This window comes from Citrobacter sp. FP75 (assembly GCF_018342065.1).
In the GTDB taxonomy this organism is placed as follows: domain Bacteria; phylum Pseudomonadota; class Gammaproteobacteria; order Enterobacterales; family Enterobacteriaceae; genus Citrobacter.
In genome coordinates this window covers 288,358-345,436 of the sequence record NZ_JAFDOE010000004.1, presented here as the reverse complement: position 1 = coordinate 345,436, position 57,079 = coordinate 288,358, and the positions used below count along the sequence as shown (strand labels likewise).

Sequence of the window (57,079 nt, the reverse complement as noted above, 5' to 3'; positions counted from 1 at the left end):
ACTGCGTGCCCGTGGCGAAAAGTACTAAGTACTAAGAGGAAATAAATCATGGCTAAAGGTATTCGTGAGAAAATCAAGCTGGTTTCTTCTGCTGGTACTGGTCACTTCTACACCACCACGAAGAACAAGCGTACTAAGCCGGAAAAACTGGAACTGAAAAAATTCGATCCAGTTGTCCGTCAGCACGTTTTATACAAAGAAGCGAAAATCAAATAATTTCCGCTTTGATGTAAAGAAAAACCCTGCCTCGGCGGGGTTTTTTGTTTTCTGGCCGTCCCCATATTATTGAGATCTGATACACCGCCGGAGATGCTATGCCTGAATTACCTGAAGTCGAAACCAGTCGCCGTGGTATTGAGCCGCATCTTGTTGGAGCGACGATCCTGCACGCCATTGTGCGTAATGGTCGTCTGCGCTGGCCGGTATCAGAAGAAATCTATCGTCTTAGTGATAAGCCTGTGCTTAGCGTACAGCGCCGCGCGAAATATCTGCTGTTAGAGCTGGCAGATGGCTGGATTATCATTCACCTGGGCATGTCGGGCAGTTTGCGTATCCTTCCTGAAGAACGTCCGGCGGAAAAGCATGACCATGTGGATTTGGTGATGAGCAATGGCAAAGTTCTGCGCTACACCGATCCGCGGCGTTTTGGCGCCTGGCTATGGACCAAAGAACTGGCAGGACACAACGTTCTCGCGCATCTTGGCCCGGAGCCGTTGAGCGACGATTTCAACGCCCGTTATCTCCAGCAGAAATGCGCGAAGAAGAAAACGGCGATTAAACCCTGGCTGATGGACAACAAACTGGTGGTGGGCGTGGGTAACATCTATGCCAGCGAGTCGCTGTTTGCGGCTGGCATCCACCCTGACCGTCTGGCATCGTCGTTGTCAGCATCTGAGTGTGAATTGTTAGTGCGCGTCATCAAGGCCGTTTTACTGCGCTCAATTGAGCAGGGCGGGACAACGCTGAAGGATTTTCTGCAAAGTGACGGCAAGCCGGGCTATTTTGCACAAGAGTTACAGGTCTATGGGCGAGAAGGCGAGCCTTGCCGCGCATGCGGCGCGCCAATCGTTGCGACTAAGCACGCCCAGCGCACGACGTTCTATTGTCGCCGCTGTCAGAAATAGGGCAGATAACGCGTTTACTTTAGTTTGTCCATTAACGCCTGATGAACGTTTGCCGGTAAGAAGTGGGTCACATCTCCCTGGTGGCGGGCGACTTCTTTAACCAGCGATGATGAGATAAATGACCACTCTTTGGACGGCATCAAAAAGACGCTTTCCAGCTGCGGCATCAGGTGGCGATTCATATGCGCCAGCTGCATTTCATACTCAAAATCCGCCACTGCACGTAGGCCACGAATCAGAACGTTTGCCTGCTTATCGCGGGCAAAATTTGCCATTAAATCGCTAAATCCCAGGACTTCCACATTGCCGAGATGTGCCGTTGACTGCTGCGCCAGCGCAACGCGTTCTTCAAGCGTGAACAGCGGTTTTTTGCTGGGACTTGCAGCAATAGCCAGGATAACGTGATCGAACATTTGCGTGGCGCGTGTCACGATATCAATGTGACCGTTAGTGATGGGATCGAAGGTTCCTGGATAAATCGCCCGTTTTTGCATGACAACCCTCAATGCGTTTTGTGTGGCAGGTAAGGTTCCAGCAGCTGCAGCAGACGCTGTAGCGCGCCCTGGTTTTGATACAGTACTTCGACCGCATGACGACCATAGAAATTACGATAATCTGAATCGGTCAGCAACGACGAGATCTCTTTCACCAACGTGGTGGCGTCGGTAACGGTGATCAGCCCACTTGCCTGCTCCAGCCGGGCGCAAATATCTTTAAAATTAAAAGTATGCGGCCCCATCAGCACAGGAATGGCATGCGCCGCAGCTTCTAATGGGTTATGACCCCCACGTTCAACCAGTGAACCCCCGACGAAAGCCAGGTCAGCAATTCCATATAGCAGCATCAGCTCACCCATCGTATCGCCGATAACCACCTGGGTACCTGCAGACGGGACTTCTCCCGAAGACCGTGTGGTATAGCTTAGCCCAGCCTGATGTACGAGGTTAATGGCATCCGGAAAACGTTCAGGATGTCTGGGAACCAGAATCAGTAACAGATTCGGGAACTGATTTAATAATGCCTGATGCGCGGCGATGATAATGCTTTCTTCGCCGTCGTGTGTACTGGTGGCAATCCATACCGGGCGATGTGGCGCCCACTGACGACGTAGCGTGATCGCTTTAGCGGCCAGCTGCGGGGTAACGGAAATATCAAATTTCAGACTGCCGGTGACGGTTACCTGATTGCTTTTTGCGCCAAGCGTAATAAAGCGTGCGCCATCTTCTTCATTTTGTGCAGCAATAAGCGTAATGCGACGTAGCAATCTGCCAACAAATTTACCCAGTTTCGCGTAGCCAGCGGCCGAGCGGGCTGAAAGACGGGCGTTGGCGATAACCAGGGGGATATGGCGTTTGTGTAGCGCAGCAATGAGATTTGGCCATAGCTCGGTTTCCATGATTAACACCAGCTTGGGGTCAACTTTATTCAGGAAACGGTTGAGCGCATCAGGTAAATCGTAAGGTAAATAGACGTGCTGAACGTCAGCGCCAAACGCAGACTGGACGCGCTCTGAGCCCGTTGGCGTCATGGTGGTAACTGTGATTGGTAAGTCAGGGTAACGATGCCGCAGGGCACGGACCAAAGGGATCGCCGCCAGCGTTTCGCCCACGGAAACAGAATGAAGCATGATGCCGCCTGGTTTCAGCGGACGGCGGTAAAAACCGTAGCGTTCACCCCAGCGTTTACGGTAGGCCGGAGCCTTACGCCCGCGCACCCAAAGCCGTATCCAGATCAAGGGCTGAATAAGGTAGAAAAGGGCGGTGTAAAGCAATTCGAGCATAATAGTAGCTGACTTAGGGATGTGCTGGGGATTCTATGTATTTAACTGTGGCTTTACCATCATTTTTATCCAGGTCGTATCAAAACGCTTGTGTTGGCAAGGCATTGCTTTAGTGAGTGGTCTTTTCAAAAAACTACTTACGTTTAATTTTAAGACTTAACCTCTCGTGCGATACGACTGTTTCGTTGAAAATGGATTGACATTATCTTATTGTTTTTTATGTTTAATTTAATTTTTTGTTCAAAAAATATTCAGTTCGGATTGAGTGATAATCAATGATATACTACTGCGCAATTTCTGGTAGCTGGCAGCCATCAACGCTTCGAAGCATGTGGAGTAATCTTTGAGTAGCGCGATCAAGGATTACAGCACCCTTATGTATCAGCCTGGTATGCCTGGCGACGCGATGCGGATATTAATGCATGATCATTGCTTTTTGTTTGTACAAGTATTTTCCTTATGGTGGATTGCAGCGTGATTTTCTGCGGGTTGCGCAGACGGTTGCTGCACGTGGGCATCATGTTCAGGTCTTCACCCAGCAATGGCAGGGTGAGCGCCCTGAAGACCTTGAAATTATACTCGTTCCCGTTACATCCAGAACCAACCATGGGAAAAATGAGCAATATCATCAATGGGTCCAACGGTATTTGAGCCAACATCCTGTTGATCGCGTAGTTGGCTTTAATAAAATGCCTGGACTGGATGTGTATTATGCCGCTGACGTCTGTTATGCCGAAAAAGTTGCCCGTGAAAAAGGTTTTTTTTACAAGCTGACGCGACGGTATCGGCATTATGCCTCTTTTGAAAAGGCGGTATTTCAGCAAGGTTCGCACACCACCTTACTGATGTTAACCAATAAACAAATTGGCGATTTTAAACATCATTATCATACAGAAGAGCCACGTTTTCGCATTTTACCACCGGGTATTTACCCTGACCGAAAGTACAGTCAGCAGCCTGAAAACAGCAGGCAGATTGTCAGGGAAAAAAATGATATTGGCCTGGATCAATTCTTTCTTCTGCAAGTGGGCTCAGATTTCAAACGTAAAGGTGTGCCGAGAACGTTGCAGGCGCTGGCATCTTTACCTGAACCCCTACGCCAGCGTACGCGGTTGATGGTGGTTGGTCAGGATAAAGCCGATCGTTATCGTGCTCAGGCTCGCCAACTCGGTATTGAGAAACACGTACAGTTCTTCTCTGGTCGAGACGATATTGCTGAGTTGATGTCTGCTGCCGATTTATTGCTACACCCTGCCGTCCAGGAAGCTGCTGGCATTGTATTGCTAGAGGCTGTGGTGGCAGGATTGCCGGTGTTAACCACTGAGGTATGCGGGTATGCTGACTATATTAATGCAGCCCAATGCGGCGTGGTTATTCCTGAACCGTTTGAGCAGAATAATTTGAACACAGCACTTTTGGATGCGTTGCAAAGCAATGAACAGAGAAGCCGCTGGGCCGGCAATGCGCAGCATTTTGCTGATACAGAAGATCTCTACAGCCTGGCTGACAGGGCTGCAGATATCATTTTAGGTTTTGAGAATGATTGAATTAAAAGAGCCATTTGCCACGCAGTGGCAGGGAAAAGACCCGTTCACAGAAGTCACTAAATTAGATGGTGAGGTCTTTCGCGCGTTGGAAACGCGACGTACTCTGCGTTTTGAAATGATGGGTAAAGGATATTTTCTTAAGTATCATCATGGAACCACGCTAAAAGAAGTCGTGAAAAACCTGATTTCTTTACGCATGCCCGTACTTGGTGCTGACCGGGAATGGTTAGCGATTCACCGTTTGAAAGCGCTGAATGTCGATACCATGACCGGCGTGGCATTTGGCCAGAAAGGGCTTAATCCATTAGAGCGCACATCATTTATCATCACGGAAGATCTTTCCCCGGCAATCAGCCTCGAAGATTTTTGCGCAAATTGGGATGTGGAACGTCCTGATTTTGTATTAAAACGGACCATTATTACCCGTCTGGCAGAAATGGTGGGTAAAATGCATCGCGGTGGAGTGAATCATCGGGATTGCTATATCTGTCATTTCCTACTCCAACAACCGATGCCAGCGGATATTGCGGATATCAAACTCTCGGTGATCGATCTGCATCGTGCGCAAATACGTCAACATGTACCGCGCCGTTGGCGAGATAAAGATTTGATTGGGCTCTATTTTTCATCACTTGAAATCGGGCTGACATCGAGAGATATCTATCGGTTCTTACGTGTTTATTTCGCAATGCCACTACGCGAAATCATCCGTCAGGAAGTTAAGTTGTTTGAACAAGCTGTCACGAAAGCGCAAAAAATAAAGCACAGAACAATAAGAAAAGCGCTATAGAATATATATGAATTTTGAGGCCATTTTATTATGAACATTGATTTCCAGAAAGTAATTATTCAAAAGCACGTGATTGGCAGCTCTACGCATGAAAATAAAAGAAAATTAAATATTGCGTATGGCGTCGATCGTAATTTTTTATTTGGTTCTGGTATCTCGATGACCTCGGTATTGGTGAATAATCCTGATATTGATGTTCATTTCTATATAGCAACAGACTATATAGATGATGACTATCTGGAAAGCGTAAAACGATTGACCCAAATGTACAGCACAACAGTGACTATTCTTGTGTTTGAGAATACGGCATTTCGCGAACTGCCGAGTACCAAAGCATGGACTTATGCAATGTACTACCGTTATTTTGCATTTGAGTATTTAAGCGCAGAATTAAGCTCCGTACTGTATCTTGATGCCGATGTTATTTGTAAAGGTTCTCTACGAGAGTTTACCGAGGTTAATTTCTGTGGAGAATATGCCGCTGTCATCAATGATATCGATGAAGTTCGTATCAAATCCGGTAACAGGCTCGGTATTCCTGAACTGAGTAATGGATACTTTAACTCTGGTGTGGTGTTTGCGAACCTCGAAGTTTGGCGCGAGCAACAGCTGCTGACCAAGGCTTTTTCAATATTAGAAGAGCGCCAAAAGGAACTCCTTTATTTCGATCAAGATGTTTTAAATATATTATTCGTGGGGAATGTCATTTTCCTGAGAAGAGATTTTAACTGTATATACGGTGTGGATCAGGAGCTGAAAAATAAGAATGATAAAATTTATCAGGATTATATTACCGATGATACAGTATTAATACACTATGTCGGCGTAACAAAACCATGGCATACATGGGCGAAGTACCCAGTTGCTAAATTTTTTATTGATGCGTATAAAAAGTCAGCATGGGCGGAAAAAGATTTACTGAATGCAAACACTGCGAAACTATATAAACGTAAATCACGACATGAAAAAGTGCAACGGAAGTATATTCGTTCAGTTTTGAGTCATGTTATGTATATAAAAAATAAGTTACACAGTTCTAAATTACACTGAGATTAAAAATAGCAGTTTTTTATAATGAAATTAAATAGGTGTAGCGAATGAAATTTGATTGTCATCAGTCTATAAAAAAGATACTTGATTTTAATCAAGCACCAACTGAACAAAAACCACAACTCAATATTGCCTGGGGGGTGGATAAGAACTTTATGTTTGGTGCTGCGATTTCGATGACATCTGTACTGTTGCATAATAAAGAATTAAATATACATTTTCACCTTTTTACTGATTATGTCGATGATGACTATCAACAAAAGGTCGCCAGATTAGCAGAGCAGTTCTCTACTAATATCTCAATTTATGTGATGGACTCCGATGGCCTAAAAGTATTGCCAAGTGGCCATGCCTGGTCACATGCAATGTATTTTAGATTTATTGCTTTTGAATATCTTGGTGAAAAAATAGACTCACTTTTATACATTGATGCAGATGTGATGTGTAAAGGGTCACTCTTTGAGTTGACTCAAATAAATCTTAGTGAGCATGTTGCTGCAGTAGTAACAGACGTTGATGATAGTCCTGCCAGAAATATTAAGGAAAATAGTGAGTATTTCAATTCTGGTGTTATTTATGCAAATCTGAAAAAATGGAAAGAAAAGAATTTTATCAACGCAGCTTTTGACATTTTATTGGATAAGAACAATAAGCTATCTTTCCCTGATCAGGATGTTCTAAATATTCTTTTCTTGAAGAAGGTTATATTTTTACCGAGAAAATTTAACGCTATTTATGGTATTAAACAAGAGCTAAAGAGCAAGGATATTTCGCAATATAAAGATTTTATCACGCACGACACTATTCTTATACATTATGTTGGCGTAACAAAGCCATGGAATTCCTGGGCTAACTATCCTTCTGCCCAGTACTTTGTTGAGGCGTGGAAAGCTTCTCCTTGGGCGGATGTTCCGTTGTTACCTGCCAGGACGCCGAAGCAGTATAAAAAGAAATCTCGGCATGAAAGATTGCAAGGAAAGTATTGTGCCTCAGTGATTAGCTATATTGGTTATTTACTGGAAAAGTTAAAAAGTAAGTAAAAAAACTCCCGTTAGGGAGTTTTTTATTAACGCAGTTTTGTTTTCAGGTATTTCACATACCATCTGATAGAAGCGCAATAATTCCCCTTTTTGGCTTCCTGGCGCGAGTACACCCGATAATCAGTAGGCCTCATACGTGGAGCATAAGAACGCATTTCTGTGTTTCGCCATGGCGTGAAATGATGGTAGAAAAGATAAAGTTGCTGCGAAAGCCCGATATGTTCTTTATACCAGGGCTTCCTTCCTCCGGTGAAATGGATAATGCGCGGCAGGATATCTTTTTGGTAGAAGAAGGTCTCTTTTTGCTGATCGTTAAACCAGTTAAACAAAAAATTCCATCGGTTATCGATAAATATAACGTTGCCATCCATTGCAATATTCAGGGCATCTTGATCAAAATAAGGTAAGGATTTACCTTGTTCAAATAATACTGTGTTTGCTTTATTTTCAATATCGTACTTGATCCAATTTTCAATATTTATATACAAGAAACCGGCATTGAAATAATGATTAGTACTGAGACCTAAACGTCTTGCATTTTTAGTATCATGAATATCGAGTGAATCATGGCTGACTGCACAAATGACGTCGGCGATATCAATGCGGTTAATATCATTGAGCTTATCAAAACACAGGGTGTCAGCATCTAAATAGATAAAATGCTCTACTTTATCTTTAAGTAAACGTGGTACGGCCAGACGCATATAGGTTGAACGGTTCAGGTGTTTGATTGCAAAGTCATTGTTATACTTTTCAATCTCTTCCTTATCGATATTGAAAACCTGAATTTTATCGCTGGTTGAACGCAGTTTATTGATTTCTTCGTCAGTGACGTCATAAACAAAAACGAAAAAAGACAGGGGCTGCACCGGGTTGTTCATTATGACGGACATAATGGATACAGCTACATATTCCAGATAATTGGCATCTGTACAGTAAGCAATATTAATAACGTTATTCTGGCTGTCCATTTATGCTTTCTCATTACCTTTGTCAGTGTCACTATCATGAAGCACCGTATCGATAGCGTCAATTACGGCTTGTTCTGGTATCCATGTCAGGTATTTTTTAGATCTGTCGAGTTCGTTCCTGGAAGGCATTGAATGGTAATCACCAGCCCAGATCAACACGGCTTTATCTGACCATGGCTTCCATTGTTGGTAATTGGTGGCACCAAACAGACAGACCTGTGGTGTTCCTAATGCCGCGGCCATATGCATAGGTGCAGAATCGACGCCAACATACAACACTGCGTGGTCAATTAACGCAGCTAGCTGCAGAAAGGTGGTTTTACCTGCCAGAGTCAGGTCAGGAGAAGCCTGACACAGTTCAGCGATGCGTTTCACCTGCCGTAGCTCACCTGATGCGGGTCCACAGGTAAGATAAACATGCAGACCCCGTTGATGCAGGTGGTCTATGACATGTGCGAATTTATCATCATCCCAGCATTTAAACGCTTGTCTCGCAGTCGGTTGAATAACAACATATTTTTGCGAAGGTAGTGCGGGCAATTGGGAAATTAAATGCTGATAGTCTTCATGACGATAACAAAGCGACATTTCTTTCTTTAGTTCTGTATCGTCAAAATCGATGCCTTTTAAAATGGATAGGTTTTGCTCAACAATATGTGTACCCGTAAACGGTGTAACCCGTGAGAAAAGGTTGTTCCACAGTTTTTTATCACGTTCAAATGCAATGGAAGGACGATGTAAGGAAGCTACAAGTGCACCAATTGGCCATTGCTCTGTTAAATTAACGATAAGGTCATAGTGATTTTTTTTCAGTTGTTGGCGTACTGACATGTAATTTTTTGCAGTTGCCAGCAGACCCTTCTTTTTCTCAATGAGATAAAAATTATTGATGCCTTTATTGGCTGCTAAGATTGCTTTAGTATCTTTATAAAGAAGCAGATCAATTTTAGCATTTGGATAGCGGGCCTGAATGCTGGCAATGACCGGGGTGATTAACAATACGTCGCCATAAAATTTTAGCTTGCAAATAAGAACTCTGTTGATTTTATCAAACATGTTAAAATCCCTTTCGAAGGAATAAATCCTTGCAGGCAGTTACTATTTTATAGCGTAACTCAGAAATATAACGGTCGATGTGCGGGTATTTCATTTTATAGATAACTTTTTTCTTGATCATTCTCGTATCGCTACATGCTAAGGCGTTTTGAATATCATTTAGCATACTGTCATTATAGCGATAATATCCTTTTTTCTTGCGTAAAAGTTTGCGTCCTTCCAAAAAACAATTGACAATCATTAACGTAGCAACAGTACGCTTTGCGCTATTTTCATTGATATAATGGCACATTTTTCGCATGGCAAAGAAAATACTATCGGCATCACTATCAATAATGTTCTCGGTAATGCTGTTGTTATTTACCCGATAGTAATAGAGTTTATTTTCAATCTTTAAGATCTTATGGCATTTGAAATATTGAAACGGACAAAAAATGACATCTTCATAGCGACGATGCTCTTCAAATCTCTCATCACCGATCACATCACGATGAAAAATCTTCGTCATTAAATGCCACTGACCGGCACGAAATGTTGGCAACAATGGGCTATAGTTATCATCTGCTATAGTGATTTCGTGCTGAGTGATGGTGCTGCTCATATCAGGGATACCCTGATACAGGTTGTTCATATCCCGGGTTAAGTTAAATTCGACAATATCATATTTTTCATCCCTGAGCTTCGGGAGGAGAATTGAGAAATAATTCGGGCAGACAATGTCGTCACTGTCGACAAAACCAATATACTTTCCTGTTGCATGGGCAAGTCCAACGTTGCGAGTGATTGCAACACCTTGATTTTTTTGACTTATATACTTAATGTTATTGCAGTTTTTATTACGATAAAACGTATTAATGCATTCTTCAGTTAAATCTGTTGAACCATCATTAACAATTATTATCTCTACATCGTCGGTGATACTCTGATGTATAGACGTCAACGTTGCTGTGATAAATTCAGCATTGTTGTATGCAGGTATAATAATGCTCAGCAAATAACCTGAAGCGTTAATCATGGCATTGTTCTCTCGTTGGATTCGATGTCAGCATCGCTGCTACACATAACGCCAGCACGCAGCTCAGGGCTTCACCTTTGGCATATAGCAATAAATCACTCAAGCCATAGATAGCAATAGCGCCTGAGATGACGAACAACAGAGGACTACGTTGCCAATAAGCTCTTAAAAACATAGCACTATAGAGCAAGAGTAGCACAATAACCCCCGGGAGGCCTTTCAGAGAAAATGTATCAACGATTTCGTTATGTAGATGGACGTTTATGAACTCAAGCACCACTTGCAGCGAGGTGTCTTGCACAGCAAGTTGCTGGATTTTAGCGCCCCGTAACTCAAGCGACTGCCCCCAGTAATGTTCTTTCCCCGTTTCAATGCCAGCTCGTTGCATCGCCAGTCGCGCGCCAATAGAGGTATTATTATTGTCCTGGCTATAAGAATGCAGATCGGCCATCGAATTCTGGTAACGATTTTCAATCACTGATTTTAAGGGAATCGCGGCAATCCCTACCAGTATCACGAAGGCCAGAAGCGCTCTTAATAACATGGTGCGATTATGACGATAGTGTATAAAAAATAATCCGATGCTCAGTATCGGATAAACCAGAATAGCTGCCCGAGTTTGCGTGGTGATGATGACCGCCAGCGATATCAAAAAATGTAACAGGTAGAGCGAAACAGTGTGCTTTAGACGCAGGTTAATGATGGACTGAGATGCCAGCAAGGCGATAAATGTCAGGGCGTAGGCCGTGCCGGTTTGACGCTCAAAACCGAGTGCAACACGGTAGGCCAAAGGGTCCGGCGCCCCGGCAAGCTGATAGCCTGCGAAAAGATACAGGCCAATCGCCGTGAGAATCACCCAGATGCTGGTGAGACGAATTTTGGTTGCGCAGGGGGCCCGAGAAGTTAACGCGGTCATAACCAGCGCGGCAAAAATCATGACTTTGCCACCGTTCTGATACGAACGGTAGGCGCCTGTAAAGGTAGTGCCGGGTTGTTTAAATATGTCTACCCAAATAATCTGAAGTAAACCGAAGAGCAGCAACATAAAAGGCAAAACCAGGTTTTGTTTGTCACTGCACACATGCTTTATATTTTTGCCAATCAGCGGCAGAGACAGGGCTGCACATGCAATAAATACCTTCAGCGCTTCATCTGGATTGACGAGTACCATTGCAAGGGTGGCAAGGAGTCCCGCATAAAATAACTGATATATAAAATCATATGGATTATTTTTTGTATTATCGATAAAGCGAGAAAACATGTTTTGGCGAAGCATGGTTCATCTCTTAAAGTTAAAGCAAATTATTATCAAGCAATAATGCGTTGATGGTGCTGGCATCCAGATCCTGCAACTTCCCGGAACGACTCTGCTGTGCGTATTGATTCTTCCCATACCCACCAATCAACCCAGGGTCCGTTGGACCATACAACGTAATATTGGGGCGATCCAGTGCGGCAGTTAAATGACTGAGCCCTGTGTCAACCGACACAACAAATTTTGCCCCCGCCAGCACACCGGCAACCTCTTCCAGGCTCATCCGTGGCAGAACATCGACGTAGGGAAAGCCCTCTGCCAACCTTTTGGCACGCGCTTCTTCATGGGCGGCCCCCCAGGGCAGTTTAATACGTATGCCCGCATTATTTAACAGGCCAATCAGCTCCCGCCAGTTGGCTTCTGGCCAGTGTTTATCATCACGCGTAGTGGCGTGCAGAAACACGGCATACTGTCCTGCATCGGCATTATGTTCATGTAGAAAATGCTGAGCGATAGCATAATCACCCTGCGACTGCGGTTTGGCATATCCCAGGCTTTTCGCGAATAGCTCCCGCGTGCGCTCAACGGCATGCTGCTGTTTAGCGATGTGATGCTTGCGATTATAAAACAGGCTTGCCAGCGGCTCGCGGGCCGTGCTCCAGTCCATACCATGCTTGATGCCACGTGCCAGACGCGTAACTAACGCCGCGCTTTTTACCAGACCCTGCGCATCAATTACCACGTCATACTGCTGTGAACGAACCGCATCACGAAAGGCTTTACGCTCGGCTTTAATCAGTGCTGAAAACCAGGCTTTACGCCAGCGGCGAATCGCCACCGGGAGCACCCGATTAACCGTCGGATGCCAGGAGGGGATCTGAGCAAACCCTTCTTCCACCACCCAGTCAAACTGAATATCCGGAATCGCCAGCTGCGCATCGGTGAGCGCGGGCAACGTATGCAGTACATCGCCCATTGACGACGTTTTAACGATCAGAACCCGCATCCGTCAGGCTTCCTCTTGTAACAACAGGTTGTTGAGTTCTTCCAGTACGCGCTGAGGTGTGATGTCAATCAGGCTCTGGTGATACCCCTGCGCCGCATCGCCCTTACGCACTTTGTGATAGCCCGTAATCAGGCGAATCACGCGCGCCTTGTGGGAAAGTGGCGGGGTAAAGTCCGGGCTACTTGGTCCATACAAGGCTACCAGAGGTCGATTCAACGCTGCGGCAACGTGCATCAATCCAGAATCATTGGTGACCACCGCTTTGCAGGCGGCAAGAAGAATAACGGCCTGATCCAGCTGCGTTTCGCCCGCCAGGTTGCAGCACCATGCCTGCTGTTCGGTGTTTAGCGTAGCCAGAATTTCATTACCGGCTTCATGATCTTTCGCTGAGCCAAACAGTACAATCTGATGACCTTCGTCGATCAGCTGTTTTGCCAGCTCCGCATAGTGATAATGCGGCCAGCGTTTCGCCGGACCAAATTCCGCTCCAGGACAAAAACCGATAATCGGACGTTCATCTGAGAGCGAGAACTGACTGCAGGTGAGTGACTTTTCCCCCTCACTAACCTGCAGTTGTGGCCATAACAGCGGCTGCGGTAAATCTTTCGCAGAAAGCATCACGCCTTTATCGTAGGCCAGTGCCACGTAGCGCTCGACCATCAGCGGCCAGGCTTCTTTATTCAGCACGCGAGCATCATTGAGTAGACCGTAGCGCATTTCGCCACGCCAGCCGGTACGATGGGGAATGCCCGCAAAGAACGGCACCAGCGCAGATTTAAAAGAGTTAGGCAGCACATAGGCGCGGTCATAACGCTTTTCCCGCAGGCTGTGGCCAAGCTTACGGCGTTCGCCAATCTCCAGCGCGCCGTGTCCCAGCGGCATCGGGATGGCTTCATTCACTTCCGGCATACGCGACAGCAGCGGACGACACCATGCTGGTGCCATCACGTCAATTATCGCCTGGGGATAGCGCGCCTTGAGCGTGCGATAGAGACTTTGCGACATCATCATGTCGCCCACCCAGGACGGGCCGATCACCAGTATTTTCATGTTTCTTCTTACGCGTCGCGGTTCAGCCAGGCCATATATTCCGTTACGCCTTCAGCAACGGTTTTAAACGGCTTGTCATAGCCCGCTGCGCGCAGGTTTGTCAGATCTGCCTGAGTAAACGCCTGATAGCGGCCTTTCAGCTTTTCCGGGAACGGAATGTACTCAATGCTGCCTTTTTTGTGATACGCCAGCGTCGCATCGGCAACGGCCTGGAAGGATTCCGCACGACCAGTACCGAGGTTGAAGATGCCGGAAACCCCATTTTCCAGGAACCACAGGTTTACCGCAGCGACATCGCCAACATAAACGAAATCGCGTTTGAAGTTTTCACTGCCTTCAAACAGTTTCGGTGTCTCACCATTGTTGAGCTGGGTGTTGAGATGGAAAGCAACGCTCGCCATGCTGCCTTTATGGCCTTCACGTGGTCCGTAGACGTTGAAATAGCGGAAGCCAACAATCTGTGAATTAGCTTCAGGCATGATCTGGCGGACGTATTCGTCGAACAGGAATTTCGAGTAGCCATAAACGTTCAGCGGTTTCTCATATTCACGGGATTCGATGAAGTCAGAAGTACGACCGCCGTAAGTGGCTGCAGAAGAAGCGTACAGGAACGGAATTTCTCGCTCCAGACAGTAGTGCAACAGCTCTTTGGAGTATTGATAGTTATTGTCCATCATATACTTGCCATCCCACTCGGTGGTGGAAGAGCATGCGCCTTCGTGGAAAATCGCCTCGATATCGCCGAATTCTTCACCGGCCATAATCTGGATCAGGAAGTCTTCCTTGTCCATGTAGTCAGCAATATTCAGATCCACCAGGTTGACAAACTTGGTGCCGTCTTTCAGGTTGTCTACCACCAGAATATCGGTGATGCCTTTATCATTCAGGGCCTTAACGATGTTGCTGCCGATAAAACCCGCGCCGCCGGTAACGATGATCATAAATGTAACCTTCGAATTATGGAGTCAGAGACAATCTCAGACACGAATACTTCTATCATATCACTACATGGCTCAGGCTTCAGCCATTCACCGATAAGCCGTGCGGGTACACGTGATTTATGCTTCATTTTGAAGAAGTGGTGATGCGTCATCTCGTATCAACGTATAGCTTTGGGTAATATGTGCTGAAATTTGCCCAGTCTGGAGAATTGCAATGCGTGGGAATTTTTACAAGCAGTTAACGAACGATCTGGAAACCGCACGTGCGGAAGGGTTGTTTAAAGAAGAGCGCATTATTACGTCTGCGCAGCAGGCGGATATCACTGTGGCAGACGGAAGCCACGTTATTAACTTTTGTGCGAACAACTATCTGGGACTGGCTAACCATCCAGAACTGATCGCGGCGGCAAAAGCGGGCATGGATTCTCACGGGTTTGGTATGGCTTCGGTGCGTTTTATTTGCGGCACCCAGGACAGCCATAAGCAACTGGAGCAAAAACTGGCGGCGTTCCTCGGTATGGAAGATGCCATCCTTTACTCTTCCTGCTTTGATGCCAACGGCGGCTTGTTCGAAACGCTGCTGGGTGCAGAAGACGCGATTATCTCCGACGCCCTGAACCACGCCTCTATCATCGACGGCGTTCGTCTGTGTAAAGCGAAGCGTTTCCGTTATGCCAACAACGATATGCAGGAACTGGAAGCGCGCCTGAAAGAAGCGCGTGAAGCGGGAGCTCGTCACGTGTTGATTGCCACCGACGGCGTGTTCTCGATGGACGGCGTGATCGCCAACCTGAAAGGCGTCTGTGACCTGGCGGATAAATATGATGCCCTGGTGATGGTTGATGATTCCCACGCGGTCGGCTTTGTTGGCGAAAACGGTCGTGGTTCCCATGAATACTGTGAAGTGATGGGCCGTGTAGACATCATTACTGGTACGCTGGGTAAAGCGTTGGGCGGCGCGTCCGGTGGTTATACCGCAGCGCGTAAAGAAGTGGTTGAGTGGCTGCGCCAGCGTTCTCGTCCGTACCTGTTCTCCAACTCACTGGCTCCGGCGATTGTCGCTGCGTCCATTAAGGTGCTGGAGATGGTGGAGTCCGGGGCTGAGCTGCGTGACCGCCTGTGGGCGAACGCACGCCAGTTCCGTGAACAAATGTCTGCCGCTGGCTTTACGCTGGCCGGTGCCGATCACGCGATTATCCCGGTGATGTTGGGTGATGCGGTGATCGCGCAGGACTTTGCCCGCGAGCTGCAAAAAGAAGGAATTTACGTTACCGGGTTCTTCTATCCGGTGGTTCCAAAAGGTCAGGCGCGTATTCGTACCCAGATGTCTGCGGCGCATACCCCTGAGCAGATCACGCGTGCCGTTGACGCGTTCACACGCATAGGTAAACAACTGGGCGTTATTGCCTGAGGATGTGAAATGAAAGCGTTATCCAAACTGAAAGCGGAAGAGGGCATTTGGATGACCGACGTTCCTGAACCGGAAGTCGGTCATAACGATTTGCTGATTAAAATCCGTAAAACAGCCATCTGCGGGACTGACGTTCACATTTATAACTGGGATGAGTGGTCGCAAAAAACCATCCCGGTACCGATGGTCGTTGGGCATGAATATGTCGGCGAAGTTGTTGGCATCGGCCAGGAAGTTAAAGGCTTTAAAATCGGCGATCGCGTTTCTGGTGAAGGTCATATCACCTGCGGGCATTGCCGCAACTGCCGCGGCGGCCGCACTCACCTGTGTCGCAATACGACCGGTGTTGGCGTAAACCGTCCGGGCTGCTTTGCACAATACCTGGTGATCCCGGCGTTTAATGCGTTCAAGATCCCGGACAATATTTCCGATGATTTAGCCTCAATCTTCGATCCGTTCGGTAATGCGGTGCATACGGCGCTGTCGTTCGATCTGGTGGGTGAAGACGTGCTGGTTTCCGGTGCGGGCCCTATCGGGATTATGGCGGCTGCGGTCGCGAAGCACGTTGGTGCACGCCATGTGGTGATTACTGACGTTAATGAGTATCGCCTTGAGCTGGCGCGCAAAATGGGCATCACCCGCGCGGTCAACGTATCGAAAGAGAATCTGACCGACGTGATGGCTGAACTGGGCATGACCGAAGGGTTTGATGTGGGTCTGGAGATGTCCGGTGCGCCGCCCGCGTTCCGTGCCATGCTGGACACCATGAACCACGGTGGTCGCATTGCTATGTTAGGTATTCCACCGTCAGACATGTCCGTCGACTGGACGAAAGTTATCTTTAAAGGGCTGTTTATTAAAGGTATCTACGGTCGTGAGATGTTTGAAACCTGGTACAAAATGGCTGCACTGATCCAGTCTGGCCTGGATTTGTCGCCGATCATCACCCATCGGTTCTCCATCGATGAGTTCCAGCAGGGCTTTGACGCTATGCGTTCAGGTCAGTCAGGGAAAGTGATCCTGAGCTGGGATTAACCGTTTCTGATTAATGGGTTCTGTGTGTTGTCCCCGGATGTTTATTATCGTTAAATATCCGGGGATTTTTTTGCTTACGCGATCCTACTTGTTTGGCGCATTTTAGGTCAAAGATATGAACAATTTTCTCTGATCTTCTATCGCTTAATATGCTAAAAATTGCCGTTAATTATACTGTCTGGCAGGATTCTATATGACCTATACCCCTGGCCTCCTGAGCGTCATTATGCCGCTTTACAACACGGGTGAGCCGTTCATTGCGTGTATGGATTCGCTGATTGCGCAAACCTGGAAAAATCTCGAGATCATCATTGTCAATGATGGTTCTACGGATAACTCAGCGGAGCTCGCTCAGGCTTATGCGGATCGTTATCCGCATGTCCATCTACTGCACCAGCGCAATGGGGGTGTTTCCGCAGCGCGCAATACCGGAATGGAAGTTGCCAGGGGTGAGTACATTGCCTACGTCGATGGCGATGATATTGCCTACCCGGAAATGTATGAAACGCTGATGAATATGGCGTTGAAAGACAATCTGGACGTTGCGCAGTGCAACGCCGATTGGTGTATTGCGGAAACGGGCCATACCTGGGCGTCCATTCCTGTCGATCGAATTCGTTCTACTGGCGTAATGACCGGACCAGACTGGTTACGCAAAGCGTTAGCCAGTCGCCGCTGGCGGCACGTTGTCTGGATGGGTGTATATCGTCATCAGACCATTCGCGACGCCGGACTGACCTTTCTGTCTGGCCTGCACCACCAGGATATTATCTGGACGACGGAGTTTATGTTTAACGCCAAACGCGCGCGTTACACGGAAGTCCCGCTGTACAAATACTTCCTGCACGGCGCGTCCGTTAGTCGTCTGCCGCGTACCGGAGAGAAGAACCTGGCCTACCAGCGCCACTACATCAAAATTACCCGTCTGCTGGATAAGATGAATCATGATTACGCCGGGCGCATTCCCATTTACCCGGAGTTCAAGCAGCAGGTGATTTACGAAGCGCTGCGCGTTTGTCACTGCATACGTAAAGAGCCAGACGAAAAGATTCGCCAGCGCATGATTGCCGAGGTTTTCGTATCGGGTATGTTCAAGCGTATGGTGAGCAATATTTGTAGCGTTAAGCTGGGTTACCAGGTGCTGTTGTGGGCCATCCGCTTTAACCAGTGGCGCGACAAATCACTGACGCCACGCCGCCTTGCTCATTTAACGCTGGATCTTAAAGACTGATTACTGCCAGCCCTGCCACTGTAGGCGCATATATTGCACCAGCGTGCTTTGGGTGATGCTCTCACCGAGCACGCTGAAGAATCGGTTGGCGTAGACCGGATCTAATGGTTCCTTCGGTTTGCACAGCTTCACACCGCGGAAAGGATTACGCGGCGCATCAGGTGTACCGTTTTTGGGCGGCGTCAGATTAGGCGTGGAGGTATCCACCTGCGGTTCATTCAGCAGACTGCCTGGACGAACCAGCGTAATGTCGGCGGGCAGGTTATAAACCATCTGCTGTAATACGCGTACCGTCGAAGGATGAGGATGCCCAATGGCGATAGCGGAACCGTTGCGGCGTGCAAGCTCGACTGCGCGGTTAAACTGACGGCGAATGTCCGCTTCATTTTGCGTGTCGTCGAGGAAGACTTTGCGTTTGATGACCTTCACGCCGGTTCCTGATGCAGCGCGCATGGCCTGACTGTTGCCGATGGTCATGCTGTCCAGGAAGTAAAGATCGTAACGCTCCAGCGCCTGCATCACTTTCTGCATGCCAAACAGATTCGAGGTCATCGCGCTGCCCATATGGTTATTCAGCCCGACGGCGTACGGCACTTTACTCACTGCGTCGCGAATAATGCGCTCAATCTCGTCGCTGCTCATTTCCGGGCGCAGGGTATCTTTCTCCAGCGGCTGTTTGCTCAGCGGCGCCATCGGCAGATGGATTAACACTTCATGCCCGCTGTTATGCGCTTTGGTCGCCATCTCCCGCGCATGTGGCGCATTGGGCAGAACGGCAACCGAGATCGCTGCAGGCATCGTCAGGACCTGATTTTCGTTGTGCGGACGATAACCGAAATCGTCGATCACGATGGCAAGCTTGCCGGCAAAAACAGAGGGAGCGAATGCCAGCAGGCTGGCGAGTGAGAATATGATGCGGCGAAACTGAGGCAAAACTTATCTTCCCAACCACGGCTGTGGATTGACCGCCTGACCCTGGCGACGAATTTCGAAATAGAGTGCGGGTCTGCCCTGACCGCCACTGCTACCTACCAGGGCGATCGGTTGTCCGGCACGCACCTGCGTACCCACGCTGACCAGCGCGCTTTGGTTATAGCCGTACAGGCTCATATCGCCTTTACCGTGCTCAACCACGACCACCAGACCATAACCCTGCAGCCAGTCAGCCAGAATCACGCGACCATCGGCAATGGCTTTCACTTCTGTGCCTTCAGAAGCGCCAATAACCATCCCTTTCCAACGTAGCTCACCTTGCAGCTGTTCGCCATAGCGATGCAGCGTTGGGCCACGGACGGGCCAGAATGCCTGACCGCGCGGTGAACCCAGCCCCCCGGTACGCGACATCAGGGATTTTTCGTTTTCGGTCGGCTTGTAGGTTGAACCCTTGCGTGACGCATCTTTTTGCTTATCGCGCACCGCCTGTGCTTCGCGGGCTTCACGTTCAGCGCGTGCTTTGGCGGCGGCTTCAGCCCGTGCAAGACTGCTGCGCAAACGGGATTCGTTGGCGCGCAGTTCGCTTAGCTGTTGCTGGCCTTGCTGAATCGATGACTCCAGACCTGAGAGCGTTTTCTGGCGTTCATTACGCGCCTGCTCCAGTTTAGCCTGCTGAGCGCGCTGTTCGTACAGCAGAGTTTGTTGTTCGGTCTGCTTATCTTCCAGCTCGGCTTTTTGCGAGTCGACCTCTTCGCGGGTTTGTTTCAACTGGGCGATGGTTTCCTGCCGCGCCTGGTTGAGGTAGCCAAAATAGGCCTGCAGGCGCTGCCCGCGCTGGCTCTCTTCACCGCTGAGGATTAACTGAATGCCGGTATGTTCACCCTGACGAAACGCGGCGTCCAACTGGGCGGCCAGGCTGCGTTCTTGCGCTGCTCGCTGTTTTTCCAGCTTCGCGAGGGCGGCGTTCATTTCGGCAATTTGCGCATTCAGCTGCGCCAGTGAATTTTGCGTTTCGCGCAGTTGGCGCGCAGCAACGGCGATGGCCTGTTCCTGAGCTTTAAGCTGGGCGAGGAGGGTAGAGCGTTGTTGTTGTTGCTGGCGTACCGCGCGTTCTTTTGCCGCGATATCGGCCTGAATAGATTTGAGCTGATCGCGTTCGTCCGCGTGGGCGGAAAAGGCGCACAACAATACGCCAGCGCTAATCACGCTGGCGTATAACAAGGGCCTGACTGAAAACCTGCGCGGTTTTACGGCCCATATGATGGTATTAATCGCCTTTCCCCTCATGGGGAGGGATTATTCCACGATGAACAGCGGCTTACCAGTCATCTCTTGCGGGATTTCCATACCCATCAGCGTCAGCATGGTGGGGGCGATATCGGAAAGTTTACCGCCATCTACTGCTTTGACGTTTTTGCCACCGACATAAATCAGCGGAACCGGCAGGTTGGTATGTGCGGTATGTGCCTGACCAGTAGACGGATCGCGCATTTGCTCTGCGTTACCGTGGTCTGCGGTGATCAGTAACTGGCCGCCAACGGACTCAACCGCCTTGGCTACTTGTTCAACGCAGTGATCCAGCGCTTCAACCGCTTTAACCGCGGCATCCATCACCCCGGTATGACCGACCATGTCGCCGTTCGGGTAGTTACAGATGATGGTGTCGTATTTCCCGCTTTCAATCGCGGCAACCAGCTTCTCGGTCAGCTCTGCGGAGCTCATTTCTGGCTGCAGATCGTAGGTGGCCACTTTCGGAGAGTTGATCAGGATACGATCTTCGCCCTTGAACGGCTCTTCTACGCCACCGTTAAAGAAGAAGGTTACGTGGGCATATTTTTCAGTTTCGGAAATACGCAGCTGAGTTTTGTCGTGCTTCGCCATCCACTCACCAAGGGTATTAGCCAGAGAGGCTGGTGGGTAAGCGCATGGGGCTTTGATGTCGGCGGCGTATTCGGTCAACTGAATAAAGTTGAGGTTAACGACTTTTTTACGTGCGAAGCCGTCGAAGTCAACGTTCACGAATGCACGGGTGATTTCACGCGCACGGTCAGCACGGAAGTTCATGAAAATCAGCGTATCGCCGTCTTCCATGGCGGCTTCAGCCTGGCCTTCAGCACGGATCACGGTCGCTTTCACGAATTCGTCGTTTTCGTCGCGAGCATAAGCAGCCTGCAGACCTTCAACAGCCGTAGCGAACTGGAACTCGCCCTTCGCCAGCGTCATCAGGTCATACGCTTGTTCAACGCGGTCCCAACGGTTGTCGCGGTCCATTGCGTAGTAACGACCAATGATGGACGCGACGCGGCCTTTGCCCAGAGCGGCAAATTTTTCTTCGAATCTTTGCAGAGACTTTTCAGCGCTGCGCGGTGGGGTGTCACGGCCATCGAGGAAGGCGTGCAGATAGATTTTTTCTGCGCCACGTTCAGCTGCCAGCTCCACCATCGCCATGATGTGATCTTCGTGGCTGTGTACGCCGCCTGCAGACAGCAGACCCATGATGTGTACGGCTTTTCCGTTATTTTTTGCCTGGTCGACCGCGTCGGTCAGCACCGGGTTAGCGAAGAAAGTACGTTCTTTAATTTCAACATCCAGACGGGTTAGATCCTGATACACGATACGGCCCGCGCCCAGGTTGACGTGACCCACTTCGGAGTTGCCCATCTGGCGGTCAGGCAGACCGACTTCCAGACCTGACGCGTCAATCAGGGTATGCGGACGTTTTGCCCACAGAGCATCCATCACCGGGGTTTTGGCATTAAAGATGGCGTTATCCTGGCTGTCTTCGCGATAGCCATAGCCATCAAGAATTACCAGTACCATAGGTTTTTTAGAAACCGACATTGCGACAACCTCACACTCAATAGACGAAATAATTGCGTAATTTTACTACAGCTGAATCGATAAAATAGCCCCAGAAGATCAAATAATGCGCCAGAGCGGTCCGGGGACGACGCTACTTTACGTTTTTTTTTCCGTAGCGCCCCGCAAAAATGCAATCCAATGCACGCTCTGGCTGTATTTGCGCCAACGCGCAGGTATACTCCTTTCCTGGTTTTTTAATCACTGAGTCGGGAGTTGTTACCCCCCATGCAAGAAATTATGCAATTTGTTAGTCGCCACCCTGTCTTGAGTATCGCCTGGATTGCGTTACTGGCGGCTGTATTATTTACGACCTTTAAAAGCCTGACCTCGAAAGTGAAGGTGATTACACGCGGCGAAGCGACACGTCTTCTCAATAAAGAAGATGCGGTGATTGTCGATTTACGTCAGCGCGATGACTTCCGCAAAGGCCATATCGCCGGTTCCACTAACCTGCTGCCGAGCGAAATCAAAGCCAACAATTTCGGCGAGCTTGAAAAACACAAAGCCAAACCGGTTATTGTGGTTGATGGTTCTGGCATGCAGTGCCAGGAATCTGCAACCGCGCTGATCAAAGCCGGTTTTGAGCAGGTATCCGTACTGAAAGACGGCGTAGCGGGCTGGAGCGGTGAGAATCTACCGCTGGTACGTGGTAAGTAGCACCGTAAGTTATTATCGGAGATAAGTCATGGCCAACATCGAGATCTACACCAAAGCAACCTGCCCGTTTTGCCATCGCGCAAAAGCACTGTTGAACAGCAAGGGCGTGAGTTTCCAGGAACTTCCGATTGACGGCGACGCCGTGAAGCGTGAAGAGATGATCAAACGCAGTGGGCGTACGACGGTTCCGCAGATTTTTATTGATGCACAGCACATTGGTGGTTGTGACGACTTGTATGCGTTGGATGCGCGTGGTGGACTGGATCCCCTGCTGCGTTAAGGCGTACGGATAGTATTTAAAGGACAACACTAAAGGGTTTTCTAAACATGTCAGAACAAAATAACACTGAAATGGCTTTCCAGATCCAACGTATTTATACCAAGGATGTGTCTTTCGAAGCGCCAAATGCACCGCATGTTTTCCAGAAAGATTGGCAGCCAGAGGTTAAACTTGATCTTGATACCGCATCTACCCAACTGGCAGATGACGTGTATGAAGTAGTGCTGCGTGTCACCGTAACGGCTTCTCTGGGTGAAGAAACCGCGTTCCTGTGCGAAGTTCAGCAGGGCGGGATTTTCTCCATCAGCGGTATTGAAGGGACTCAGATGGCGCATTGCCTGGGCGCATACTGCCCGAACATCCTGTTCCCGTATGCCCGCGAATGCATCACCAGCCTGGTTTCACGCGGTACGTTCCCGCAACTGAACCTTGCGCCGGTCAACTTTGATGCGCTGTTCATGAACTATTTACAGCAGCAGACAGGCGAAGGTACTGAAGAACATCAGGATGCCTGATGAATCAAAGTAATGCTTCAATGACTGTGATTGGTGCCGGCTCGTACGGCACCGCTCTTGCCATTACCCTGGCAAGAAACGGCCACCCGGTTGTCCTGTGGGGCCACGACCCTAAACATATCGCGACCCTTGAGCACGATCGCTGCAACGTCGCTTTCCTCCCCGATGTGCCTTTTCCCGAAACGCTGCGCCTGGAAAGTGATTTAGCCACTGCGCTGGCCGCCAGCCGTAATATTCTGGTGGTGGTGCCGAGCCACGTCTTTGGCGAAGTGCTGCGCAAGATCAAACCGCTGATGCGTTCAGACGCGCGCCTGGTTTGGGCAACTAAAGGTCTGGAAGCGGAAACGGGACGCCTGTTACAGGATGTCGCGCGTGACGCGCTGGGGGACTCTATTCCACTGGCGGTCATCTCCGGTCCGACGTTCGCCAAAGAGCTGGCGGCGGGCATGCCGACGGCGATTTCTCTGGCCTCGACGGACGAGACTTTTGCGGACGATCTCCAGCAACTGCTGCACTGCGGCAAAAGCTTTCGCGTTTACAGCAACCCGGATTTCATTGGCGTGCAGCTTGGCGGCGCGGTGAAAAACGTGATTGCGATCGGCGCGGGGATGTCTGACGGCATCGGCTTTGGCGCGAATGCGCGTACCGCATTGATCACCCGTGGACTGACCGAAATGTCGCGTCTTGGCGCGGCGCTGGGTGCCGATCCTGCCACCTTTATGGGGATGGCGGGGCTAGGCGATCTGGTGCTGACCTGTACTGATAACCAGTCACGTAACCGGCGTTTTGGCATGATGCTCGGTCAGGGCATGGATGTGCAGGGTGCGCAGGACAAGATTGGTCAGGTGGTTGAAGGCTACCGCAATACGAAAGAAGTTCGTGAGTTGGCGCACCGTTTTGGTGTCGAAATGCCAATAACCGAGGAAATTTATCAAGTATTGTATTGCGGAAAAAATGCGCGCGAGGCAGCATTGACGTTATTAGGTCGTGCGCGCAAGGACGAGCGGAGCAGCCACTAGCCGTAAGGGACCGTTTCAATCTAACGACCCGACCCGCGTAGAACGGGTTGGTCGTTTTGCTATCTTCTGGAGTACGCAATGCCGTGTGAAGAACTGGATATCGTCTGGAAAAATATTAAAACAGAAGCCCGGGCACTGGCGGATTGTGAGCCAATGCTGGCCAGTTTTTACCACGCAACGCTACTCAAGCATGAAAACCTCGGTAGTGCGCTGAGCTATATGCTGGCGAACAAACTCGCTTCTCCAATCATGCCTGCCATTGCGATTCGCGAAGTGGTGGAAGAAGCCTACGCTGCCGATCCGGAAATGATTGCCTCGGCGGCCTGCGATATCCAGGCGGTGCGCACGCGTGACCCGGCAGTCGACAAATATTCGACCCCGCTTTTGTACCTGAAAGGCTTCCATGCGCTACAGGCTTACCGCATTGGTCACTGGCTGTGGCATCAGGGGCGTCAGGCGCTGGCGATTTTTCTGCAAAATCAGGTGTCCGTGACTTTCCAGGTCGATATTCATCCGGCTGCAAAAATTGGTCGTGGGATCATGCTCGATCACGCTACCGGGATTGTGGTGGGTGAAACCGCGGTAATCGAAAACGACGTCTCCATCCTGCAATCCGTCACCTTAGGTGGGACCGGCAAAGCGGGCGGCGATCGTCACCCAAAAATTCGTGAAGGTGTGATGATTGGCGCGGGCGCAAAAATTCTCGGCAATATTGAGGTTGGACGCGGCGCGAAGATTGGCGCAGGTTCTGTTGTTTTACAGCCTGTACCGCCGCACACCACCGCCGCAGGCGTTCCGGCCCGCATCGTCGGCAAGCCTGACAGCGATAAACCGTCCATGGATATGGATCAGCATTTCAACGGGATACACCATACTTTCGAGTATGGCGACGGTATCTGATTTCGAGCTATGCCCGGTGGCGCAGTGCTTACCGGGCCTACAAACCCCGTAGGTCGGATAAGGCGTTAGCCGCATCCGACAAAAATCAACCGCGTAGTACCGCACCAGGATACCCCAACTGGCGCCAGGCTTCATACACCACTACCGACACCGCGTTAGACAGATTCATGCTGCGGCTGTCCGGCATCATTGGTATACGAATCTTTTGCCCGGCCGGCAGCGCGTCGAGAATGCTGGCGGGCAGACCGCGCGTTTCCGGGCCAAACATCAAATAATCCCCATCCTGATAGCTTACCGCGCTATGTGCTGGCGTACCTTTGGTGGTCAGGGCAAACAGCCGCTGCGGATTTTCTGCGGCCGCAAAGGCGGCGTAATCAGGGTGGCGCAGCACGGCGGTAAATTCGTGATAATCCAGCCCCGCGCGGCGCAGGCGCTTGTCGTCCCAGGTAAAGCCCATTGGCTCAATAATATGCAGACGAAAGCCAGTATTGGCGCAAAGGCGGATAATATTGCCGGTATTTGGCGGGATTTCTGGTTCGAATAAAACGATGTTAAGCATACTGCCCCCTTAATAACGGGGGGCAGAATAGCAGAAAGGGCGGGTACTATGCGACGGTCAGCGCGTGTGGTTTGTAACGTTGCAGCTTATAAATCGTCGCGGCAGCAGCGACCAGCGCCGGAAGGCTGAGGAACATTAAGATACTGTCAGCCTGCCATTGCAGGGATAGCAACTGAGCGCTGGTCATGGTCCCGGCGACGCCGCCAAAGCGCCCTACGCCCTGCATCCAGGCAATGCCCGTTGCGCGACAGTGGGTCGGATAAAACGTGGCCGCCAACGTCTGTAGCCCGGACTGTGCGCCGTTCATGGTGATCCCCATCAGGAAGATCAGTACGCCAAACAGGACGATGTGGTTATGTTCAAACCCGAGCGCCAGCGCAAACAGCATCGTCAGGATAAAACCGATCGAGACCACTTTGTGCGCTTCCCAGCGATCCATCAGCCAGCCGGCCAGCAGGATCCCCGCGGTACCGCCGAACGTGAACAGCGATGTCAGCCAGGCTGACTCCGCCAGCGGATAGCCCATTCCCAGCATCAGCGTCGGCATCCAACTCAGCAGCACATAATAGATAACCAGCCCCATAAAATAGGTCATCCACAGCATCAGTGTACCCGGCAGCCATGGCATACTGAACAGCTGCGCGACGCTGCTTTTTTTGGCCGTTACACGGTCTTCGTCCAGATAAAACTGGGTAACCTGATCAATGTCCCCTGACATAAAGCGGCGGGCAATGCGTTTGATTCGCGCGATCTCCTTCCCGCGATGAACCAGATATTTGACTGATTCCGGCAGGAATAACACCAGTAATACGGTCAGCGCCAGCGGGGCGATTGCACCGGCGAGCAGGACGCTGTGCCAGCCGTAGTTGGGGATCAGCCAGGAGGAGATAACTCCACCGCCTGCCGCGCCTAGCGGAAAACCACAGTACATGGTGTTAATCGCCATTGAGCGGCAGCGTTTTGGCGCAAACTCTGAAACCAGGGTGATGGCGTTCGGCATCGCCGCGCCCAGCCCGAGTCCGGTGAGAAACCGCCACAGCGTTAACATATTCAGCGTCTGGGCATAGGCCGTTCCCAGACTGGCGAGGCCAAAGAACAGACAGGAAAACACCAGCACGCGCTTACGTCCTATGCGATCGGAAATTGGTCCGGCCAGCAGCGCGCCGAATGAAAGTCCCAGCAGCGCGGCGCTCAATACGGGTCCGAGATCCTGTTTCTTGATCCCCCAGTCGGCGGAAAGGGTGGGGGCAATATAGCCCATCGCCGCCGTGTCGAAGCCATCAATGGCCAGGACCAGAAATCCCAGGACGATTATCACCCAATGAAAGCGTGAAAAAGGACTGTCATCTATCGCCTGCTGGATATTCACTTTGCCGGAATAAACCATGTCACCCTCGCCCGTTATGATGGTAGTTATACGTGTACATTGTTGTTGTATTAGCTTGTATATACATTTGGCAGGGGAATAAAATATTGTCAAATATATTGAGTGTAAATGTTAACTGGTCGTTATTTTCGCATAAAAAATGGCCGGACTGAGAGCAGGCCGACCATTCAGAGAATAGGGTTTACGGGGATGTGGTTACGCAGCGCTACCCTGGACGAGAGGCGCCAGTGCGGCTGGCAGCTGCTTACCCAGCTCTTGTACCAGCGAGTCACGACTGATTTCGCTAATCGATCTCGCACCGGTCAGTGTCATCGCCACCTTCATCTCTTTCTCGATAAGGTTCAGCAGGTTGGCGACACCGGCCTGACCGTGGGTTGCCAGCGCGTACAGGTAGGCGCGGCCCAGCAGAACGGTATCGGCGCCCAGCGCAATCATGCGCACCACGTCCAGGCCGTTACGGATCCCGCTGTCTGCCAGAATCGCGATATCGCCTTTCACAGCGTCGGCGATGGCGGGTAGCGCACGCGCAGAAGACAGCACGCCGTCCAATTGGCGCCCACCGTGGTTAGACACCACGATACCATCTGCGCCAAAGCGCACGGCGTCGCGGGCATCTTCCGGATCGAGGATCCCTTTGATCACCATCGGACCGTCCCAAAATTCGCGGATCCACTCGAGGTCTTTCCAGGAGATGGACGGATCGAAGTTATTCGCCAGCCAGCCGATGTAATCCTCAAGACCGGTGGGTTTACCCAGATAGGCCGAAATATTGCCTAAATCATGCGGGCGACCGTTAAGGCCGACGTCCCACGCCCACTGCGGATGGGTAGCTGCCTGCCAGTAACGGCGCAGTGCAGCATTTGGACCGCTCATACCCGAATGTGCGTCACGGTAACGCGCGCCGGGCGTGGGCATATCGACGGTAAAGACCAGCGTAGAGCAGCCTGCCGCTTTAGCGCGTTCCAGGGCGTTACGCATAAAACCGCGATCGCGCAGGACGTACAGCTGGAACCACATTGGACGCTTGATGGTTGGGGCGACTTCTTCAATTGGGCAGACGGAAACCGTCGAAAGGGTAAATGGAATACCCTTGGCATCGGCGGCGGCGGCGGCCTGAACTTCGCCCCGGCGCGCGTACATGCCGCACAAACCGACCGGCGCGAGGGCCACCGGCATCGACAGTTTTTCGTTAAACAGGGTCGTTTCCAGACTGAGGTCTGACATGTTCTTCAGCACGCGCTGGCGGAGCGCCACCTCCGATAAATCTTCCACGTTACGGCGCAGGGTATGCTCCGCGTACGCGCCACCGTCAATGTAGTGGAACAGGAAAGGGGGCAGAATGCGCTGGGCTGCGGCGCGATAATCGCTGGCTGCTGAAATAATCATGTGTTGTTCTCCCTGCTAATTTCATTATGGTCACCGGGCAGACGGGTGATACGCGCCTGGCGGGCCTGGTCTTCATCAAAGCGTTTAATGGTGGTGTGGACAAAGCTGAGGTGCGCCATCATCGCCTTACGCGCACCATCGGCGTCTCCGGCGACAATCGCGTCCAGTACGGCAAGGTGTTGTTCCGTGAGCTGTGAAAACACCGGCGGCACCAGGTACATACGCTGGCGACTCTGTTTTACCGATGACTGCAATACGTCGAAGAAACCGCGCATGGTCTGTAACAGCACCACATTGTGCGAGGCTTCGGCGATGGCAAGGTGAAAACGAACGTCTGCTTGTGAAGCGAGATCCGGGTCTTCACTTTGTGTGGCTTCGAAACAGAGCCTGATTTTCTCTTTGTCGGCGACCGTGGCGCGCATGGCGGCGTGCCAGGCGGTACTGGCCTCGATGGCGTGGCGGGCTTCGAGAATATCGAAGCTGTAATCAGGGTCGTCCGCCATCAGGCTTTTCAGTGGCTGAACAATATTTTGTTCGGACCACGCTTCATGCTGCCAGCGGATAAACGTCCCGCCACCGCGACGGCTGAGCAGCAAGCCTTCACTGACCAGCTTTGCCAGCGCTTCGCGCAGCGAATTGCGCGACACGCCGAGCTGTACGGCCAGCTGGCGCTCGGCGGGCAACTTCATACCCGCCTCCAGCTGTTGTTCTTCAATCAGCGCCCTCACACGAGTGGCGACCTCGTCTGACAGGCGTCTGGGCATCACAATCATGGAATCATCCAGGTTAAGACATAGGCCTGCAGCGTGGTAATCACACCGACCATGCAGGTGAAAATCAGGCTGTGTTTCACGGTAAAGCGGAACAGATCAGACTCTTTACCCACCAGTCCCACGGCCGCACAGGCGATGGCGATTGACTGCGGGGAGATCATCTTACCGGTCACGCCGCCGGTGGTATTCGCCGCAACCAGCAGCACATCGGAGACGCCGATTTGCTGAGCTGCCGTTGCCTGCAGGGCCGCGAACAGTGCGTTTGATGAGGTGTCTGATCCGGTCAGGAATACCCCAAGCCAGCCGAGGAACGGCGAGAAGAAGGTAAAGGCGTTGCCGGTGTGCGCCAGCGCTAATGCCAGCGTTGAAGACAGTCCCGAGTAGTTAGAGATAAATGCGAATGCCAGTACCATTCCGATGGAATAGATGGGCAGCGCCAGTTCTTTTAGCGTGCTGCCAAAGGTTTGCAGGGCGGCAGACGGCTTCATTTTCAACCAGACGATAGACAGCAGCGCAGCAAACAGAATCGCGGTACCGGTTGCCGAGAACCAGTCGAACTTGTACACCGCCGCGTAGGCTGTGGCTTCGTGTACGACTGGCGGCATACGGGCCACCAGTTTGTCGAGGAACGGAACCGGAATCGTCACGACCCAGTGGTACATCGCGCCGCCTGGTGCAAACAGCGCTTTAAACGGCGGGATGCTCCACAGCGTCACCGTTGCCGTCAGGAACAGGAATGGCGACCAGGCGCGAACGACCTGGCCTGCGGTATAGTGGGTGCGGGCCAGCGTTTGATCGACCTGTGAAGCGCCCATATCACCAAAGCGGAAGATACGTACCGGCTGCCAGCGTTTCAGGAACAGCGTCAAACAGACCAGCGATACCAGAGAAGAGATAATGTCCGGCAGTTCCGGCCCGATAAAGTTAGAGCTGAGGTACTGCGCGATGGCGAAGGAGCCGCCCGCGACCATCACCGCAGGCCAGGTTTCTTTCACCCCGCGCCAGCCGTCCATAATCGCCATGATCCAGAAAAGCACGATAATCGTCAGGAACGGCAGCTGGCGACCCACCATCTGGCCGATTTCAAAGCTGTCCAGCCCGGTGACCTGACCTGCGACCAGAATCGGAATACCCATTGCGCCAAACGCGACCGGCGCGGTGTTCACAATCAGGCACAATCCTGCCGCGTACAGCGGGTTAAAGCCGAGGCCAACCAGCAGCGCAGCGGTAATCGCTACGGGCGCGCCAAAACCAGCGGCACCTTCCAGAAACGCCCCGAAACAGAAGCCCACGATGATCATTTGCAGACGCTGGTCAGGCGTGATGGAGAGAATCGACGAACGGATGATGTCGAACTGTCCGGTCTTGACCGATATTTTATAGACGAATACTGCCGCAATAATGATCCAGGCAATCGGCCACAGACCATAGAAGAAACCGTACACCACGGAGGCCAGTGCGTGATCGACCGGCATTTTGTAGAACAATAAGGCGACCGACAGGGCAATCACCACCGTCCACGACGCCGCGACATAGCCTTTCAGCTTGAGCTTAATCAGCGCGAAGAAAAAGAACAGAATAGGGAGTGAGGCAATCAGGCTTGAAAGCCAGATGTTACCGGCCGGGTCGTAGTTTTGTTGCCAGAGATTCATTGCAGGTCTCCTGGGGGCCGCTGACACAGTGCAATGAGTCTGTGCTCATCTCTTCGTCACACTATGTGTAAAAGTGGCCCTGCCAATATTGTTGTGTAGGGATAATGACAATGAATGGTTAATCAAGTGTTATTTAATGGCAACGACATTGTAGGCTAATTTTAACGAAATGTGAGGGAGTATTCGGATCTGGCTGAAATTGGTAGGGCCAATTGGCGGAGGAAGCACGAGGCCGGGCAAACGAATGTTGCCCGGTGGGATATCAAAACTCTGTCTTTGAAAAGCCCGTCATCTCTTTCAGGCCCATTTCACGACCCAGTTCGGTCATCGGGTGGACGACCACCAGACCGCGCACGCTTTTCTTCAGCTTGCCCATGTCTGCCTGCTCTTTTTTGGTGATGGCACGACGGAACGGGAGCTTGCTGAGCTTCTGTGCTTCTTTGCTCAGCTTCTGACCATGAACTTCACGCAGGCGCACGATCTCGGCTTCCAGCGTTTCTTTCTCTTTTTCCAGCTCGGCATATTTGTCGGCGGCTTCAACCAGAGACAGGTCTGCCTGCTGGTGGCGGATGGCATCCAGGCGATCGCTCAGACGTTTAATTTCGTTTTTTTCGACTTCTTTCATAGGATAGCTTCTGATAAAAATAGGATGAATATCCTATAGTATGCGCGCAGAGGGGGATTATTCTCAACTAATCGAAGAGAAATAATCAAATCTTGCAAGTATTATTTAGCTAATGATAATGTTAACTATATGATTGAAAAGGAGTTTTAAGAAATAAGATCGTTGATGGCGCTTTTTGTCGACGGCTTCAGAACGAAGCACGTTTTCCTCAATATAATTACCCATCCGATCCTAAACTTAAATCAGCAACCGCACAGGCTGGGCGCGGATAATACATGGAGGATGAATCATCATGGCGAAAATAGGCGAGAACGTTTCAATTCTTATTGATAAGACCATCGATTTTATGGCGTCAAGCCAGGCTTTTCGTGAATATCTGAATAAAACGCCGCCGCGCAACACGGTACCTTCTGAGGTCCCAGAGGAAAACGCGCCGCTGTATCTGCAGCGCCTGGAGTACTATCGACAGCTGTATCGACCGCAGCAGGAAGAGAAGTAACTCGGCATGGTGTTATTTCTGGAAGGCTTTTTTTAAGCTGATTTTAGAAATCAGCTCGGTCAGAGAGAGCACCATGGTTGAGCGCACCATTTGCTGGTAGCGCTGGATTTGCATGGCGTACAAACCCGAGTCTGAGGTATCAAACTGGGGCGGGGGCGGAAGTGCCGTCACGCAGTGCAGTTCACCAAACGGTCCAAGAATCTCGTCGTCGGTGAACGCATATTCGTTACCGTCATGATTTAACTCTTCACGCAGCGCCATTAGCAGCTCGGCGTCTTCATATTCAGGGCGGCTGAGTACCCCCAGGCCGTAGATTAGCTTCAGACGGACCGACAGATCGCCCAGCGGTCCGTCGCCGTCGAGCAACGGTTCCACTGCATATTTCACCGCGTAGTCGTCTTTGCGAAACACCTGAAGCACCAGGATATTCACCGCCTCGGTGAGTAAATCTACGGCGGTGATGAGGAAGCTGCGTACGGTTTTGCCAGCATTCAGACGCTCAAGCACACGATTTTCAAAGGCCTGCGTTTGTTCCATTATTGCCTGCATATCTGACAATCTATTGTTCAGGCGCAGGATATCCTGCGCCAGGTCCTGCATCATTTCTTTGCGTTATACGCGTTAACGGCCTCAAGCACGACATCACTGTTGGCGTCCAGTCCAGAAACTTGAGCCAGCGCGGCCTGCGGGCCTTTTTCGTCAATCAGCGCCGCCAGTTCCTGCGCCTGCGGATCTTCTTCACTGCGGTAATGCATCGCTGCGGCAATACCCTGAACCAGATTAACGTGCGGCAAACCGTATTCCAGCGTACCGAGCAGCGGCTTGACTAAACGGTCTCCCGCGCTCAGTTTACGTAGTGGCTGACGGCCAACGCGCTCAACGTCATCTTTCAGGTACGGGTTTTCAAAACGGCCGAGGATTTTCTGAATGTATGCCGCATGTTTTGCCGCATCAAAGCCATAGCGTTTGATCAGTACCGCGCCGCTCTCTTCCATTGCACCTTTTACCACTGCGCGGATTTTCTCGTCGAGAATCGCGTCACGAATGGTCTGATGACCGGTCAATTTTCCGAGGTACGCGGTTATAGCATGCCCGGTGTTCAGCGTGAAGAGCTTACGTTCGACAAATGCCATCAGGTTATCAGTTAATTCCATTCCCGGGATGTTCGGCAGTTCGCCTTTAAATTGCGTTTTGTCGACAATCCACTCGCTGAAGGTTTCTACGGTAACTTCCAGCGGATCGTTGGTCGCAGAAGCCGAAGGCGGAACGATGCGGTCTACGGCGGAATCGACAAAACCAACGTGTTCTTCAACCCAGGCTTTGTCTTCATCTGCCAGCGCGTTCATAACGTGGCCTTTCAGTTGGGTAGTGCCGCGCACCATGTTTTCGCAGGCGATGATATTCAGCGGGGTGCTGATGCCCTGCGCTTTACGTTTGACCAGCCCTTTGGCGATAGCAGGCGCGATGCGCTCAAGCACGACCGGGCCAACGGCGGTGGTCACTAAATCAACCTGGGCAATCAGTTCAACGACATCATCGCCGATGCTGCTGACGGCATTGACGCCGGAAACGGTATCAACCTGCTCATTTTCACCGACAACATGAACCTGATAGCTATGACGGGCATTCAGGGCGTCAAGAACGACCTGATTTACATCCGCAAACGTCAGCTGTATCCCCGCGTCAGCCAGCAGTTTGCCGATAAAGCCACGACCGATATTACCTGCGCCAAAATGTAATGCTTTCATAGTATTAACCTTCATTAATGTTTTTACCCAAGAGGGCTGGGGTGAGGCTTTTCCCTCAACCTAACCCTCTCCCGTATGAGAGAGGGAACCGTAGGCCCGGTAAGCGTGAGCGCCACCGGGCAACGGGGTTTACTTACGACCTGCCAGCAACTCCAGCACTTCATCTACGCTGGTGGTTTTCGTCAGGCGCTCAATCACCGATTCATCGTCCAGCGCATTGGTCAGGCTGGTAATCACCTGGATATGCTCGTTGTTACGCGCGGCGATACCAATCACCAGGCGGGCAATGTCGTCTTCTTCTTCACCGAAGCGCACACCTTCCGGATACTGGCAGAACACGACACCGGTTTTCAGCACGCGGTCTTTGGCTTCAACCGTACCGTGCGGTACAGCGATGGACTCACCCAGGTAGGTCGGGGTCAGTTTTTCGCGGTCCAGCATCGCCTCGACGTATTCCGGCTCAACATAGCCGCCTTTCACCAGTTGCTCACCGGCAAAGCGAATCGCTTCTTCTTTGTTGGTGGCAAGACGTCCAAGGAAGATATTCTCCGCGCCCAGTTTGAACAGGTTGTTATCACCTTCATCAAAACTGTCTTTCAGGTGGTCACGCACTTTCTCTTCGTTGACGTTGTGACGCTGCGCAGCAACCAGGCGTTCGGTCAGGCTGGTGTACAGGCCGCTGTCGAGGAAGTTGGTCAGCGAAATATGCTGCGCCTGCGGAACCTGGCGCATCGCGCGTTCGGTCAGGTCACGGTGGGTAATGACCAGATCCACATCCGGCGGCAGATTGTTAATCGCGCTGTTGGTGACGGAGATCTGAGACAGACCGGCATCCTGCACTTTCTTACGCAGTACGCCTGCGCCCATCGCGCTGGAGCCCATACCGGCATCACAGGCCACGATGATTTTACGCACGTGGCTGAGGTCGTTGGTGACATCGCCAGCAGACAGCGGAGATGCGCCTTTAGATTCAGACTTCATATCCTGCATACGACGCGTTGCTGCTTCAATGTCGTCTTCTTCTTTCACTTTGCTGGTTTTCAGCAGAATCGCCGAGACCACAAAGGAAACCGCCATTGCCGCACAAATTGCTGCGATGTTAGCGAAGTACGCGCCTTTCGGCGTCATCGCCAGTACGGCCAGAATAGAGCCCGGAGAAGCCGGAGAAACCAGGCCACCGCCCAGGATAGTCAGCGTGAATACGCCGGTCATACCGCCGAGGATAACGGCCAGGATCAGACGTGGGTTCATCAGCACGTACGGGAAGTAGATTTCGTGGATACCACCCAGGAAGTGGATGATTGCCGCGCCGCCCGCAGACTGTTTAGCGCTACCGCGACCGAAGAACATGTACGCCAGCAGGACGCCCATACCCGGACCTGGGTTTGCTTCAATCAGGAAGAAGATGGATTTGCCCATCTCATGGGACTGCTGAATACCCAGCGGTGAGAAAATACCGTGGTTGATGGCGTTGTTAAGGAACAGGATTTTCGCCGGTTCAACAAAGATAGACGCCAGTGGCAGCATGTCATGGACAACCATGAAGTTAACGCCTGCCGCCAGAATTTTGGACAGTGCTTCAACCAATGGGCCAATGCCAAGGAATGCCAGGATGGCGAGGATCATCCCGATGATGCCAGCGGAGAAGTTATTCACCAGCATCTCAAAACCGGATTTGATCTTACCGTCTACCCAACTGTCGAAATGTTTGATTGCCCAGCCGCCAAGCGGGCCTGCGATCATCGCACCGAGGAACATCGGCATATCCGCACCGACGATCACACCCATTGTGGTGATGGCACCGACCACGCCGCCGCGATCGCCACCAACCAGTTTACCGCCGGTGTAACCAATCAGCAGAGGCAGGAGATAGGTGATCATTGGGCCGACGAGTTTCGCCAGCGTTTCGTTCGGTAACCATCCTGTCGGAATGAATAGTGCGGTGATAATACCCCACGCGATAAACGCGCCGATATTTGGCATCACCATGTTGCTGAGGAATCGACCAAAGCTTTGCACCTTGATCTTAAAATCGGATGACATAAAAACACCCCTTCTTATGTTTGCTCTCGCGCAGGCTAAAAGCCCGAGGTTTGTTAATGTAGCGGCAGGAGGTAGCCGGACCCTGTAGATACTGCGAAATCTGGCACTGAATCGTTCAACTGTCCAGTCGACGGTTTTTTATGTGATTTGCATCACGTAAATATAGGGTGTGTGGTGGTAGTTAATGTGATTTACATCACAAAAGCACAGTGCAAAAAAACATCACCAGGTGAGAATTCGCTCAAAATGGTAGGTAAGTGTGATGTTTATCACATTTTAGTTTGGGCTTTTTGTTGGATCTTTGTGATCTGAATCACAAGATATTTTCATCTGATTTTCCCCCAATGTGATCTGTAGCAGATTCTACCACCTGCGCATTTTTTGTGAAAAATAAAGCAATTTTTACGCAGAAATTTTATTTCTTTTGTGGTATGGCGAAAATCGCTAACTCCAGTTATGTTCAAAATATCAGCCTGGGTACATACGGCTGCCAGCACAAAAAAACTCTAATTAGTGTGAATTCTCGAGGCAGGTATGTTTCTAAATTATTTTGCGTTGGGCGTGCTCATTTTCGTTTTTCTGGTTCTGTTTTACGGAATCATCGCCATTCATGACATTCCCTACAACATGGCTAAAAAGCGTAACCATCCCCATGCTGATGCTATTCATACGGCGGGCTGGATTAGCCTGTTTACGCTCCATGCCATTTGGCCGTTCCTGTGGATTTGGGCCACGCTCTACCAACCCGAACGCGGCTGGGGAATGCAAAACCACATTCAACCGTCGACAGGAAACCCTGACATTGACGCTCTTGCGAAACGCGTAGCCGATCTGGAACAAAAACTGGCTGCGGTGCCCCCCGCCGATGATAAGAACACGCTGGAGCACTGATCATGGATCTGTTGATTGTTTTGACCTACGTGGCATTTGCCTGGGCCATCTTTAAAATATTTCGTATTCCGGTAAACCAATGGACGCTGGCTACCGCGGCATTAGGTGGGGTGTTTATTGTTGCGGGTCTCATCTTATTGATGAACTATAACCATCCGTATACCTACACCGCGCAAAAAGCAGTTATCTCCATTCCAATTACTCCGCAGGTCACGGGGATTGTGAGCGAGGTTACCGATAAAAATAATCAGCTGATCAAAAAAGGCGAGGTGTTATTTAAACTCGATCCAGGCCGCTACCAGGCGCGTGTCGACAGACTGCAGGCCGATTTGGTCACCGCGACGCACAATATTGATAATCTGAAAGCACAACTGTCGGAAGCGGTAGCCAATACTACGCGGGTGTCTGCTGAGCGCGATCGTCTGTATAAAGATTATCAGCGTTACCTGAAAGGCAGTCAGGCAAAGGTTAACCCGTTTTCTGAAAGCGATATCGACAACGCCCGGCAGAACTATCTGGCTCAGGATGCGCTGGTAAAAGGTTCCGTTGCTGAACAAACGCAGATCCAAAGTCAGTTAGACAGTATGGTTAACGGCGAACAGTCGCAGGTTGCCTCTCTGCGCGCTCAGCTTGCCGAAGCCAAATACAATCTGGATCAGACCATCGTGCGTGCGCCAAGTAATGGCTATATCACGCAGGTGCTGATCCGGCCCGGGACCTACGCCGCCGCGCTGCCTCTACGCCCGGTGATGGTCTTTATTCCCGAACAGAAACGCCAGATTGTGGCCCAGTTTCGCCAGAACTCATTGCTGCGTCTTAAACCGGGCGATGAAGCGGAAGTGGTGTTTAACGCGCTGCCGGGTCAGGTTTTCTCTGGTAAGTTGACCAGCATTCTGCCGGTTGTACCGGGAGGCTCTTATCAGGCTCAAGGATCATTGCAGTCCTTAACGGTGGTGCCGGGTACCGATGGCGTGCTGGCAACGATTGAACTGGAGCCGAATGCCGAAGTAGACGCTTTACCGGACGGCATTTATGCTCAGGTCGCGGTTTACTCCGACCATTTCGCCCATGTGTCGGTGATGCGTAAAGTGCTGCTGCGCATGACCAGTTGGATGCATTACCTTTATTTGGATCATTGAGACCGTCGTCACCTGCCATTTACCGTGGCCTGAGCCATACTGATATTTTTGTTGGCAAAAAGGACACGGCATGAAACTCATTGGTAGCTACACCAGCCCTTTTGTGCGAAAAATTTCCATTCTGTTGCTGGAAAAGGGCATCACCTTCGAATTTGTTAATGAACTCCCCTACAACGCGGATAGCGGCGTGGCGCGCTATAACCCGTTAGGAAAAGTGCCCGCACTGGTCACCGATGAGGGCGAGTACTGGTTCGACTCTCCAATCATCGCAGAATACATTGAGCTGCTGAATATTGCGCCAGCCATGTTGCCGCGCGACCCGCTGGCGGCGCTGAAGGTGCGTCAACTGGAAGCGCTGGCGGACGGTATTATGGATGCCGGTTTAGTCTCGGTACGCGAACAGGCTCGCCCCGCCGCACAGCAGTCAGAAACCGAGCTGTTGCGCCAGCGCGAAAAAATTATCCGCAGTCTGGATATGCTGGAAGGTTATCTGGCGGACGGTACGCTGAAAACGGATACGGTTAACCTGGCTACCATTGCGATTGCCTGCGCCGTGGGTTATCTCAATTTCCGTCGCGTAGCGCCCGGCTGGTGTGTGGATCGCCCACGTCTGGTCAAACTGGTGGAAACGCTCTTTCAACGCGAAAGTTTTGCCCGCACGGAACCGCCAAAGGCTTAAGGCTTGATACACGTTATGTCCGCCTGAGCAAAGTCACGATACAATCCTACCCATATTGCTATCCCTCTCCACGGTGGAGAGGGCCACCAACAGCCAGGCCCTTTCATGACAACCGACATGCGTTCACTCTACAGCCAGCTTCCTGCGATCGATCGTTTATTGCGTGACAACGCCTTTCTTGCCTTACGTGATTCTCACGGCCATACCCGGGTGGTGAATCTGCTGCGTCACATGCTTGATGAAGCCAGGGAAACCATTCGTGATGCGCAAGCGCTCCCGGCGTGGAGTGACGACTGGGCGCAAGAAGCCCGCATCCGGCTGGAACGCGAGTCACAAAGCGCACTGCGTCCGGTTATCAACCTGACGGGCACGGTGCTGCATACCAACCTTGGTCGCGCGTTGCAGGCGCAAGAAGCGGTTGAAGCGGTTATGCAGGTGATGCACTCGCCGGTGACGCTGGAATACGACCTCGACGGTGCTGGTCGCGGGCATCGCGATCGTGCTCTGGCGGATCTACTGTGTCGTATCACCGGAGCCGAAGACGCCTGTATCGTCAATAACAATGCGGCAGCGGTGCTGCTGATGCTGGCTGCAACCGCCAATGGCAAAGAGGTGGTGGTTTCACGCGGTGAGCTGGTGGAAATTGGCGGCGCATTTCGTATTCCGGATGTGATGTGCCAGGCCGGATGTATTCTGCGCGAAGTGGGTACCACCAACCGGACCCACGCGAAAGATTACCGCCAGGCGGTGAATGAAAATACCGGTCTGCTGATGAAAGTGCATACCAGTAATTACAGCATAGAAGGCTTTACCAAAACGGTGGATGAAGCCGAACTGGCGGCGATTGGCCATGAACTGGATGTGCCGGTGGTGGCGGATTTGGGCAGCGGTTCGCTGGTCGATCTTAGTCAATATGGTTTGCCGCAGGAACCGATGCCGCAGCAACTGATTGCCGCTGGCGTGAGCCTGGTCAGCTTCTCTGGTGACAAGCTGCTGGGAGGGCCGCAGGCCGGGATTATCGTCGGTAAAAAAGAGATGATCGCTCGCTTACAGAGCCACCCGCTGAAACGTGCGTTGCGGGCCGATAAAATGACCCTGGCGGCACTGGAAGCGACGCTACGGCTCTATTTACACCCGGAAGCGCTGGCGGAAAAGTTACCAACGCTGAGACTGCTCACCCGCGCAGAAGGGGCGATCCGCGAACAGGCACAACGATTACAGGCACCGCTTGAAGCGCATTACGGCGACGAGTTCGCGCTGAATGTGATGCCTTGCCTGTCGCAGATTGGCAGCGGCTCACTGCCGGTTGAAAGGCTACCCAGTGCGGCATTAACCTTTACCCCGCATGATGGGCGCGGCAGCCGCCTTGAGGCCCTGGCAGCCCGCTGGCGCGCGTTACCGGTGCCGGTTATTGGGCGGATTTATGATGGTCGCTTGTGGCTGGATCTGCGCTGCCTTGAAGACGAGACCCGGTTTATGGAGATGATGCTGAAATGATTATTGCAACCGCCGGACACGTTGACCACGGAAAAACGACGTTATTGCAGGCGATTACCGGTGTGAATGCCGACCGTCTGCCGGAAGAAAAAAAGCGCGGCATGACCATCGATCTCGGCTATGCCTACTGGCCGCAGCCGGATGGCCGCGTGTTGGGGTTTATCGACGTACCCGGACACGAAAAGTTTCTGTCCAACATGCTGGCGGGCGTCGGTGGTATCGACCACGCGCTGTTGGTGGTGGCCTGCGATGACGGCGTGATGGCGCAAACGCGGGAGCATTTGCAGATCCTGCAACTGACGGGCAATCCGCAGCTCACCGTGGCGCTGACCAAAGCCGATCGCGTGGATGACGCGCGTATTAACGCGGTGCGTGCAGAGGTGCAAACCACGCTGGGCAACTACGGTTTTGCCGATGCGGTTCTGTTCGTGACTGCCGCCAGCGAAGGACTGGGGATTGATGCTCTACGTGAGCATCTGCTGCAGCTCTCTGCGCGCGAGCTGGTCCGCGATCATACCTTCCGCCTGGCGATTGACCGTGCCTTTACGGTCAAAGGTGCAGGGCTGGTGGTGACCGGCACGGCGCTCAGCGGTGAAGTGAACGTCGGCGACACGCTGTGGCTGACGGGCGTCAACAAACCGATGCGCGTGCGTAGCCTGCATGCGCAAAATCAGGCTACTGAGCGCGCCCATGCCGGGCAGCGTATTGCGTTAAATATTGCCGGTGATGCTGAAAAAGAACAGCTTACCCGCGGTGACTGGCTGCTGTCCGATGCGCCACCGGATGCTTTTACCCGCGTCATTGTCTCTTTAGAGCACGCCGCGCCGCTTACACAGTGGCAGCCGCTGCACATTCATCACGCGGCCAGCCACGTGACCGGGCGCATTTCCTTGCTCGAAGGGACGCTGGCGGAGCTGGTGTTTGATACGCCGCTGTGGCTGGCTGATAACGACAGACTGGTGCTGCGCGACATTTCTGCCCGCACAACGCTTGCGGGCGCGCGCGTGGTAACGCTCAATTCGCCGCGTCGCGGGAAGCGCAAGCCGGAGTATTTGCAGTGGCTGTCTGCGCTGGAAAACGCGCAGAATGATGGCGAGGCATTGGCTGTGCATCTGACGCGTGGCGCGGTGAACATTCCCGATTTCGCCTGGGCGCGCCAGCTTAATGGCGACGGTATGCGCCCGTTAATTGAGCAGCATGGCTTTATTCAGGCCGGGTACAGCCTGTTGAATGCCTCTGTCGCCGCCCTCTGGCAGCGTAAAATCCTTGATACGCTGGCGACATACCACGAACAGCATCGCGATGAGCCGGGGCCGGGGCGTGAGCGTCTGCGCCGCATGGCCTTGCCGATGGAAGATGAAGCGCTGGTTCTGCTGCTGATTGAAAAGATGCGCGACAGCGGCGCTATCCATAGCCACCATGGCTGGTTGCATTTGCCGGACCATAAGGCCGGTTTTAGCGATGAGCAGCAGGCCATCTGGCAAAAAGTTGAGCCTCTTTTTGGCGATGAACCGTGGTGGGTGCGGGACCTGGCGAAAGAAACGGGAACGGATGAGCAAACGATGCGTCTGGCGCTGCGACAGGCAGCGCAGCAGGGCATCATTACCGCGATCGTCAAAGATCGCTATTACCGTAATGATCGCATTGTGGCCTTTGCCAATATGATCCGCGAACTGGATCAAGAGAAAGGATCAACCTGCGCGGCTGACTTTCGCGACCGTCTTAACGTGGGGCGTAAACTGGCTATTCAGATTCTGGAATATTTTGACCGTATCGGTTTTACCCGCCGTCGGGGAAATGATCATTTATTGCGCGATGCGTTATTATTTCCTGAAAAGTAATGAAACAATTAATTCAGGAATTAAATGAATTAATACAAAATAGATATTGATTGAAATAAGCACATTAGATTATGAACCTAATGTGCTTTTTTATTCCTGTGTTATTAAAATAACAATTGCGATCATACTTTGTTGAGAATTTCACACGTATGCTGCTTGCCTTATTTAAATAACTAAGGATTGTATAATGGCGGCTTCAACATTTTTTATTCCATCTGTAAATATTATTGGTTCCGGTTCATTAAATGATGCCATGAATACAATGGCGGAATATGGATTTCGTCGCACGTTAATCGTGACGGATGCCATGCTGACGAAATTAGGCATGGCAGGTGACGTACAAAAGGCCTTACAGGAACGTGATATTTTCAGCGTAATTTACGATGGTACGCATGCTAATCCTACAACCAGCAACGTTGCAGATGGTCTGAAGCTCCTGCAAGAACATCAGTGTGATAGCGTCATTTCGCTCGGCGGTGGTTCTCCGCATGACTGTGCGAAAGGCATTGCGCTGGTCGCGGCTAATGGTGGTGATATTGGTGACTACGAAGGCGTTGACCGCTCTGCAAAACCGCAGTTGCCGATGATTGCCATCAACACCACGGCGGGTACGGCATCTGAAATGACCCGTTTCTGCATTATCACTGATGAAGCGCGCCACATTAAAATGGCGATTGTCGATAAACACGTGACCCCGCTGTTATCGGTGAATGACTCCTCGCTGATGGTTGGTATGCCGAAGTCTCTGACGGCAGCCACAGGTATGGATGCGCTGACCCACGCCATCGAAGCGTATGTTTCCACTGCCGCAACGCCGATTACCGATGCATGCGCGCTGAAAGCCGTAACAATGATTGCAGAAAACCTGACGATCGCCGTTGAAGATGGCAGCAACGCACAGGCGCGTGAAGCCATGGCCTATGCACAATTCCTCGCGGGGATGGCATTTAACAACGCATCTCTGGGTTACGTTCACGCCATGGCGCACCAGTTGGGTGGCTTCTACAACCTGCCACACGGTGTGTGCAACGCCGTACTGCTGCCGCATGTGCAGGTGTTCAACAGTAAGGTTGCTGCGGCTCGCCTGCGTGATTGCGCGGCCGCAATGGGCGTGAATGTGAAGGGTATGACCGAAGCGCAAGGCGCTGAAGCCTGCATCGCGGCGATCCGCGAACTGGCACAGAAAGTTGAAATCCCGGCAGGTCTGCGTGAGCTGAACGTGAAGGAAGACGATTTCGCCGTTCTGGCGACCAACGCGCTGAAAGATGCCTGTGGTTTTACCAACCCGATTCAGGCGACCCATGAGGAAATCATGGCGATTTATCGCGCGGCGATGTAATTCGTGATATCTGTCGTAAAGCAGTAAAAGGCTGGCGAATAATTCGCCAGTCCCGTCTACCTTTGTAGTACCCCTACAGCAAGGAGACGGTCATGACCAATAACCCCCCTTCAACGCGTATTTATCCCGGCGAGTATGGTTATCCCCTGAAGTTAAAAGCCCGATACGATAACTTTATCGGCGGCGACTGGGTTGCACCTGTGGACGGTGAGTATTACCAGAACCTGACGCCGGTCACCGGGCAATTACTGTGCGAAGTGGCCTCTTCGGGCAAAAAAGATATCGATCTGGCACTGGATGCCGCGCACAAAGTGAAAGATAAATGGGCGCATACCTCCATACAGGATCGTGCGGCGATCCTGTTCAAGATTGCCGATCGCATGGAGCAAAACCTGGAGCTGCTGGCCACGGCAGAAACCTGGGATAACGGTAAGCCGATCCGCGAAACCAGCGCTGCGGATGTGCCGCTGGCCATTGATCATTTCCGCTATTTTGCTTCTTGTATTCGCGCCCAGGAAGGGGGGATCAGCGAAGTCGACAGCGATACAGTGGCCTATCACTTCCAGGAACCGCTCGGCGTGGTTGGGCAAATTATCCCGTGGAACTTCCCGCTGCTGATGGCGAGCTGGAAAATGGCGCCTGCACTGGCAGCAGGCAACTGCGTGGTGCTTAAACCTGCGCGTCTGACGCCGCTGTCGGTCCTGCTGTTGATGGAAGTTATCGGTGATTTACTCCCCCCGGGCGTGGTGAACGTGGTCAACGGTGCGGGTGGGGAAATCGGCGAGTATCTGGCAACGTCAAAACGCATTGCGAAAGTGGCGTTTACCGGCTCGACGGAAGTCGGTCAGCAGATCATGCAGTACGCTACGCAGAATATTATCCCTGTCACGCTGGAGCTGGGCGGCAAATCGCCAAATATCTTCTTTGCCGACGTTATGGATGAAGAAGATGCGTTCTTTGACAAAGCGCTGGAAGGTTTTGCGCTGTTCGCCTTCAACCAGGGGGAAGTGTGTACCTGTCCGAGCCGTGCGCTGGTGCAGGAATCCATTTACGAACGTTTTATGGAGCGAGCCATTCGTCGCGTGGAAAGTATTCGCAGCGGCAACCCGCTGGACAGCGTCACGCAGATGGGCGCGCAGGTGTCGCATGGCCAGTTGGAAACCATTCTGAACTACATCGATATTGGGAAAAAAGAAGGGGCGGATGTCCTGACCGGTGGACGGCGTAAGCAGCTGGATGGGGAATTAAAAGAGGGTTACTACCTCGAACCCACCATTCTGTACGGCAAGAACCACATGCGCGTCTTCCAGGAAGAGATCTTCGGCCCGGTGCTGGCGGTCACGACTTTTAAAACCATGGAGGAGGCGCTGGAAATTGCCAACGACACCCAGTACGGACTGGGCGCCGGCGTCTGGAGCCGTAACGGTAATTTGGCCTACAAGATGGGACGTGGTATTCAGGCGGGGCGCGTATGGACCAACTGCTACCACGCTTACCCGGCACATGCGGCGTTTGGCGGCTACAAGCAGTCGGGTATCGGACGCGAGACGCATAAAATGATGCTGGATCACTACCAGCAGACCAAGTGCCTGCTGGTGAGCTACTCTGATAAACCGCTGGGACTGTTTTAATTTCTCGTCACTTATTGCCCGGTTTTGCGCCGGGCATATCTTTATTCTGCAGTTATATATAAACCCATATATCGTTATATAAATAAGGCAATTGCATCCATTCTGGTCATTCCACTACTATCATCAACTCTATTGTGTAAATTAAATAGCAGCCGAATTTTTAATTTAAATCCCTGAGGCAAATATGTTCCTTAATTATTTTGCATTAGGAGTGCTTATTTTTGTATTCCTGGTCATTTTTTACGGGATTATTATTCTGCATGATATTCCCTATCTGATTGCAAAGAAACGTAACCATCCTCATGCCGACGCAATACATGTTGCAGGTTGGGTAAGTTTATTCACATTACATGTTATTTGGCCCTTTTTGTGGATCTGGGCAACACTATATCGTCCGGAGCGAGGGTGGGGGATGCAGAGCGCGGATTCTTCCCTTATTCAACTGCAGGAACGGGTAGCCGATCTGGAAAAGAAACTGGGTGAGGTTAAGACCTCTCCGGCGGAGTAATATCGATGGATTTACTGATTGTCCTGACCTATGTGGCGTGTGCATGGTCAATTTTTAAAATTTTTAAAATTCCTGTAAATAAATGGACAGTACCGACAGCGGCATTGGGCGGTATATTCATTGTTTGTGGGCTTATATTATTGATGAACTATAACCATCCGTATACCTTTAAGGCACAAAAGGCGGTGATTTCTATTCCTGTAGTACCACAGGTGACGGGGGTGGTGACTGAGGTGACGGATAAAAAGAATACGCTGATTAAAAAAGGCGAAGTTCTGTTTAAGCTTAACCCGGGGCGTTATCAGGCACGGGTTGATCGTCTGAAGGCCGATATTGTTACAGCACAGCATAAAGAGCAGGCGCTGGCTGCGCAGTTAGACGAAATGAAAGCGAATACGCAGCAGGCAAAAGCCACGCGTGACAAACTGGCAAAAGATTACCAGCGTTATGCGCAGGGTAGCCAGGCGAAGGTGAATCCATTTTCTGAGCGTGATATCGATGCGGCGCGGCAAAACTATCTGGCGCAGGAAGCGTCGGTGAAATCCTCCGTCGCAGAGCAGCAGCAAATACAGAGCCAGTTAGACAGTCTGATACTGGGTGAGAATTCGCAAATTGCCAGCCTGAAGGCACAACTGGCAGAAGCGGAATTCAATCTTGATCAAACCGTGGTTCGTGCGCCCAGCGATGGCTATGTTACGCAGGTGCTTATGGCACCGGGGACCTATGCCGCCGCGCTGCCTATGCGTCCGGTGATGGTGTTTATTCCTGAACAAAAACGGCAAATTATCGCCCAGTTCCGTCAAAACTCGCTGCTGCGTCTGGAACCTGGCGATGAAGCTGAAGTGGTGTTTAACGCGCTGCCGGGTAAGGTATTCAGCGGTAAACTGGCTGCGATTAGTCCGGCAGTGCCGGGCGGGACATACCAGTCGAATGGGGCGCTGCAATCTTTAAATTCCACGCCCGGTTCGGAAGGTGTTATTGCCACGATTGAGCTAAATGAAAACGTGGATGTGAACGCTTTACCTGATGGTATTTACGCCCAGGTCGCGGTTTATTCTGATCACTTCACCCATGTATCAGTGATGCGCAAAGTGTTATTGCGTATGACCAGCTGGGTGCATTACCTGTATCTTGACCACTAAATATCCCCCCAGGTCTTGTTTACTCAGGCTGCAGATATTGCGCCTGAGTAAGCTGCTGGCGAATCTCATTTAACATTTCATCCAGTATGTACTGTACTCGCCAGGGCTGATATTCGCGTTTGCGGAATATAGCCACGAGATCCAGCCACCATTCATGCTTTTCAGTAAAGCAAGGGACCAGCATCGCGGATTGAGTATCTCTTTGCACACTTTCTCTCGGGGCAAAAACAATACCCAAATGGTTACGTGCCAGTGCCAGCGCCGATTGCGTATTGTCGCAAACATAATTACCCGTTACGCGATAGTCATGCATCTCTTTGCCATCAGCGGTAGAGAATCGCCAAATGTTGGCATCATCAATCATCATCGAATCAATCAAAATACAGGAGTGATGCTCAAGTTCTTCAGGAGTGCTGATGGGATGTTGGGCCAGGTATTGATTGCTGGCGAAAGCGGTAACCACATATTTGGTAATAAAACTGGCGACCAGAGATTCATCTTTTGGATGTGCATAAGTAATTAAAACATCACAGTCATCAGGAAACTCGACTCCTTCATAAAAGGCTTTACGCTCCAGATTAGATGTTTTTAGCGAGAGACTAATATCTCCGATATTCTGAATTTTTGCGATCACATGTTGCGATAAATAAGCAATTATGCCCGTTGGAGCATATACCGTGACTCGACCACGTTTTTCATGCTTATAATCAGCTATGAAATTATTAAGTTGGTTGTTCCTGTCCAGCATGTCGTTGATGTAGGGAAGCAGTGCCGTGCCAAACGGAGTAAGGGTGAGTTGTCGGGTGGTTCTGTCGAAAACTTTTAAACCTACTTTTGATTCAAAATCAGCAAGATACTTACTGACGTTGGCTTGTGCAATGCCGAGGATGGTCGCTGCGTGGCTGATGTTTTCACTGGCAGCGATTACCGAGATAATCTTCAATTCCCGGTGTTTGAGTTGTAATTTATTCATCGCAAAGCCCAATATATATATGATTTTATATATTACTATATAAATATGAATGTTGCATCGATGAAATTGTAAGCATTATTATGCACGCGCTTTGTAGCTTATTTTAAAATGGAAAGTTGGCATGTTAATTAAACGCAATATTGTGGCGCTAATTGCTTTTTCTTTTATGGCGAGTGCATCAGCCGCAGAATTTTCTCTTGGTGCTGGGGCTGTATATAACGAATCACCTTATCGCGGATATAATGATAATGTGCATGCCGCACCGCTTATCAGTTATGAAAGCGAATCTTTTTATTTTAGACAAACAACCTTAGGGTATATTTTGTCAAAAAGTAAAAGCAATGAATTTAGCGTAACTGCGTCCTGGATGCCGCTTCAATTTGACCCCGCTGATAACGACGATCATGCGATGAAGCAGCTCGACAAGCGTGACAGTACCGCAATGGTCGGCGCAGCCTGGTATCATCATGAACAATGGGGCAGCTTAAAAGTATCCGCAGCTGCAGATGTTCTGGATAACAGCAACGGCTGGGTTGGGGAAATGTCGCTGTTCCGTCAAATGCCGATGGGCAAATTGACGTTAACCCCGGCGGTTGGCGTTCTCTACTATGACGAAAATTTCAACGAATATTACTACGGCGTATCGGGTAATGAATCCCGTCGCAGTGGATTATCAAGCTTTTCCCCTGGTGATAGCTGGACACCGTATGTCGCGCTGACCGCGAAATATCCGTTAACCACTAACCTGACGTTGCTGGCGAGCGCCAACTACAGTGCGTTGCCGGATGACATCAAAAATAGCCCGATGGTTGATCGTGACGACAGCTTCACGTTCCTGACCGGGTTGACCTGGCGTTTCTGATTTTCACCCGTTTGTCCTCAGGGAAGAGGGCAATCTTTTCAGTGTTGTAGGCCGGACAGGACGCTTTTGCGTCGCCATCCGGCACGTTTTCAATTACAGCTCATTCACCCAAATACGCATCTCGCCTTCACCACGGTTCGCCCAGCTAAACCACGGTATAAACGTCAGCGTATGCGTTTGCCGGGAAGCGGGAGAGACATCGTAGTGCCACAACGATTGCTGTGCCGCATTATCAGTGCTTTGCTTCATCCCTGTAGTTTGAATCAGCATTTTATGACTGAATAACCCTTTTCCCTCAAATACCCTGAATTCACTCTCTTTGGGCAGCCACAGATTATGCAACTCTTCGCCGTTATCCGCCTGCTCCAGGCAATAGACTAACGGCCCACGTTGAATGGCGACCTTACCGGCAACATGGCGAACCAGCGGATTGCCGTATACCCGACGCACCGGCATCGGGAGCGTCAGACTTAGCGTATCGCCTTCCAGCCAGGTGCGGGTGATGTGCAAATAGCCTTTACGCATATTCTGTTCCACAGGCAGGCCATTCAGCGTTACCTGTGGCGCGGAGCACCAGTCCGGCAGGCGCAGTGCCAGGGTGTGATGCACCGGTTGCGCTGAGTCAATGGTGATGCTGACCTGCTCATGCCACGGATAATCGCCGCTAATGCGCAATTTGAGGGTCCCATTTTCAACGGGTATTTCCATGCTGTTGCCCACATACATATTGATATACAACGCGTCCTCGCGCGGCGTGTAGATATAATGGCCGATCGAGGTTAATACGCGGGCGATATTTGGCGGACAGCAGGCGCAGCCAAACCAGCGCTGGCGAACGGGCTTAACGTGATCATAAATATGGTTAAATTTTAATGACTTCGGATGCACTTCCAACGGATTGACGTAGAAGAAGTGTTTACCGTCCAGCGCCATACCGCCCAGCACGGTGTTATACAGCGCGCGTTCCATCACGTCGGCATACCGACTGTCGGCCTCCATTTCCAGCATCCGGCGGGCGAACATCATCAGGCCGATTGACGCGCAGCTCTCCGCGTATACGGAATCGTTGGGGAGATCGTAATCGCGGCTAAACGCCTCGCCGCTGCTTTGTGAACCGATCCCGCCGGTAATATACAGCTGGCGCTGGGCCATATTGTTCCACAGGCGCAGGCAGTCCTGACGCTTGCCTTCGTCCTGACTTAAGCGCGCCAGGTGGGCCACTCCGGTCATCAGGTAGACAAAACGGACGGCATGGCCAATGGCCGTTTGCTGTTCAGATATCGGCTGGTGCGCCTGGCTGTAGGGCCTGTCTTTTACCATCCACGCCGGGCCGTAGGTATGCCAGTGAGAGGTGCGCCCGCGTTTTTCGTACTCTTCGTCGTAGAAATGAGGCTGAGCGCCGCGCTGCTCAACAAAGTATTCGGCCAGTTGCAGATAACGTTTTTCTTCGGTGACTTCATACAACCGCATCAGCGCCAGCTCGATCTCTGGATGGCCATCATAGCCCTGCAATTGTTGCTCCTGTGGGCCGAAAACGCTGTCGATATGGTCTGCCAGACGGCATACCACTTCCAGCAGGCGGCGTTTTCCCGTGGCCTGGAAGAAAGCGACGCCAGCTTCAATCATGTGTCCTGCGCTGTAAAGTTCGTGACATTCAGCCAGATTAGTCCAGCGTTCCCCCGGCGCTTTGACCGTGAAGTAAGTGTTCAGGTAGCCATCTTCACACTGCGCAGCCGCGACCAGTTCGATCACCTCGTCGGCGGTTTTTTCAAGCTCGGCATCCGGTTTCTGGCACAGCGACCAGGCAACGGCCTCCAGCCATTTCGCCACGTCGCTGTCCTGAAAAACCATCCCGTAAAATTCACCTTCCTGAAGGCCTGCGGCGATACGGAAGTTTTCTATCGCATGGCTCGGATCGGCTTCTGCAATGCGGTCATTCAGCGCATCCCACTGGTAGGGAATAACGACGTCGCGAACCAGTTGTTGATATTGTCCGAGGAACGGATCGCTGACCGTGAGCTTGTGCAGGTCGACTTCCAGAATGTTCATGTTGTGCTCCTTAAGGCTGTACATGACGCTGACGCAGATCGCTGGCAATGCGCGACATCATCGGGTTATTGAGTTTGCAGATGCGGATAGACAGCGCCAGCAGCAGGTGGAACAGCGCGGGCAGCAGCGTCTCCATGGCGGTAATGCCCTGCAGCGAACTGGTGGTTTGGTTGCCGGCGCCCGGTTGATAGGCGACAAAAATAAACAACAGGCTGATGATCCCCGCGCTCGAGGCCCAGGCCAGCTTGATGAAAAACAGATTGAAGGCGAAGTTCATGCCCGAGGAGCGCACGCCGGTTTTCCACTCGCCGTAATCGTCAGCAAAGGCCATCAGCGAGAAGTGGAGCGGCAGCGTGAAGCCGAGAATAATGCCGTTGCCGAGAATGATCGCCAGCCATAACGTCTGATACGCCGGACCGGTGGGCAGGAACCACATCAGCACCGCCAGCGCCGCCAGCACCAGGTTGGTGTAGTAATAGAGTTTGACGGTGTCGATGCGGCGCGTTAGCGGGCTGACGATCACCGAACCGATGATGGAGGCGAAGGTGACCATGGTGAAGAACAGCGACGTGTAGGCAGTACTGCCTTCCAGCACGTAGGTAATAAAATACATGTACCCGCCGCCGCGAATATTAAAAACGTTGATCAGCAGGAAAGACATCACCAGCATCAGCAATAGCTGATCGTTTTTGCGCAGTCCACCAATGTGCTCACGCAGGGTAAATTTTCCCATCATCGCCAGCGGCACACGCTCGCGCACCCAGAAGAAGCAGCACAGGAACATCACTACCGCGATGGCGCATAGTATGCCGACGCCGAACTGATAACCCTGTGCGGCATTGCCCTGGCCGAGAACCTCCACCATCCACGGCAGGCCTACGGAGACAAGGAATCCCGCCACACCGCACAGCACAAAGCGCCATGACTGGCAGGCGATCACCTCATTGTGGCGGGTGGTCATGGTGTTAATCAGCGCACAGTACGGCACGTTGATGGCGGTATAGCCGACGGAAAGCAGCAAATAGGTACCAAAGGCCCAGGCGATTTTGACGCCCATGCTGGCGTCCGGGACGGTAAAGGTCAGTACGCCGATGATGCCGATGGGGACGGCGACCCACAGCTGCCACGGGCGAAAGCGTCCCCAGCGGCTTTGCGTACGGTCGGCGAGGATGCCCATGATAGGGTCAGAAATCGCATCAAACACGCGCAGGGCAATAAACAGTGTGCCGACCAGCGCGGGGGTTAAACCAAAGATATCGGTATAGAAAAAGGTCAGGAAGTTCATGATTAAACAGGTAATGACCGTTCCGCCCGCATCGCCTAATCCGTAGCCTATTTTTTCACGTAGAGATAAATTTTCATCTTGTACGCGCTGTACCAAATTGTTTGTCGTAATCGGAGCCGAAGTCATAAATAACTCCCGGAGAGGATGTTCGGAAAATATCCCGCTGAGTTGCAGGTTTTTAGGTTGTCATTTGCAAAGTACGTTATTTATTTTGCACGAAATGCTGATCCCAACAAGGGAAGGGAAAAGTATAAAAAGATGACAATTCCGACTTAATTATAAAAGTGTGATTTCGATCCAGCGGAAAGCTATTTTATTGTGAATAATCAAAGGCAAATGGCGGTTAAATACAGTGATAAAAGCGGGAATTTGAATATCTATGCTCGAATTATCCATGTCTCTTCCGATCAAGGTACAAAATGGCGGGTTATTTATTTCTCGAGGTGTGGGGAGTCATCCTGCGCGGCAGCTTAACTCCTGGGAAATAATTTTTGTCGAAAAAGGGATATTAACGATTCGCGAGGGCAGTGATGTTTATACTGTAAACTCTGGGGAGAGTTTGTTGCTGTGGCCGCAGCGGTTACATATTGGCGTAGGGCAATTTCCACCCGATTTGAAATTTTACTGGCTGCACTTCGAAGTGATGGCAGAAACCTCCGCATCATTACCTGAACCACTGCTTTCTATTCCACAGCACACCCGGGTGAGTGAGCCGCAGTATATTATTTCGTTGTTTCGCCAGTTCTTACGTGAACAGGAAAGCATTCATCGTAGCGTTGCGCTGGAACTGATTCTGCTGTTGATTTTGCAGCAAATATCCGCAGCCGCCAGCGAGCAGCCCGCCGATAGCCCCGGCAATGCGCTTGCATGGAGGGCACAGCAAATGATTCATACTCAGTTCCACCTGCCGATTTCCGCTTCGACGCTGGCGCAAGAGCTGCATTGCAATGCTGATTATCTGGGCCGCGTTTTCCGTGGGGTTTTTCGGCTGACGTTAACCGAAGCGCTGCATCGCCAGCGGGTGAGGGCAGCAGAAAAGCTGTTGATCAGCGATTCGTTGTCGCTCACCGACGTGGCGATGAAATGTGGATTTAATGACGTGGGCTATTTTCGCAAAATCTTTCGCAAACATACCAGCCTGACGCCTGCGGCGTGGAAGAGGCGCTACTGCAAGGAACATATCAATAGCGCCTGACCCTTTACTGCCCGTAATAGGCATTCGCGCCGTGTTTGCGCAGGTAGTGTTTGTCGAGTAGTTCGGACTGCATATCAGGTAGTTGCGGTGCTAGCTGGCGTGAGAACAGCCCCATATAGGCGCACTCTTCGAGCACCACGGCGTTATGCACCGCGTCTGCCGCGTCTTTACCCCAGGCGAACGGCCCGTGGGAGTGCACCAATACTGCCGGAACCTGCATTGGGTTGAGATCTCGCTGTTCAAAGGTGTTGATAATCACTTCGCCGGTCTGATATTCGTACTCGCCGTTGATTTCTTCTACGGTCATCAGGCGTGTGCACGGAATAGAACCATAGAAATAATCGGCATGGGTAGTGCCCCAGGCGGGGAGATCGAGACCCGCCTGCGACCAGATCGTGGCGTGGCGAGAATGGGTATGCACGATCCCGCCGATCTCAGGGTAGCGGCGATACAGCGCCAGATGGGTTGGTGTATCGGAAGACGGTTTTTTGCTGCCTTCGACCACCTTGCCGCTGGCTATCTCTACGATCACCATGTCGTCGGCGGTCATCACCTCATATTCGACGCCAGAAGGCTTGATCACCATCAGCGTGCGCGTTTCATCGACCGCGCTGACGTTGCCCCAGGTAAAGGTCACTAAGCCATGCGCCGGGAGCGCCAGGTTTGCCGCCAGCACCTCGGCTTTCAGTTGCTCTAACATGTGAATCCTCCTTCCTGCATCCGCGCTTCTATCCAGCGTCGCGCCTGGATAATTTCCAGTACCGGCTCGCTGGCTTTTTCGGTCCACATCTCAATCAGAAACGATCCGCGATAGTTCAGTTGATGCAGCGTTTTAAAGATGCCGACAAAGTCCACGCATCCTTCACCAAACGGCACATCGCGAAACTGGCCCGGGTGCGTTTCGGTCACCGGCAGTGTGTCTTTCAGGTGGATTGCGGCAATACGGTCGATGCCCAGCGTCAATTCGGCGGTGACGTCGTTACCCCAGGCGCTGAGGTTGCCGATATCCGGATAGACGGTGAACCACGGCGATGACAGCATGTCATCCCACTTTTTCCACTTGCTGATCGAGTTCATAAACGCGGTATCCATGATTTCTACCGCCAGCATGACCTGCGCGGCGGCGGCCTGCTCCACTGCCCATGCCAGTCCTTCGGCAAAGCGCTGTTGTGTGCCTGCGTCATGTTCTTCGTAATAGACGTCATACCCCGCGAGTTGAATGGTTCGAATGCCAAGGTCGCGTGCTAACCGAATAGCTTTGCTCATGATGTCGCGCGCCCGCTCGCGCACGGATTCATCGCGGCTGCCAAAGGGAAAACGTCGGTGGGCTGACAGGCACATTGACGGGATCGCCACGCCGGTTTCCAGCATTGCGCTGACTAACGATGCGCGCTGTGTTGCGCTCCAGTCGAGGCGTGACAGGCGCTCATCGGTTTCATCCACCGACATTTCGACAAAATCAAAACCGCAGCTTTTCGCCAGCACCAGCCGTTCTGGCCAGCTGAGATCTTTGGCGAGCGCTTTCTCATAAATACCTAACGGATGATTACGCATGCTGTGTTCCCCAGATGGCGTCGATTTGCGCATGAAATTCGCCAGCGACCTGCGCCGGATGTTGTGCACCCGCCAGCGCGCGCCCGGCAATAAAGGCTTTGACGTTAATGTCGCGGAACAGCGGCAGATCGGCGGGTGTAATGCCGCCGGTAATCGACAGTTCGAGACCGATATCGGACAACGCTTTCATGCGCGACAGATCCGCTTCGCCCCACTGTTGACCGCTGGCCTGCGCATCGCGCCCGCGATGGTAAATCGCCTGACGAACCCCGACGCGGTACCAGTCTCGGGCGTCGTCCAGTGTCCAGTTACCGAACAGCTCCATCTGAATTTCACCGCCGCAGGCTAGTGCAACGGCGTGGCCTTTTTCCACCGTGGCGAGCGGCGCGGCGCAGATGATGGTCATCCAGTTGGCGCCAGCGCCAAAGGCTTGCTGTGCAAGGGTTTCTCCGGCATCGGCCACCTTCCAGTCGGCAACGATGATTTTATCCGGACACTGGACGCGCAGGGCTTTCACGGCGCTTAGGCCTTCGGTTAAACAGAGGATGGTCCCGGCTTCAACGATATCGACGCTCTCTTGTAGCTGAGCGACGTCGCGTTGTGCGGCTTCAAGGCTGGTGTGGTCGAGCGCCAGTTGCAGTAATGGTCGACTCATAATGCGTGCTCCTTAATGCGGGCGTGATAGCCCTGTAGTGCGGTAATCAAATCCTGGTATTGGCGGTATTTGCGCTGATAGAGGGCGTGCGTGGCCATATCCGGCAGTAGCGTGCGTATCGGGTGCTGTAAGCTGCGCTGGGCGTCGCTAAAGCTGGGGTAAACGCCGGTGCCGACGCGAGCGGCGAGCGCCGCGCCAAAGCATCCGGTTTCCTCTACCTGCGGCAGTTCGATGCGCAGGCCGCTGACGTCCGCCAGCATTTGCATCCAGATGTCGGAATGCGCCGGGCCGCCGGTGACGCGCAGGGCGCTAACATCGGTAAAGCGTTCGCGCATGCGGTTGAGATGGGTCATGTGGCTGAACACCACGCCTTCATAAATGGCCTGTAGCAGGTGCGAGCGAGTATGCAGCGCCTGCATACCGTAAAACCCGCTGGTCATCTCCAGCCCGGCGTTGCTGCCGTATAAAAAGGGCAGAAAGAACAGATCGCTGGCCGCTTTCGGTAAACTGGCAACGGCATGATTGATCTCAGCAAAAGAGAGTTCGCCCCACTGGGCGGTAAACCATTCCAGATTGCCGGAAGAGGTCGGGCTGGCTTCGTGAACGATGTACTGCCCGTCGTTCACATAGCGACCATAGACATAGGGGTGCGCCTCGTGGTCGCGCAGGCCGCGAGCGATCCCGCTGGTGACCGCCCAGGTCCCCATTACCGCATTGAGGGTGTGTTCGTCTTCAATACCGGCGCAGAGTGCGGTGGAAACCACATCAAACAGACCGCCGACAACGGGCGTACCCGCCGCCAGACCGGTTATGGCGGCTGTCTGAGCGGTGATTTCCCCGCATATTTCTGCTGAGCCGACAATCGGCGGTAGCGCATTATCAATTTCGCTGATGCCCAGCCATCGGGTCAGGCGTGCATCGTACTGGCCTGTACTCATGTTGTAGAGGTTGGATTCTGAGATGTTGCTCTCTTCGCAGCCCTTTTCGCCGGTTAAGCACCAGCGCAGATAATCATGCCCCATCATCACGCAGCCAATTTGCGCGTAGCGTTGGGGCTCGTGCTCTTTTACCCAGCGCAACAGAGACGCGGGATGCCCGGTCCATAACGTCTGGCGGGTGATTGGGTAGAGCTGTTCGGGGATCCGGTCCTGTTGCCAGCGCTGGACGATATCCATCGCCCGGCGGTCAGAAGAGAGGATGGCGTTACCCAACGGCTTATCCTGCTTATCGAGAAGAAACAGCCCTTTGCCCTGTGCGGAAATGCCGACGCCTTTGATTTGCTCGCCGGATACGCCTGTGCGTTGTAATAATCCAGCGATGGTGGCTGCGCAGTGCTGCCAGAGTTGTGACATATCGCGTTCGGCGTAACCGGGTAATGGCGACATGGTCTGCAACGATTGCCGGTGAATTCCATGCTCATGACCTTTGGCGTCATATAAACCGGCTTTCAGATACGTACCGCCACAATCGATACCCAGCCAGAAGGTCTCTTTTTCACTCATCTTTGATGTCTCAGCTATGCCGGATGGCGCTGCGCTTATCCGGCCTACGACGGTTGCAGCTTGTAAGCCCGGTAAGCTCAGCGCCACCAGGCATCGTTTTACGCGGTGCGTTTATGTGGATTCAGTGTTTTTAGCGGGGTGGCACCGGCATCGCATTTTGCCGGTAATAACAACGCCATCAGCGCGGCCAGCGCCAG

At 51.7% G+C, this 57,079-nt stretch carries 56 protein-coding genes (2 of these 56 running past the window's edge); 27 read left to right on the top strand and 29 right to left on the bottom strand.

Annotation, left to right across the window (positions count from 1 at the left end; translation table 11 throughout):
• The 3 genes from rpmB to mutM form a co-directional block, all read left to right on the top strand.
• Positions 1-28, top strand: partial view of a 50S ribosomal protein L28 gene (gene rpmB, locus JQ822_RS16200; RefSeq protein WP_003024071.1) — the 3' portion only. Its footprint begins 209 nt before the window's first position; 28 of the gene's 237 nt are visible here — the last part of the coding sequence; its start codon lies off the left edge, out of view; its stop codon occupies positions 26-28.
• A gap of 20 nt (positions 29-48) precedes the next feature.
• On the top strand, positions 49-216 hold the full coding sequence (gene rpmG / locus JQ822_RS16195; protein WP_003024094.1) for a 50S ribosomal protein L33: 168 nt from the start codon (positions 49-51) through the stop codon (positions 214-216).
• Positions 217-314: 98 nt separating this feature from the next.
• On the top strand, positions 315-1,124 hold the full coding sequence (mutM, locus tag JQ822_RS16190; protein WP_213134323.1) for a bifunctional DNA-formamidopyrimidine glycosylase/DNA-(apurinic or apyrimidinic site) lyase: 810 nt from the start codon (positions 315-317) through the stop codon (positions 1,122-1,124).
• A gap of 14 nt (positions 1,125-1,138) precedes the next feature.
• On the opposite strand, the gene coaD is transcribed toward mutM, so the two are convergent.
• Together coaD and waaA are read right to left on the bottom strand one after the other, a co-directional pair.
• Positions 1,139-1,618: a pantetheine-phosphate adenylyltransferase gene (coaD, locus tag JQ822_RS16185; protein ID WP_213134322.1), complete on the bottom strand. Its 480-nt coding sequence runs from the start codon at positions 1,616-1,618 to the stop codon at positions 1,139-1,141.
• A gap of 8 nt (positions 1,619-1,626) precedes the next feature.
• Positions 1,627-2,904 carry a lipid IV(A) 3-deoxy-D-manno-octulosonic acid transferase gene (gene waaA, locus JQ822_RS16180; protein WP_213134321.1) on the bottom strand — a complete coding sequence of 426 codons (1,278 nt, stop codon included), beginning with the start codon at positions 2,902-2,904 and terminating at the stop codon, positions 1,627-1,629.
• Positions 2,905-3,326: 422 nt separating this feature from the next.
• On the opposite strand from waaA, the gene JQ822_RS16175 reads away from it, so the two are divergent.
• Genes JQ822_RS16175 through JQ822_RS16160 form a run of 4 tightly spaced genes read left to right on the top strand, consistent with a single transcriptional unit; the run spans position 3,327 to position 7,331 of the window.
• A complete protein-coding gene (locus JQ822_RS16175; RefSeq protein ID WP_213134320.1) occupies positions 3,327-4,451 on the top strand; it encodes a glycosyltransferase family 4 protein in 1,125 nt (374 codons plus the stop codon).
• Positions 4,444-5,241: a lipopolysaccharide core heptose(I) kinase RfaP gene (gene rfaP, locus JQ822_RS16170; protein ID WP_213134319.1), complete on the top strand. Its 798-nt coding sequence runs from the start codon at positions 4,444-4,446 to the stop codon at positions 5,239-5,241. The genes JQ822_RS16175 and rfaP overlap by 8 nt, the downstream gene beginning before the upstream one ends.
• A 30-nt stretch (positions 5,242-5,271) precedes the next feature.
• Positions 5,272-6,291, top strand: a complete 1,020-nt coding sequence (locus JQ822_RS16165) for a glycosyltransferase family 8 protein (RefSeq protein WP_213134318.1) — start codon at positions 5,272-5,274, stop codon at positions 6,289-6,291.
• A gap of 47 nt (positions 6,292-6,338) precedes the next feature.
• The gene (locus tag JQ822_RS16160; RefSeq protein WP_213134317.1) at positions 6,339-7,331 is read left to right on the top strand and encodes a glycosyltransferase family 8 protein; all 993 of its coding nucleotides are present in this window, start codon (positions 6,339-6,341) and stop codon (positions 7,329-7,331) included.
• Between the two features lie 26 nt (positions 7,332-7,357).
• On the opposite strand, the gene JQ822_RS16155 is transcribed toward JQ822_RS16160, so the two are convergent.
• Genes JQ822_RS16155 through rfaD form a run of 7 tightly spaced genes read right to left on the bottom strand, consistent with a single transcriptional unit; the run spans position 7,358 to position 14,625 of the window.
• On the bottom strand, positions 7,358-8,302 hold the full coding sequence (locus JQ822_RS16155) for a glycosyltransferase family 8 protein (RefSeq protein ID WP_213134316.1): 945 nt from the start codon (positions 8,300-8,302) through the stop codon (positions 7,358-7,360).
• Positions 8,303-9,358 carry a lipopolysaccharide core heptosyltransferase RfaQ gene (rfaQ, locus tag JQ822_RS16150; protein WP_213134315.1) on the bottom strand — a complete coding sequence of 352 codons (1,056 nt, stop codon included), beginning with the start codon at positions 9,356-9,358 and terminating at the stop codon, positions 8,303-8,305.
• A gap of 1 nt (position 9,359) precedes the next feature.
• Positions 9,360-10,373, bottom strand: a complete 1,014-nt coding sequence (locus tag JQ822_RS16145; protein WP_213134314.1) for a glycosyltransferase family 2 protein — start codon at positions 10,371-10,373, stop codon at positions 9,360-9,362.
• Positions 10,366-11,649, bottom strand: coding sequence for an O-antigen ligase family protein (locus JQ822_RS16140; protein ID WP_213134313.1), 1,284 nt, complete (start codon positions 11,647-11,649; stop codon positions 10,366-10,368). Before JQ822_RS16140 ends, JQ822_RS16145 begins: the two co-directional genes overlap by 8 nt.
• Positions 11,650-11,665: 16 nt before the next feature.
• The gene (gene rfaC, locus JQ822_RS16135; protein ID WP_213134312.1) at positions 11,666-12,634 is read right to left on the bottom strand and encodes a lipopolysaccharide heptosyltransferase RfaC; all 969 of its coding nucleotides are present in this window, start codon (positions 12,632-12,634) and stop codon (positions 11,666-11,668) included.
• Between the two features lie 3 nt (positions 12,635-12,637).
• Entirely contained in the window at positions 12,638-13,684 is a 1,047-nt protein-coding gene (gene rfaF, locus JQ822_RS16130) for an ADP-heptose--LPS heptosyltransferase RfaF (protein WP_213134311.1), read from the bottom strand.
• 8 nt (positions 13,685-13,692) lie between these two features.
• A complete protein-coding gene (rfaD, locus tag JQ822_RS16125; RefSeq protein WP_135323872.1) occupies positions 13,693-14,625 on the bottom strand; it encodes an ADP-glyceromanno-heptose 6-epimerase in 933 nt (310 codons plus the stop codon).
• 214 nt (positions 14,626-14,839) lie between these two features.
• Here rfaD and kbl point away from each other — a divergent pair, with 214 nt between their 5' ends.
• The 3 genes from kbl (at position 14,840) to JQ822_RS16110 (ending at position 18,302) form a co-directional block, all read left to right on the top strand.
• On the top strand, positions 14,840-16,036 hold the full coding sequence (gene kbl, locus JQ822_RS16120; protein ID WP_213134310.1) for a glycine C-acetyltransferase: 1,197 nt from the start codon (positions 14,840-14,842) through the stop codon (positions 16,034-16,036).
• Positions 16,037-16,045: 9 nt separating this feature from the next.
• Positions 16,046-17,071: an L-threonine 3-dehydrogenase gene (gene tdh / locus JQ822_RS16115; protein ID WP_135323874.1), complete on the top strand. Its 1,026-nt coding sequence runs from the start codon at positions 16,046-16,048 to the stop codon at positions 17,069-17,071.
• A gap of 193 nt (positions 17,072-17,264) precedes the next feature.
• Positions 17,265-18,302 (top strand): glycosyltransferase, encoded by a 1,038-nt coding sequence (locus JQ822_RS16110; protein ID WP_213134309.1) that lies wholly within the window; start codon positions 17,265-17,267, stop codon positions 18,300-18,302.
• On the opposite strand, the gene JQ822_RS16105 is transcribed toward JQ822_RS16110, so the two are convergent.
• Genes JQ822_RS16105 through gpmM form a run of 3 tightly spaced genes read right to left on the bottom strand, consistent with a single transcriptional unit; the run spans position 18,303 to position 22,076 of the window.
• Positions 18,303-19,235 (bottom strand): divergent polysaccharide deacetylase family protein, encoded by a 933-nt coding sequence (locus JQ822_RS16105; RefSeq protein ID WP_213134308.1) that lies wholly within the window; start codon positions 19,233-19,235, stop codon positions 18,303-18,305.
• 3 nt (positions 19,236-19,238) lie between these two features.
• Positions 19,239-20,498, bottom strand: coding sequence for a murein hydrolase activator EnvC (envC, locus tag JQ822_RS16100; RefSeq protein WP_342344250.1), 1,260 nt, complete (start codon positions 20,496-20,498; stop codon positions 19,239-19,241).
• A 33-nt stretch (positions 20,499-20,531) separates the two neighbouring features.
• Entirely contained in the window at positions 20,532-22,076 is a 1,545-nt protein-coding gene (gene gpmM, locus JQ822_RS16095) for a 2,3-bisphosphoglycerate-independent phosphoglycerate mutase (protein WP_213134306.1), read from the bottom strand.
• Positions 22,077-22,322: 246 nt separating this feature from the next.
• Between gpmM and JQ822_RS16090 the strand changes: the two genes are divergently transcribed.
• The 5 genes from JQ822_RS16090 to cysE all read left to right on the top strand — a co-directional run bounded on the left by JQ822_RS16090 (position 22,323) and on the right by cysE (position 25,468).
• Positions 22,323-22,754 (top strand): rhodanese-like domain-containing protein, encoded by a 432-nt coding sequence (locus JQ822_RS16090; RefSeq protein WP_135323879.1) that lies wholly within the window; start codon positions 22,323-22,325, stop codon positions 22,752-22,754.
• 28 nt (positions 22,755-22,782) lie between these two features.
• Entirely contained in the window at positions 22,783-23,034 is a 252-nt protein-coding gene (gene grxC / locus JQ822_RS16085) for a glutaredoxin 3 (protein ID WP_003024152.1), read from the top strand.
• A gap of 47 nt (positions 23,035-23,081) precedes the next feature.
• A complete protein-coding gene (gene secB / locus JQ822_RS16080) occupies positions 23,082-23,549 on the top strand; it encodes a protein-export chaperone SecB (protein WP_096759097.1) in 468 nt (155 codons plus the stop codon).
• Positions 23,549-24,568: an NAD(P)H-dependent glycerol-3-phosphate dehydrogenase gene (gpsA, locus tag JQ822_RS16075; RefSeq protein WP_213134305.1), complete on the top strand. Its 1,020-nt coding sequence runs from the start codon at positions 23,549-23,551 to the stop codon at positions 24,566-24,568. The genes secB and gpsA overlap by 1 nt, the downstream gene beginning before the upstream one ends.
• A gap of 78 nt (positions 24,569-24,646) precedes the next feature.
• On the top strand, positions 24,647-25,468 hold the full coding sequence (cysE, locus tag JQ822_RS16070; protein WP_213134304.1) for a serine O-acetyltransferase: 822 nt from the start codon (positions 24,647-24,649) through the stop codon (positions 25,466-25,468).
• An 85-nt stretch (positions 25,469-25,553) separates the two neighbouring features.
• On the opposite strand, the gene trmL is transcribed toward cysE, so the two are convergent.
• From trmL to JQ822_RS16040, 6 genes are all read right to left on the bottom strand, one after another.
• Positions 25,554-26,027, bottom strand: a complete 474-nt coding sequence (gene trmL / locus JQ822_RS16065; RefSeq protein WP_213134303.1) for a tRNA (uridine(34)/cytosine(34)/5-carboxymethylaminomethyluridine(34)-2'-O)-methyltransferase TrmL — start codon at positions 26,025-26,027, stop codon at positions 25,554-25,556.
• Between the two features lie 46 nt (positions 26,028-26,073).
• Positions 26,074-27,414, bottom strand: a complete 1,341-nt coding sequence (locus tag JQ822_RS16060; RefSeq protein ID WP_213134302.1) for an MFS transporter — start codon at positions 27,412-27,414, stop codon at positions 26,074-26,076.
• A 195-nt stretch (positions 27,415-27,609) separates the two neighbouring features.
• The gene (gene lldD, locus JQ822_RS16055; RefSeq protein WP_213134301.1) at positions 27,610-28,800 is read right to left on the bottom strand and encodes a quinone-dependent L-lactate dehydrogenase; all 1,191 of its coding nucleotides are present in this window, start codon (positions 28,798-28,800) and stop codon (positions 27,610-27,612) included.
• Complete coding sequence (gene lldR, locus JQ822_RS16050; protein ID WP_213134300.1) at positions 28,797-29,573, bottom strand: transcriptional regulator LldR; 777 nt, start codon at positions 29,571-29,573, stop codon at positions 28,797-28,799. Before lldR ends, lldD begins: the two co-directional genes overlap by 4 nt.
• Positions 29,570-31,225 (bottom strand): L-lactate permease, encoded by a 1,656-nt coding sequence (gene lldP / locus JQ822_RS16045; protein WP_213134299.1) that lies wholly within the window; start codon positions 31,223-31,225, stop codon positions 29,570-29,572. Before lldP ends, lldR begins: the two co-directional genes overlap by 4 nt.
• Before the next feature lie 262 nt (positions 31,226-31,487).
• Complete coding sequence (locus JQ822_RS16040; RefSeq protein WP_213134298.1) at positions 31,488-31,850, bottom strand: YibL family ribosome-associated protein; 363 nt, start codon at positions 31,848-31,850, stop codon at positions 31,488-31,490.
• Positions 31,851-32,142: 292 nt separating this feature from the next.
• Between JQ822_RS16040 and JQ822_RS16035 the strand changes: the two genes are divergently transcribed.
• Positions 32,143-32,349, top strand: a complete 207-nt coding sequence (locus JQ822_RS16035; RefSeq protein ID WP_213134297.1) for a hypothetical protein — start codon at positions 32,143-32,145, stop codon at positions 32,347-32,349.
• A gap of 12 nt (positions 32,350-32,361) precedes the next feature.
• Here JQ822_RS16035 and mtlR read toward each other — a convergent pair whose 3' ends face one another.
• The 3 genes from mtlR to mtlA all read right to left on the bottom strand — a co-directional run bounded on the left by mtlR (position 32,362) and on the right by mtlA (position 36,140).
• Positions 32,362-32,949, bottom strand: coding sequence for a mannitol operon repressor MtlR (gene mtlR, locus JQ822_RS16030; protein WP_213134421.1), 588 nt, complete (start codon positions 32,947-32,949; stop codon positions 32,362-32,364).
• On the bottom strand, positions 32,949-34,097 hold the full coding sequence (gene mtlD, locus JQ822_RS16025; protein ID WP_213134296.1) for a mannitol-1-phosphate 5-dehydrogenase: 1,149 nt from the start codon (positions 34,095-34,097) through the stop codon (positions 32,949-32,951). Before mtlD ends, mtlR begins: the two co-directional genes overlap by 1 nt.
• 129 nt (positions 34,098-34,226) lie before the next feature.
• Positions 34,227-36,140: a PTS mannitol transporter subunit IICBA gene (gene mtlA / locus JQ822_RS16020; RefSeq protein ID WP_213134295.1), complete on the bottom strand. Its 1,914-nt coding sequence runs from the start codon at positions 36,138-36,140 to the stop codon at positions 34,227-34,229.
• A gap of 534 nt (positions 36,141-36,674) precedes the next feature.
• Here mtlA and JQ822_RS16015 point away from each other — a divergent pair.
• From JQ822_RS16015 to JQ822_RS15975, 9 genes are all read left to right on the top strand, one after another.
• The gene (locus JQ822_RS16015) at positions 36,675-37,031 is read left to right on the top strand and encodes a DUF3302 domain-containing protein (RefSeq protein ID WP_213134294.1); all 357 of its coding nucleotides are present in this window, start codon (positions 36,675-36,677) and stop codon (positions 37,029-37,031) included.
• Between the two features lie 2 nt (positions 37,032-37,033).
• Positions 37,034-38,170 carry an HlyD family secretion protein gene (locus JQ822_RS16010; RefSeq protein WP_213134293.1) on the top strand — a complete coding sequence of 379 codons (1,137 nt, stop codon included), beginning with the start codon at positions 37,034-37,036 and terminating at the stop codon, positions 38,168-38,170.
• A gap of 70 nt (positions 38,171-38,240) precedes the next feature.
• Complete coding sequence (locus JQ822_RS16005) at positions 38,241-38,849, top strand: glutathione S-transferase (protein WP_213134292.1); 609 nt, start codon at positions 38,241-38,243, stop codon at positions 38,847-38,849.
• A gap of 105 nt (positions 38,850-38,954) precedes the next feature.
• Positions 38,955-40,346, top strand: coding sequence for an L-seryl-tRNA(Sec) selenium transferase (selA, locus tag JQ822_RS16000; protein ID WP_213134291.1), 1,392 nt, complete (start codon positions 38,955-38,957; stop codon positions 40,344-40,346).
• Positions 40,343-42,187, top strand: a complete 1,845-nt coding sequence (selB, locus tag JQ822_RS15995; protein WP_213134290.1) for a selenocysteine-specific translation elongation factor — start codon at positions 40,343-40,345, stop codon at positions 42,185-42,187. The genes selA and selB overlap by 4 nt, the downstream gene beginning before the upstream one ends.
• A gap of 187 nt (positions 42,188-42,374) precedes the next feature.
• Positions 42,375-43,526 (top strand): L-threonine dehydrogenase, encoded by a 1,152-nt coding sequence (gene yiaY / locus JQ822_RS15990; protein WP_213134289.1) that lies wholly within the window; start codon positions 42,375-42,377, stop codon positions 43,524-43,526.
• Positions 43,527-43,618: 92 nt separating this feature from the next.
• Complete coding sequence (aldB, locus tag JQ822_RS15985; RefSeq protein WP_213134288.1) at positions 43,619-45,157, top strand: aldehyde dehydrogenase AldB; 1,539 nt, start codon at positions 43,619-43,621, stop codon at positions 45,155-45,157.
• Between the two features lie 184 nt (positions 45,158-45,341).
• On the top strand, positions 45,342-45,665 hold the full coding sequence (locus JQ822_RS15980; RefSeq protein ID WP_213134287.1) for a DUF3302 domain-containing protein: 324 nt from the start codon (positions 45,342-45,344) through the stop codon (positions 45,663-45,665).
• A 5-nt stretch (positions 45,666-45,670) separates the two neighbouring features.
• Entirely contained in the window at positions 45,671-46,807 is a 1,137-nt protein-coding gene (locus JQ822_RS15975) for an HlyD family secretion protein (RefSeq protein WP_213134286.1), read from the top strand.
• 19 nt (positions 46,808-46,826) lie between these two features.
• On the opposite strand, the gene JQ822_RS15970 is transcribed toward JQ822_RS15975, so the two are convergent.
• Positions 46,827-47,780, bottom strand: a complete 954-nt coding sequence (locus JQ822_RS15970; RefSeq protein WP_213134285.1) for a LysR family transcriptional regulator — start codon at positions 47,778-47,780, stop codon at positions 46,827-46,829.
• 121 nt (positions 47,781-47,901) lie between these two features.
• On the opposite strand from JQ822_RS15970, the gene JQ822_RS15965 reads away from it, so the two are divergent.
• Positions 47,902-48,642: a MipA/OmpV family protein gene (locus tag JQ822_RS15965; protein WP_213134284.1), complete on the top strand. Its 741-nt coding sequence runs from the start codon at positions 47,902-47,904 to the stop codon at positions 48,640-48,642.
• Positions 48,643-48,735: 93 nt separating this feature from the next.
• Here JQ822_RS15965 and JQ822_RS15960 read toward each other — a convergent pair whose 3' ends face one another.
• Positions 48,736-50,691: a glycoside hydrolase family 127 protein gene (locus JQ822_RS15960; protein ID WP_213134283.1), complete on the bottom strand. Its 1,956-nt coding sequence runs from the start codon at positions 50,689-50,691 to the stop codon at positions 48,736-48,738.
• Positions 50,692-50,701: 10 nt separating this feature from the next.
• On the bottom strand, positions 50,702-52,102 hold the full coding sequence (locus tag JQ822_RS15955) for an MFS transporter (RefSeq protein ID WP_213134282.1): 1,401 nt from the start codon (positions 52,100-52,102) through the stop codon (positions 50,702-50,704).
• A 253-nt stretch (positions 52,103-52,355) separates the two neighbouring features.
• Here JQ822_RS15955 and JQ822_RS15950 point away from each other — a divergent pair, with 253 nt between their 5' ends.
• Positions 52,356-53,171 (top strand): helix-turn-helix domain-containing protein, encoded by an 816-nt coding sequence (locus JQ822_RS15950; protein ID WP_213134281.1) that lies wholly within the window; start codon positions 52,356-52,358, stop codon positions 53,169-53,171.
• A gap of 4 nt (positions 53,172-53,175) precedes the next feature.
• Here JQ822_RS15950 and araD read toward each other — a convergent pair whose 3' ends face one another.
• The 5 genes from araD to JQ822_RS15925 all read right to left on the bottom strand — a co-directional run.
• Positions 53,176-53,871, bottom strand: coding sequence for an L-ribulose-5-phosphate 4-epimerase (gene araD / locus JQ822_RS15945; protein ID WP_213134280.1), 696 nt, complete (start codon positions 53,869-53,871; stop codon positions 53,176-53,178).
• Positions 53,865-54,725, bottom strand: a complete 861-nt coding sequence (locus JQ822_RS15940; RefSeq protein WP_213134279.1) for an L-ribulose-5-phosphate 3-epimerase — start codon at positions 54,723-54,725, stop codon at positions 53,865-53,867. Before JQ822_RS15940 ends, araD begins: the two co-directional genes overlap by 7 nt.
• Positions 54,718-55,380: a 3-keto-L-gulonate-6-phosphate decarboxylase UlaD gene (ulaD, locus tag JQ822_RS15935; protein WP_213134278.1), complete on the bottom strand. Its 663-nt coding sequence runs from the start codon at positions 55,378-55,380 to the stop codon at positions 54,718-54,720. Before ulaD ends, JQ822_RS15940 begins: the two co-directional genes overlap by 8 nt.
• The gene (locus JQ822_RS15930; RefSeq protein WP_213134277.1) at positions 55,377-56,882 is read right to left on the bottom strand and encodes an FGGY-family carbohydrate kinase; all 1,506 of its coding nucleotides are present in this window, start codon (positions 56,880-56,882) and stop codon (positions 55,377-55,379) included. Before JQ822_RS15930 ends, ulaD begins: the two co-directional genes overlap by 4 nt.
• Before the next feature lie 98 nt (positions 56,883-56,980).
• On the bottom strand, positions 56,981-57,079 hold the 3' portion of the coding sequence (locus tag JQ822_RS15925) for an MFS transporter (protein ID WP_213134276.1). The gene runs 1,221 nt beyond the window's last position; only the last 99 of its 1,320 coding nucleotides appear in the window; its start codon lies off the right edge, out of view — the gene reads right to left on this strand; its stop codon occupies positions 56,981-56,983.

Bases quoted from the DNA above. Each gene is read 5' to 3' on its own strand.
- rpmG (WP_003024094.1), top strand. From the start codon at position 49: ATGGCTAAAGGTATTCGTGAGAAAATCAAGCTGGTTTCTTCTGCTGGT.
- mutM (WP_213134323.1), top strand. From the start codon at position 315: ATGCCTGAATTACCTGAAGTCGAAACCAGTCGCCGTGGTATTGAGCCG.
- coaD (WP_213134322.1), bottom strand. From the start codon at position 1,618: ATGCAAAAACGGGCGATTTATCCAGGAACCTTCGATCCCATCACTAAC.
- waaA (WP_213134321.1), bottom strand. From the start codon at position 2,904: ATGCTCGAATTGCTTTACACCGCCCTTTTCTACCTTATTCAGCCCTTG.
- JQ822_RS16175 (WP_213134320.1), top strand. From the start codon at position 3,327: ATGATCATTGCTTTTTGTTTGTACAAGTATTTTCCTTATGGTGGATTG.
- rfaP (WP_213134319.1), top strand. From the start codon at position 4,444: ATGATTGAATTAAAAGAGCCATTTGCCACGCAGTGGCAGGGAAAAGAC.
- JQ822_RS16165 (WP_213134318.1), top strand. From the start codon at position 5,272: ATGAACATTGATTTCCAGAAAGTAATTATTCAAAAGCACGTGATTGGC.
- JQ822_RS16160 (WP_213134317.1), top strand. From the start codon at position 6,339: ATGAAATTTGATTGTCATCAGTCTATAAAAAAGATACTTGATTTTAAT.
- JQ822_RS16155 (WP_213134316.1), bottom strand. From the start codon at position 8,302: ATGGACAGCCAGAATAACGTTATTAATATTGCTTACTGTACAGATGCC.
- rfaQ (WP_213134315.1), bottom strand. From the start codon at position 9,358: ATGTTTGATAAAATCAACAGAGTTCTTATTTGCAAGCTAAAATTTTAT.
- JQ822_RS16145 (WP_213134314.1), bottom strand. From the start codon at position 10,373: ATGATTAACGCTTCAGGTTATTTGCTGAGCATTATTATACCTGCATAC.
- JQ822_RS16140 (WP_213134313.1), bottom strand. From the start codon at position 11,649: ATGCTTCGCCAAAACATGTTTTCTCGCTTTATCGATAATACAAAAAAT.
- rfaC (WP_213134312.1), bottom strand. From the start codon at position 12,634: ATGCGGGTTCTGATCGTTAAAACGTCGTCAATGGGCGATGTACTGCAT.
- rfaF (WP_213134311.1), bottom strand. From the start codon at position 13,684: ATGAAAATACTGGTGATCGGCCCGTCCTGGGTGGGCGACATGATGATG.
- rfaD (WP_135323872.1), bottom strand. From the start codon at position 14,625: ATGATCATCGTTACCGGCGGCGCGGGTTTTATCGGCAGCAACATCGTT.
- kbl (WP_213134310.1), top strand. From the start codon at position 14,840: ATGCGTGGGAATTTTTACAAGCAGTTAACGAACGATCTGGAAACCGCA.
- tdh (WP_135323874.1), top strand. From the start codon at position 16,046: ATGAAAGCGTTATCCAAACTGAAAGCGGAAGAGGGCATTTGGATGACC.
- JQ822_RS16110 (WP_213134309.1), top strand. From the start codon at position 17,265: ATGACCTATACCCCTGGCCTCCTGAGCGTCATTATGCCGCTTTACAAC.
- gpmM (WP_213134306.1), bottom strand. From the start codon at position 22,076: ATGTCGGTTTCTAAAAAACCTATGGTACTGGTAATTCTTGATGGCTAT.
- JQ822_RS16090 (WP_135323879.1), top strand. From the start codon at position 22,323: ATGCAAGAAATTATGCAATTTGTTAGTCGCCACCCTGTCTTGAGTATC.
- grxC (WP_003024152.1), top strand. From the start codon at position 22,783: ATGGCCAACATCGAGATCTACACCAAAGCAACCTGCCCGTTTTGCCAT.
- secB (WP_096759097.1), top strand. From the start codon at position 23,082: ATGTCAGAACAAAATAACACTGAAATGGCTTTCCAGATCCAACGTATT.
- gpsA (WP_213134305.1), top strand. From the start codon at position 23,549: ATGAATCAAAGTAATGCTTCAATGACTGTGATTGGTGCCGGCTCGTAC.
- cysE (WP_213134304.1), top strand. From the start codon at position 24,647: ATGCCGTGTGAAGAACTGGATATCGTCTGGAAAAATATTAAAACAGAA.
- trmL (WP_213134303.1), bottom strand. From the start codon at position 26,027: ATGCTTAACATCGTTTTATTCGAACCAGAAATCCCGCCAAATACCGGC.
- JQ822_RS16060 (WP_213134302.1), bottom strand. From the start codon at position 27,414: ATGGTTTATTCCGGCAAAGTGAATATCCAGCAGGCGATAGATGACAGT.
- lldD (WP_213134301.1), bottom strand. From the start codon at position 28,800: ATGATTATTTCAGCAGCCAGCGATTATCGCGCCGCAGCCCAGCGCATT.
- lldR (WP_213134300.1), bottom strand. From the start codon at position 29,573: ATGATTGTGATGCCCAGACGCCTGTCAGACGAGGTCGCCACTCGTGTG.
- lldP (WP_213134299.1), bottom strand. From the start codon at position 31,225: ATGAATCTCTGGCAACAAAACTACGACCCGGCCGGTAACATCTGGCTT.
- JQ822_RS16040 (WP_213134298.1), bottom strand. From the start codon at position 31,850: ATGAAAGAAGTCGAAAAAAACGAAATTAAACGTCTGAGCGATCGCCTG.
- JQ822_RS16035 (WP_213134297.1), top strand. From the start codon at position 32,143: ATGGCGAAAATAGGCGAGAACGTTTCAATTCTTATTGATAAGACCATC.
- mtlR (WP_213134421.1), bottom strand. From the start codon at position 32,949: ATGCAGGACCTGGCGCAGGATATCCTGCGCCTGAACAATAGATTGTCA.
- mtlD (WP_213134296.1), bottom strand. From the start codon at position 34,097: ATGAAAGCATTACATTTTGGCGCAGGTAATATCGGTCGTGGCTTTATC.
- mtlA (WP_213134295.1), bottom strand. From the start codon at position 36,140: ATGTCATCCGATTTTAAGATCAAGGTGCAAAGCTTTGGTCGATTCCTC.
- JQ822_RS16015 (WP_213134294.1), top strand. From the start codon at position 36,675: ATGTTTCTAAATTATTTTGCGTTGGGCGTGCTCATTTTCGTTTTTCTG.
- JQ822_RS16010 (WP_213134293.1), top strand. From the start codon at position 37,034: ATGGATCTGTTGATTGTTTTGACCTACGTGGCATTTGCCTGGGCCATC.
- JQ822_RS16005 (WP_213134292.1), top strand. From the start codon at position 38,241: ATGAAACTCATTGGTAGCTACACCAGCCCTTTTGTGCGAAAAATTTCC.
- selA (WP_213134291.1), top strand. From the start codon at position 38,955: ATGACAACCGACATGCGTTCACTCTACAGCCAGCTTCCTGCGATCGAT.
- selB (WP_213134290.1), top strand. From the start codon at position 40,343: ATGATTATTGCAACCGCCGGACACGTTGACCACGGAAAAACGACGTTA.
- yiaY (WP_213134289.1), top strand. From the start codon at position 42,375: ATGGCGGCTTCAACATTTTTTATTCCATCTGTAAATATTATTGGTTCC.
- aldB (WP_213134288.1), top strand. From the start codon at position 43,619: ATGACCAATAACCCCCCTTCAACGCGTATTTATCCCGGCGAGTATGGT.
- JQ822_RS15980 (WP_213134287.1), top strand. From the start codon at position 45,342: ATGTTCCTTAATTATTTTGCATTAGGAGTGCTTATTTTTGTATTCCTG.
- JQ822_RS15975 (WP_213134286.1), top strand. From the start codon at position 45,671: ATGGATTTACTGATTGTCCTGACCTATGTGGCGTGTGCATGGTCAATT.
- JQ822_RS15970 (WP_213134285.1), bottom strand. From the start codon at position 47,780: ATGAATAAATTACAACTCAAACACCGGGAATTGAAGATTATCTCGGTA.
- JQ822_RS15965 (WP_213134284.1), top strand. From the start codon at position 47,902: ATGTTAATTAAACGCAATATTGTGGCGCTAATTGCTTTTTCTTTTATG.
- JQ822_RS15960 (WP_213134283.1), bottom strand. From the start codon at position 50,691: ATGAACATTCTGGAAGTCGACCTGCACAAGCTCACGGTCAGCGATCCG.
- JQ822_RS15955 (WP_213134282.1), bottom strand. From the start codon at position 52,102: ATGACTTCGGCTCCGATTACGACAAACAATTTGGTACAGCGCGTACAA.
- JQ822_RS15950 (WP_213134281.1), top strand. From the start codon at position 52,356: ATGCTCGAATTATCCATGTCTCTTCCGATCAAGGTACAAAATGGCGGG.
- araD (WP_213134280.1), bottom strand. From the start codon at position 53,871: ATGTTAGAGCAACTGAAAGCCGAGGTGCTGGCGGCAAACCTGGCGCTC.
- JQ822_RS15940 (WP_213134279.1), bottom strand. From the start codon at position 54,725: ATGCGTAATCATCCGTTAGGTATTTATGAGAAAGCGCTCGCCAAAGAT.
- ulaD (WP_213134278.1), bottom strand. From the start codon at position 55,380: ATGAGTCGACCATTACTGCAACTGGCGCTCGACCACACCAGCCTTGAA.
- JQ822_RS15930 (WP_213134277.1), bottom strand. From the start codon at position 56,882: ATGAGTGAAAAAGAGACCTTCTGGCTGGGTATCGATTGTGGCGGTACG.